Genomic DNA, 55675 nt, shown 5'->3' with positions numbered 1-55675 from the left:
ACGGCGCTGAAGCTGACGAACGGAGCAGGGATGAAGGACCCCAGCCGGAAGATCGCCACGATCGCGAGAGTGAAGCCGATCTTGCGGCGGAGGTCGGGGGTGCGGAAGATCCGCGCTACGGCGCCAAACACTACCTAGGGTCTCCTGCTCAGTTCTGTGGTGCGGGATACAGGTCGAGCTTGCCACGCGCTCCCTGAGGGAGTCGGCGTGACAAGCTCGACCGGCAAGCTGCTGGTGCTACTTGATAGATCCGCCCGCAGCGACGATCTTCTGCTCGGCGGAGCTGGAGACCTTGTCGACCGCGACGTTCAGCTTAACCGCAATGTCGCCGTCCCCGAGGACTTTGACCTTCTCGTTCTTGCGGACGGCACCCTTGGCGACGAGGTCGCTGACGGTGACCTCCCCACCCTGGGGGTAGAGATCCGCGAGAGCGGACAGGTTCACGACCTGGTACTCGACCCGGAACGGGTTCTTGAAGCCGCGGAGCTTCGGGGTGCGCATGTGCAGCGGCATCTGCCCACCCTCGAAGCCGATGCGCACCGTGTAGCGAGCCTTGGTGCCCTTGGTGCCGCGCCCGGCGGTCTTGCCCTTCGAGCCCTCGCCGCGACCGACGCGGGTCTTGGCCTTCTTGGCTCCGGCAGCGGGGCGGAGGTGGTGGACCTTGAGCACGTGCTCCCTGGTCGTCGGCGCCGCCGCGCCCTTGGTGGTGGACGCCGACGCGGGAGTCGTGGACTCCGCGGCGGCGTTGTTCGTCTCAGCCATTAGTCAATCTCCTCGACCTTCACCAGATGGGCGACGGTCTTCACGTATCCGCGGTTCTGGGCGTTGTCCTCGCGGACCACGCTCTGACCGATCTTCCTGAGGCCGAGCGAGCGCAGCGTGTCTCGCTGGTACTGCTTCTCGCTGACCTTCGACTTGACCTGGGTCACCTTGAGCTGGGCCATCAGGCACCTGCCTTCGCGTTGGACGCGGCGGCGAGGGCGTCGGCCTCGGCACGGACGAGACGGGCCGGAGCGACCCGGTCGAAGTCGAGACCACGACGAGCGGCGACGGCGCGCGGCTCCTCGAGCTGCTGGAGAGCCTCGACGGTCGCGTGGACGATGTTGATGGTGTTCGACGAGCCGAGCGACTTGCTCAGGACGTCATGGATGCCGGCGCACTCGAGGACGGCGCGGACGGGACCACCGGCGATAACACCGGTACCCGCGGCGGCGGGGCGCAGGAGCACGACACCGGCAGCGGCCTCACCCTGGACGGGGTGCGGGATGGTCGATCCGACGCGCGGAACACGGAAGAAGTTCTTCTTCGCCTCCTCGACGCCCTTGGAGATCGCGGTCGGGACCTCGCGGGCCTTGCCGTAGCCGACGCCCACCAGTCCGTTGCCGTCTCCGACGACGACGAGCGCGGTGAAGCTAAAGCGACGACCGCCCTTGACGACCTTCGACACGCGGTTGATGGTCACGACGCGCTCGAGGAACTGGCTCTTCTCGGCGTCACGGCCGCCGCGGTCGCGGCCACCCTGGTTGCGGTCGCGGCCGCCGCGGCGGGGCTCACGAGCCTCCTGCTGCGGCTGCGTGGATGCAGCGGTTTCGACGGGGGCCTCCGACACAGCGACGACCTCGGGTTCCTTGTTTTCTGCGGCGCTCACAGGTTGAGCCCTGCCTCTCGTGCTCCATCGGCGATCGCGGCGACGCGACCGGCGTACTTGTTGCCTCCGCGGTCGAAGACGACCGCCTCGACACCGGCGTTCTTGGCGCGCTCGGCGACGAGCTCGCCGACCTTGCGGGCCTTGGCGGTCTTGTCACCGTCGAACACGCGCAGGTCGGCCTCGAGGGTCGACGCCGACACGAGGGTGCGGCCCTGTGCGTCGTCGACGATCTGCACGAAGACGTGACGAGCCGAGCGGTTGACGACGAGGCGGGGGCGCTCGGCGGATCCGACGACCCTCTTGCGCAGACGGTCGTGACGACGACCGCGCGCAGCGGACTTGCTCTTTCCTCTGGTTCCGAGTCCCATGATCACTTACCGCTCTTTCCGGCCTTGCGGCGAACGACCTCGCCGGCGTAGCGCACGCCCTTGCCCTTATAGGGCTCGGGCTTGCGGATCTTACGAATGTTGGCGGCCACCTCACCGACGGCCTGCTTCGAGATGCCGTGCACAGTGAGCTTGTTGTTGCCCTCGACCGTGAACGAAATGCCTACGGGCGGGGTGACGACGACCGGGTGCGAGAAACCGAGCGCGAACTCGATGTCCGAGCCCTTCGCCAAAACGCGGTAACCGGTACCGACGACCTCGAGGCCCTTGGAGTAGCCCTGCGTGACACCGATGATGTCATTTGCAATGAGCGTCCGGGTGAGGCCGTGAAGCGAGCGCGACTCGCGCTCGTCGTCAGGCCGTGAGACCAGGACCTGACCGTTCTCGACGGAGACCTGAATGGGGCTGGCGACCGGGACGGTCAGCTCGCCCTTCGGGCCCTTGACGGTCACCGCGGAGCCGGCGACGGAGACATCGACGCCCGCCGGGATCTCGATGGGGAGTCTTCCAATACGCGACATGAGGGATTACCACACGTAGGCGAGGACTTCCCCACCCACGCCCTTCTTCTCGGCCTGGCGGTCGGTCAGCAGACCGCTCGACGTGGACAGGATGGCGACGCCGAGGCCGCCGAGCACGGTGGGGATCTCGGCCGACTTCGCGTACACGCGGAGGCCGGGCTTCGAGACCCGCTTGATGCCCGCGATGGAGCGCTCGCGGTTGGGGCCGTACTTGAGGGAGATGGAGAGCGTCGTGCCGACGCGCGCCTCCTCGACCTTCCAGTCGGCGATATAGCCCTCGGTCTTGAGGATCTCGGCGATGTTCGCCTTGAGCTTCGAGCCGGGGAGAGTGATGGAGTCGTGGTGCGCGGAGTTCGCGTTACGGATTCTGGTCAGCAGATCTGCGACCGGATCAGTCATGGTCATGGCTGATGGTGCCTTTCTCGCCTGGTTTCGACACCCTTTACAAGAGTGCCGACCTGTGGTGTGGGACGGCGCCGACGACGTCGACGCCCAATGCGGCCGCGCGAACGCAGGCCAACGAGCAATGGTACATGGCCGATGGTCTGCGGTCGAGGACCGTTTGTGCCTGCGACGATCCGAAGATCGCGGCAGGCTGTGGTGCACGATGACGCCGGCCGAACGGAGCTGGACCGACGGCCGACACACCACGAGGCCGGGGGCGGTTCTCACCGTCCCCCGGCCTCGAGGCTATTGCTTACGCGTTGTCCGAGGACTTGAACGGGAAGCCGAGCTGCTTGAGCAGCGCGCGTCCCTCGTCATCGGTCTTCGCGGTGGTCACGACGGTCACGTCGAAGCCGCGAACGCGGTCAATGCGGTCCTGGTCGATCTCGTGGAAGATCGACTGCTCCGTGATGCCGAAGGTGTAGTTGCCGTTGCCGTCAAACTGGCGGTCCGAGAGACCACGGAAGTCGCGGATACGCGGCAGCGCCACCGAGAGCAGGCGGTCCAGGAACTCCCACGCGCGGTCGCCCCGGAGGGTGACGTGCGCGCCGATGGCCTGACCCTCGCGCAGCTTGAACTGGGCGATCGACTTGCGGGCCTTCGTGACCTGCGGCTTCTGACCGGTGATGGCGGTGAGGTCCTTGACCGCGCCGTCGATGATCTTGCCGTCGCGGGCAGCCTCGCCGACGCCCGTGTTCACGACGACCTTGACCAGGCCGGGGACCTGGTGCACATTGCCGAAACCGAACTGCTCCTTGAGAGCGGGGATGATGTCGGCCTGGTACTTGGCCTTGAGCCGCGGCTGAACCTTCGCAGCCACTGCGGTGGTGTCAGTCATTACAGTTCCTCACCCGACGCCTTCGCGTAGCGCACGCGAACGGTCTTGGTCACGCCGTCCTTGGTGACGGCCACGTTGCGGTGGCCGACCCTGGTCGGCTTCTTGGTCTTCGGGTCGACGAGCGCGACGTTCGAGATGTGGATCGACGCCTCGACGGTCTCGATGCCGCCCTCCTTCGAGCCTCGCTGCGTCTGGCCGACGCGAGTGTGCTTCTTGACGAAGTTCACACCCTCGACGACAACGCGGTTGCGCTCGACCAGTACCTCGAGGACCTTGCCCTGCTTGCCGCGGTCTCCGCCGCGCTCCTGGGTAGCCCCCGAGATGACCTGGACGAGGTCACCCTTCTTGATCTTGGCCATGACTAGATAACCTCCGGTGCCAGCGAGACGATCTTCATGAACTTCTTGTCGCGGAGCTCGCGACCGACCGGTCCGAAGATGCGGGTACCGCGGGGGTCCCCGTCGTTCTTGAGGATGACGGCGGCGTTCTCGTCAAACTTGATGTACGAGCCGTCCGATCGACGGGTCTGCTTGATGGTTCGGATGATGACGGCCTTGACCACATCGCCCTTCTTGACGTTCCCACCGGGGATCGCGTCCTTGACGGTGGCAACGATGACGTCACCGAGACCGGCGTATCGGCGGCCGGAGCCTCCGAGGACTCGGATGGTGAGGAGCATCTTGGCGCCGGTGTTGTCGGCGACCTTGACTCGGGATTCTTGCTGAAGCATGTGTCTCTCCTGCTAACTCAAGTAGGCCGCGGCCTACTTGGCCTTCTCGAGGATCTCGACCAGGCGCCAGCGCTTGGAGGCGCTGAGGGGACGGGTCTCGCTGATGACGACGAGGTCACCGATTCCCGCGGTGTTCAGCTCGTCGTGAGCCTTGACCTTCGAGGTGCGGCGGATGACCTTGCCGTAGAGGGGGTGCTTCACGCGGTCCTCGACCTCGACGGTGATGGTCTTGTCCATCTTGTCGCTGGTGACGTAGCCGCGGCGGGTCTTGCGGTATCCGCGAGCGCCCTCCTGCTTGACGTCATGGGCGGCCGACTCGTGGCCGGCGGTGTCATTGACGGTTGCCATTACTTGGCCTCCTCTGTCGACTCGGTCGCCTCGACCTCGGCCTTGGCGGCCTTCTTGGTCTTGGGCTTCTTCTCCGCCTTGGCCGGGGCCTCGACGGGTGCGGGGGTGGCGCGGATACCCAGCTCGCGCTCACGGATGACCGTGTAGATGCGGGCGATATCGCGCTTGACGGCACGGAGGCGGCCGTTGGTGTCGAGCTGGCCGGTGGCCGACTGGAAGCGAAGGTTAAACAGCTCTTCCTTGGCTTTCTTCAGCTCGGTGACGAGACGCTCGTCCTCGAAAGTGTCGAGCTCGGCGGGTACGAGCTCCTTGGATCCGATCGCCATTACGCGTCTCCCTCCTCGCGCTTGATGATGCGTGCCTTGAGGGGCAGCTTGTGGATGGCACGGGTCATGGCCTCGCGAGCAAGCTGCTCATCGACACCGGCGACCTCGAAGAGGACGCGGCCCGGCTTGACGTTCGCGACCCACCACTCCGGCGAGCCCTTACCGGAACCCATGCGGGTCTCGGCGGGCTTCTTGGTCAGCGGGCGGTCGGGGTAGATGTTGATCCACACCTTCCCGCCGCGCTTGATGTGGCGCGTCATGGCAATACGAGCGGACTCGATCTGCCGGTTGGTCACATAGGCGGGGGTGAGGGCCTGGATGCCGAACTCACCGAACGACACCTTGGTGCCGCCGGTGGCCTGGCCGGAGCGGCCCGGGTGGTGCTGCTTGCGGTGCTTGACTCGACGCGGAATCAACATGGTTATGCCTCAACTCCTGCTGCGACCGGCGCCTCGCTCTGCTGGCGGGGTGCACGGCGGGGACGGTCGCTGCGCTCGGGGCGCGACGACTTGCTGTTCGCCTGCTCGCGGGCGAGCTCCTTGTTGGTGATGTCGCCCTTGTAGATCCAGACCTTCACGCCAATGCGGCCGAAGGTCGTCTTCGCCTCGTAGAAGCCGTAGTCGATGTTCGCGCGGAGAGTGTGCAGCGGCACGCGTCCTTCGCGGTAGAACTCCGAGCGGCTCATCTCGGCGCCACCGAGGCGGCCGGAGACCTGGATGCGGACGCCCTTGGCGCCAGCGCGCTGCGCGCCCTGCAGACCCTTACGCATCGCGCGGCGGAAAGCCACACGGGCGGAGAGCTGCTCGGCAATGCCCTGAGCGACCAGCTGAGCCTCGGCCTCGGGGTTCTTGACCTCGAGGATGTTGAGCTGAATCTGCTTGCCCGTGAGCTTTTCGAGGTCGGCGCGAATGCGCTCGGCCTCGGCGCCACGACGACCGATCACGATGCCCGGGCGGGCGGTGTGGATGTCGACGCGGACGCGATCGCGGGTGCGCTCGATCTCGATGCGGGCAACGCCTGCACGGTCGAGCTGCGTCGCGAGGAGACGGCGGATCTTGACGTCCTCGGCGAGGTAGTCGCTGTACCGCTGGCCCTTCTTGGTGCTGTCGGAGAACCAGCGCGACACGTGGTCGGTGGTGATTCCCAGACGGAAACCGTAGGGGTTTACTTTCTGACCCATTACTTGGTCCCCTCCTCAGGAGTGGCCAGCACGACGGTGATGTGGCTGGTGCGCTTGTTGATGCGGAAGGCACGACCCTGAGCACGGGGCTGGAATCGCTTGAGGGTGGTTCCCTCATCGACGAAGGCGCGGGACACGAACAGGTCCTGGTCGTCGAGGTACTCGTTCGAGGCATCGGCCTTGACGCGAGCGTTGGCCATCGCCGAGGCGACGAGCTTGTAGACGGGCTCGGACGCGCCCTGCGGCGCGAACTTCAGGATGGCAAGTGCCTCCTGAGCCTGCTTCCCGCGGATCAGGTTCACGACACGGCGAGCCTTCTGGGGGGTGACGCGGATGTGTCGCACGCGTGCGATCGACTCCACCATTTCTCTCCTCCTTCTCGTCGCCGCTTAGCGGCGACGGCCCTTCTTGTCGTCCTTCTCGTGACCGCGGAAGGTCCGAGTAGGGGCGAACTCGCCGAGCTTGTGGCCGACCATGGTCTCGGTGACGAACACAGGGATGTGCTTGCGACCGTCGTGGACCGCGATGGTGTGACCCAGCATCGCCGGGATGATCATCGATCGGCGCGACCAGGTCTTGATGACGTTCTTGTTGCCGGCTTCGTTAGCGGTGAACACCTTGCGGAGCAGGTGGTCGTCAACGAAGGGGCCCTTCTTGAGACTGCGAGGCATCTTCTACAACTCCTACTTGCGCTTCTTACCGGCGGTGCGGCGGCGAACGATGAGCTTGTCGCTTTCCTTATTGGGGCGACGGGTGCGTCCCTCGGACTGACCCCAGGGGCTGACCGGGTGGCGTCCACCGGACGTCTTGCCCTCTCCACCACCGTGCGGGTGGTCGACCGGGTTCATCGCGACGCCGCGGACGGTCGGGCGAACGCCCTTCCAGCGCATGCGACCGGCCTTGCCCCAGTTGATGTTCGACTGCTCGGCGTTGCCGACCTCGCCGATCGTGGCGCGGCAGCGCGCATCGACGTTGCGGATCTCACCCGACGGCAGGCGGAGCTGCGCGTAGGGACCGTCCTTGGCGACGAGGCGCACCGAGGTGCCGGCCGAGCGGGCGAGCTTGGCGCCGCCTCCCGGCTTGATCTCGATGGCGTGGATGACCGTACCGGTCGGGATGTTACGCAGCGGCAAATTGTTGCCGGGCTTGATGTCGGCGCCGGCACCCGACTCCACGATGTCGCCCTGCGAGAGCTTGTTCGGGGCCAGGATGTAGCGCTTGGTGCCGTCCACGAAGTGGAGCAGCGCGATGCGCGCCGTGCGGTTGGGGTCGTACTCGATGTGAGCGACCTTGGCGTTGACGCCGTCCTTGTCGTTGCGACGGAAGTCGATCAGGCGGTACTGGCGCTTGTGGCCACCACCGATGTGACGCGTCGTGATGCGGCCGGAGTTGTTGCGGCCACCGGTCTTGGACAGCGGGCGCAGGAGCGACTTCTCGGGCGTCGAGCGAGTGATCTCGGCGAAGTCGGCAACGCTGGAGCCGCGGCGACCGGGGGTCGTGGGCTTGTACTTACGAATAGCCATTGTCTGTTTCCTCTACGCTTCTTCGGCTCAGCCGACGCTCGTGAAGATGTCGATGGAGCCGGACTTCAGCGTGACGATCGCGCGCTTGGTGTCCTTGCGCTTGCCGGTGCCGAACTTGGTGCGGCGGGTCTTGCCCTGGCGGTTCAGCGTGTTGATCGATGCGACCTCGACGCCGAAGATCTTCTCGATGGCGAGCTTGATCTCGGTCTTGTTCGAGCGCGGGTCGACCACGAAGGTGTACTTGCCCTCGTCGATCAGGCCGTAGGACTTTTCCGAGACCACCGGGGAGATGATGACGTCGCGGGGGTCCTTGTTGAACGCGGCGGACTGGCTCATGCGTTCACCTCTTCCTTGTTGGACTCGACGCCCGACTTGGCCGCGATGAACGCGTCGAGCGCGCCCTTCGAGAACACGATGTCGTCGGAGACGAGCACGTCGTACGCGTTGAGCTGGTCGGCCGGCAGGATGTGCACGAACGGCACGTTGCGAAGCGAGAGCTCGGCGATGAAGTCGTCGCGCTCGAGGACCACGAGGACGTTCCGCGACACCTGGAGGGAGTCGAGGAGGACGAGGACGTCCTTGGTCTTCGGGGTGTCGCCGAGGGCGAGGGACTCGACCACATGGATGCGGGCACCGCGCGCGCGATCCGAGAGAGCGCCGAGCAGCGCGGCGGCGATCATCTTCTTGGGGGTCCGCTGCGAGTAGTTGCGGGGTGTCGGTCCGTGGACCACGCCACCACCGGTCATGTGCGGGGCGCGGATCGAGCCCTGACGTGCGCGACCGGTTCCCTTCTGCTTGAACGGCTTGCGACCGGCTCCGGAGACCTCACCGCGGTTCTTCGTGGAGTGGGTTCCTTGACGCGCTGCGGCCAGCTGGGCCACGACGACCTGGTGGATCAGAGGGACGTTGGTCTGAACATCGAAGAGCGCGGCGGGAAGCTCGATCGAGCCCGCCTTCTGGCCCTTGACGTCGATGATGTCGACAGAGGTAGCCATGAAACTACGCTCCCTTCACGGCGTTGCGAACGAACACGAGGCGACCGCGGGCACCGGGGACAGCGCCCTTGACGAGCAGCAGGCCCTTCTCGGCGTCGACGGAATGCACCTTGAGGTTGAGCACGGTGACGCGCTCGCCACCCATGCGACCGGCCATGCGCATGCCCTTGAACACGCGGCTGGGGGTCGAGGAGGCGCCAATGGAGCCGGGCTTGCGATGGTTGCGGTGCGAACCGTGCGAAGCCGAGACGCCCTTGAAGTTGTGACGCTTCATGACACCGGCGAAGCCCTTGCCCTTGCTGGTGCCGACGACATCGACCTTGGTGCCGGCCTCGAAGACGGCATCGACGGTCAGCTCCTGGCCGGCCGAGTAGTCGGACGCGTCAGAGGTGCGGACCTCGGTGAGGTGGCGACGGGGCGTGACGCCAGCGGCCTCGAAGTGACCGGCGGCGGGCTTGTTCACCTTGCGCGGGTCGACGGCGCCGGCAGCGAGCTGAACGGCGGTGTAGCCGTCCTTCTCCTCCGTGCGGACCTGGGTCACGACGTTGGGGCTGATCTCGATGACGGTGACCGGCACGAGCTTGTTGTTCTCGTCCCAGACCTGGGTCATTCCGAGCTTGGTGCCGAGGAGGCCCTTGCTGGTCTTCAGCGTGGGGGAAACAGTGACAGACATGGTGGCACTCCTCCTTAGAGCTTGATCTCGATGTTGACGTCGGCCGGCAGGTCGAGACGCATGAGGGAGTCGACCGCCTTGGGCGTCGGGTCGATGATGTCGATGAGGCGCTTGTGGGTGCGCATCTCGAAGTGCTCGCGGCTGTCCTTGTACTTGTGAGGCGAACGGATCACGCAGACCACGTTCTTCTCGGTTGGCAGCGGCACGGGGCCGACGACCGTGGCGCCGGCACGGGTGACCGTGTCGACGATCTTGCGCGCCGACGTGTCGATGACCTCGTGGTCGTACGACTTCAGTCGGATGCGGATCTTCTGTCCCGCCATGTGTGATCTCTCACTCTCTTGTTATTGCGTCGTACGCGACTCCCCCGACCGAAGCCGGACTCGTCTCGCATTGGACGCGCTCGCGAAGGAACTCCGGTGACCCGGATACGTGCAACCAGTGTTCTTCTGTCAAAAGCACCGCACCTGGAGCGCTCCGATCGGCATGCAGAACGCACGACGCACGGAGAGCCCGTTGAGATGTCGGTTGTTGTCGTTCTGCTACCCGCCGCCTCAACGTCGCACCCGCTGGGCCGCCCTCTCGGGTCGAGCCTCCGCGATGCGGTCTCGGCACTGCCTGGCAGTGTTCCTCCTTGTGCGGCAGGCCGCGCGGGAAGAAATTTTGAACTAGAGGAGTCTCCCACAGATGCGCCACCCGTGCAACCCGGGCGTGTCGCGTCTCCGGCCCCGGCCCTCCTGCTCCCCGAAATGTCGCGAGATTCCACTTCGCGGACGAGATACCCTGCCACGGAGCCAAATCTCGTCCGATCCGTGCTATCTCGCGGAGGGCACGCCCCGGTGAGTGGGCGGCAGGCCTGCGGTTCGCAACAGAGCGCACAGCGCATGCCGACCGTGGAGATCAGCGAAGGTCCACCGGATCACGCGCAGGCCGAGCGCCCGGAGGCGATCCTCGCGGAGCTTTTCCCTGATGACGACGTCCGCCGGATCCGCACCCGCGAGCATCCGGGGTTGGCGGTACTTCGCGAGACCATCGAACTCGCCGACAGCCGAGCAGCCCGGCCAGTCGAAGTCGACCCTGCCGATGAAGCCGCGATGGTCGTGGAAAGTGCTCTGCAGCGTCGGCATGGGGACACCGCAGTCGACCATCCGCAATCTGCTCACGCTCTCCCCCGCTGAGCCCGCCGCTCCCTCCCCCAGCGCGAGCAGGAAGCGCGCCTGCTTGACTCCGCGGTACCCGCGGAAGTCCTCGATTCGCTCGAGTAGGTCGCCCTTGTCGAGCCCGCCCGACTCCTCGTGAAGCGCATGGTCGATGGCGCTGATCGCGTCCTCGCGGGAAGCGAGGCGCGCCAGATCGAGCACAGTCCGCTCAAGGCTGGTGACAAGATGGCCGTCGCGCTCGACGATGTCGCCGTCCCGGACCCGCTCGCGGTGCCGAACAGTGTCCACCCCATCGGCGACACCTGGCGCCCCGAGGAGATGCACCTGGGCAGGGCTGCGCGAGAGGAGCGGCAGCGCCCACACCGCCGCTGCAGAGTGCAGAGCGAGGACCGGCTCCTCGCCGCCGCGCACTCGGGCGATCGCACGTGCCCTCAGCAGGTGCTGCTCTCGGTCGGGGAGTTCCCCGAACGCGCGCGCCTCCACGAAGACGCCCGGCGCGAGACGACGGTGACGCCCCTTCGATCTGTCGGGTCGGAGCCGGCGCGCATCGGCACCGAGACTGCTCAGTTCGCGAGCAATGAGGAGGTCGGGCATCTGATTCATGAGGGCACCCTGCCGCGCCACCTCCTGCTCACGCTCGCCACGCCCGCGTCTCTGTGGACAGCGCCCCGCCACGCTCCATGTGGAGGAGTGGCCTCGAACCTCGCGAGATCGCCCGTAGCGGTCGAGATCGTCCACCACGGCGCCCTCTCTCGACCGTTTGAGCACATCTCGCGACATTTCGCGAGAACAAGGGCTACTCGAAGAGGAGGGCGCGGATTGTGGTTTCGGCGGAGTTGGGGCGGGAGGGATCGATCGTCTCGCCCGCTCGGAAGTGGTCAAGCAGGCGGGGGTCGACGTAGCTGGTGCGGGCCACGGTGGGGGTGTTGCCGAGGACGTCGGACGCGTCGCGCATGGCCTGCGCGATTGCAGCGTTCCGTGCGCGCTGGGTGGGCTGCGGGCCTGCCTTGGCGAGGCTCAGGGCGGCGGCGACCGTGCCGTGCAGTGTGCGGAAGTCCTTCGCGGTGAAGTCGTCGCCGGCGCGCTCGCGCACGTAGTCGTTGATCTCGGAAGCTCCGATGGGCCGCCACACCCGCCCGTCCTTCCAGGCCAGCAGGCGCGCGTTCGGGCCGCGGCGTTTGAGCGCACGAACCACTCGCGAGAGATCGCGGTCGAGAATTTCGCTCGTCCAGGCCTGATGGCTCTTGCCGGGGAACGCCAGCGCCACCCGGTCGCCGTGCGTCGTCGCGTGCGAGCAGAGCAACGTCGAGAGGCCGATGCTGCCGTGCTCCTTTGCGTAGCGCTCGCTGCCGACGCGGAGGGAACCGGTGTCGAGCATGCGGAAGGCGGTCGCGAGGGCGCGATCGCGCGTCGGTCCCTCGGATCGCAGTGCCAGGGTGACCGCGCGCCGAGCGCCGGGCAGGGCCTCCGCCAGCCTCAGCGCCCGGTCGAACTTGATCCGGTCTTTCTGCTCGCGCCAGGTGGGATGGTAGATGTACTGCCGCCGCCCTGCCGCGTCGATGCCCATCGCCTGGATGTGGCCGTTGGGGTACGGCGCGATCCAGACGTCCTTCCAGGCCGGCGGAATACCCAGCGCATCGAACCGCGAGCGCAGTTCCTGGTCGGTGACCGTCGCGCCCCGAGGATCGCGGTAACTGAACCCGGATCCCGCCCTGACCCGGGTGTAGCCACGTCCGCTTGAGTCGGTCCTGCGGAGTCGTTGAGCACGAGTGTCAGCCATCGCTGCGACCCTAGGGTGCCATCGCAGGCGGCCGCACCCGCTTGACGCCGGGGCGGATCAGCGCGAGGAGAGGAGTCAGTCGTTCCCCACGCGCTTGTCGGCCTGACGCTTAACATCCTCGATGCGCTCGTCGTACTGGCCATTGGTGAGGCGGCTGGCAATCTCACTGGTCTTCTCGAGCACCTGGTCAGAGACCTCCTCGGCCTTCTCGCTCCGAAGCGCCTCCTGTGCCTTCTCACTGTTCAGCAGTTCGCCGGCCTTCTGTCCAAGCTTCCCGAAATCCACGATGATGCCTCCTTGTCGACGCGCACGGCAGTGACGCGTGCCTCAGTGTGGCGCACCAATTGAGCGAATGGGGCGGCGCGCCGGTCAGCTCGTCAGCGCGAGCACTCGAGCCGCGGCCTCGGACAGGGCACGGCCGTAGGAGGGGCCGTGACCGGCAGCGTGTACTGCGAGCGGATGGAGCTGGTGCAGCGGTACCCGCTCCTTGAGACCTGCAGCGAGCGGATGCTCGTCGCGGTAGCCCTCGAGAATCACGTCAAGGTGTGGCGCCCCGAACAGGGCGAGCATCGCCAGGTCGGTCTCGCGATGGCCGCCGTGCGCGGCGGGATCGATCAGCACGGCGCCCTTGGCGGACCAGAGCACATTGCCGGTCCAGAGGTCACCGTGGATCCTGGCGGGGGCGGAGTCATCGTCGAGGGCGCCGTCTGCCACCCTGTCCAGAGCGCGCTCGACGGTCCGGGCGCCGTCCGGGGCGAGGTTGCCGGCGTCGACGGCGGGAGCGAGGAACGGTCGCACCCGCTGCTCCGCGTAGAAGCGCCCCCAGGACATCTCGGGCTCGCACGGCATCGACCGCCGACCAATGTAGGCGGGACCGGACCAGCCCGCGGGAGGGGCGCCGAACGCCTCCGCCCCGGCGCCGTGCGTCCGGGCGAGCGCCCGGCCGAACGCCCGTGCCGCTTCGGCCGTGGGCCGCACTGAGCGCACCTCCTCCAGCTCTATCCGCTCCGACGAGACCGCGAGCACGTCGACGCAGGCCGCTCCCCCGCGGGCCTCGCGCAGCCAGTCGAGGCCGGCTGCCTCCCACTCGAAAAACTGCGGGCGTGCGTCGGGGTCGCTCTTCACGAAGGACATGCGATCACGCTAGCCAGGCTCTGCGCTGCACGACACCGGGAACGACGAGAGGGGCCGCCCGCACAACGCGGACGACCCCTCTCGAGAGATCGGTAGGACGGACCTACTTGATGATCTTGGTAACCGTTCCGGCACCCACGGTGCGTCCACCCTCACGGATGGCGAAGCCGAGGCCCTCCTCCATGGCGATCGGCTGAATCAGCGCGACGGTCATGTCGGTGGTGTCGCCGGGCATGACCATCTCGGTGCCCTCAGGCAGCGTGATGACGCCGGTGACGTCGGTGGTGCGGAAGTAGAACTGCGGGCGGTAGTTCGCGTAGAACGGGTTGTGACGCCCACCCTCGTCCTTCGACAGGATGTACGCGGTGCCCTCGAAGTCGGTGTGCGGCGTGACCGAACCCGGCTTGACGACGACCTGGCCGCGCTCGACGTCCTCGCGCTTGGTACCGCGCAGGAGCAGACCGCAGTTCTCGCCGGCCCAGGCCTCGTCGAGCTGCTTGTGGAACATCTCGATACCGGTGACCGTGGTCTTCTGCGTCGGACGGATACCGACGATCTCGACCTCGGAGTTCAGAGCGAGGGTTCCACGCTCCGCACGGCCGGTGACGACGGTTCCACGACCGGTGATCGTGAAGACGTCCTCGATCGGCATGAGGAACGGCTTGTCCTTGTCGCGCACCGGGTCCGGGATCGACTCGTCAACCGCGTCCATCAGGTCGAGGATCGACTGGGTCCAGGCCTCGTCGCCCTCGAGGGCCTTAAGGCCGGAGACACGGACGACCGGAGCGTCGTCGCCCGGGAAGCCCTGGGACGAGAGGAGCTCGCGGACCTCAAGCTCAACGAGCTCCAGGATCTCCTCGTCGTCCACCATGTCGGCCTTGTTCAGGGCGACCAGGAGGTAGGGGACGCCGACCTGCTTGGCGAGGAGGACGTGCTCGCGGGTCTGAGCCATCGGGCCGTCGGTAGCGGCAACCACGAGGATCGCGCCGTCCATCTGAGCCGCGCCGGTGATCATGTTCTTGATGTAGTCAGCGTGACCGGGGGCGTCGACGTGCGCGTAGTGGCGCTTCGGCGTCTCGTACTCGACGTGCGAGATGTTGATCGTGATGCCGCGCTGGCGCTCCTCAGGAGCGGAGTCGATCGACGCGAAGTCACGCTGGACGTTGGTCGCGGACGGGAACTTGTCCGCAAGAACCTTCGAGATCGCCGCCGTGAGCGTGGTCTTTCCGTGGTCGACGTGACCGATGGTTCCGATGTTGACGTGCGGCTTGGTCCGCTCGAACTTGGCCTTAGCCACTGTGGGTCCTCCTCAGGACTTAGGTGCAAGCATCCGCATCCGATCACCGCACGGGGCGGCATGAGGACAGGAGGACTTGCGGGGGTTTGTGTAGTGATGTTACCGGCAGTGGTCGTGCGGCCGTCCCGCTGCGACAGGGGGGCGCGCTGCACTCGGCAGCAAACCCGCACGACACTACCAGGCCGCCGCCGCTCCGGGGAACGGCGACGGCCCCAGAGCGGAGCTACTCGCCCTTGTTCTTCTGAACGATCTCCTCGGCCACGGCCTTAGGGACCTCGGAGTAGGTTTCGAAGGTCATCGAATAGACGGCCCGGCCCGAGGTCTTCGAGCGCAGGTCACCGATGTAGCCGAACATCTCGGACAGCGGGACGTTGGCCCGGATGACCTTGATGCCGGTCGCGTCCTCCATCGACTGGATCATGCCGCGACGCGAGTTGAGGTCGCCGATGACATCGCCCATGTACTCCTCGGGAGTACGGACCTCGACGGCCATGAGCGGCTCGAGGAGGACGGGCTGCGCCTTGCGCGAAGCCTCCTTGAACGCGATCGAGCCGGCAATCTTGAACGCCATTTCGGATGAGTCGACGTCGTGCGCGGCTCCGTCAACGAGGGTCGCCTTGACGCCCACCATCGGGTATCCGGCGAGAACGCCCACCTGCATGGCGTCGCGGATGCCCGCGTCGACCGAAGGGATGTACTCGCGGGGCACGCGTCCACCCGAGACGCCGTTGACGAACTCGTAGGTCTTGTCGGCGTCGACCTCCATCGGCTCGATGGTGATCTGGACCTTCGCGAACTGGCCGGAGCCACCCGTCTGCTTCTTGTGGGTGTAGTCGTACTTCTCGACCGTGCGGCGAATCGTCTCGCGATACGCCACCTGCGGCTTGCCGACGTTCGCCTCGACATTGAACTCGCGCTTCATGCGGTCCACGAGAATGTCGAGGTGCAGCTCGCCCATTCCCTTGATGACCGTCTGACCGGTCTCCTGGTTCTGCTCGGTGCGGAAGGTGGGATCCTCCTCCGCGAGCTTCTGGATCGCGGTACCGAGCTTCTCCTGGTCGGCCTTCGTCTTGGGCTCGATGGCGACCTCGATAACGGGCTCCGGGAAGGTCATCGACTCGAGGACGACCTGCGCCTGCGGGTCGCTCAGGGTGTCACCGGTGGTGGTGTCCTTGAGGCCGATGACCGCGTAGATGTGGCCGGCGGTGACCGAGTCGACCGGGTTCTCCTTGTTGGAGTGCATCTGGAAGATCTTGCCGATGCGCTCCTTCTTGCCCTTGGTCGAGTTGATGACCTGAGCACCGGAGTCGAGCTTGCCCGAGTACACCCGGACATAGGTGAGGCGCCCGAAGAACGGGTGCACAGCGACCTTGAATGCGAGCGCCGAGAAGGGCTCGGTCGAGTCGGCGTGACGCAGGATGACCTTCTCCTCATCGCGAACGTCGTGTGCCTCGATGGCGGGGACGTCGAGCGGGGAGGGGAGGTAATCGATGACCGCGTCGAGCATCGGCTGAACGCCGCGGTTCTTGAACGCGGAACCGCACAGCACGGGGTAGATGTCCGAGTTGACGGTGAGCTTGCGGATCGCGGCCTTGATCTCGGCCACGGTCAGCTCCTCGCCGCCGAAGTACTTCTCGAGCAACTCGTCGGAGGTCTCGGCGACCGTCTCGAGGAGCTTGTGACGGTACTCGGCTGCCTTGTCGGCGAGATCCGCGGGGATCTCCTCGATCTCGTACTTGGCGCCGAGCGCGACGTCTCCCTTGGAGTCACCGCGCCAGGTGAGCGCGCGCATCTCGACCAGGTCGATGACTCCCTCGAACGACGACTCGGCGCCGATCGGGAGCTGGATGACCAGCGGCTTCGCGCCGAGGCGGTTGATGATGGTGTCGACCGTGTAGTAGAAGTCGGCGCCGAGCTTGTCCATCTTGTTGACGAAGCAGATGCGCGGGACATCGTACTTGTCGGCCTGACGCCAGACGGTCTCGGACTGGGGCTCGACGCCCTCCTTGCCATCGAAGACGGCAACGGCGCCGTCAAGGACGCGAAGCGAGCGCTCGACCTCGACCGTGAAGTCGACGTGGCCCGGGGTGTCGATGATGTTGATCTGGTTCTTGTTCCAGAAGCAGGTGGTCGCGGCGGACGTGATCGTGATGCCGCGCTCCTGCTCCTGCGCCATCCAGTCCATCGTCGCGGCGCCGTCGTGGACCTCGCCGATCTTGTGCGTGATACCCGTGTAGAACAGGATGCGCTCGGTGGTGGTGGTCTTGCCAGCATCGATGTGGGCCATGATGCCGATGTTGCGGACCTTGTTCAGGTCGGTGAGCACATCTTGTGCCACGGAGTTCCTCCGATAGGTGATGGAGCCAGCGCACCGGGTTCTTGGCCGAATGGCTGGGGGTCTTGTGGTGGCGGATCTCCCGGTCGCGGGGATCGGGAGATCCGCCGCCGGGACCGGGTCCGCAGCGCTGCCGCTGCGGACCCGGCGGTCGCGGTCGCCAGAGACGGCCGCGGGGTGCGCTACCAGCGGTAGTGCGCGAAGGCCTTGTTCGACTCGGCCATCTTGTGGGTGTCCTCGCGACGCTTCACAGCGGCGCCCAGACCGTTCGACGCGTCGAGGATCTCGTTCATAAGACGCTCGGTCATCGTCTTCTCGCGACGGGCCTTCGCGTAGCTGGTGAGCCAGCGCAGCGCGAGGGTGTTGGCGCGGTGCGGCTTGACCTCGACCGGGACCTGGTAGGTCGAGCCGCCGACGCGGCGGCTGCGGACCTCGAGGGTCGGACGGACGTTGTCGAGCGCCTTCTTGAGGGTGACGACCGCATCCTGGCCGTTCTTGGCAGAGACGCCTTCGAGGGCACCGTAGACGATGCGCTCGGCGAGGCCCTTCTTGCCGTCCAGAAGGATCTTGTTGACGAGCTGGCTGACGATCGGAGCGCCGTAGACGGGGTCTGCGACGACGGGGCGCTTGGGAGCGGGGCCCTTACGAGGCATTACTTCTTCTCCATCTTCGCGCCGTAGCGGCTGCGAGCCTGCTTGCGGTTCTTGACGGCCTGGGTGTCCAGGGCGCCGCGAACGATCTTGTAGCGGACACCGGGGAGGTCCTTCACGCGACCGCCGCGCACGAGCACCATCGAGTGCTCCTGCAGGTTGTGGCCCTCGCCGGGGATGTAGGCGGTGACCTCGGTGCCGTTGGAGAGCTTCACGCGGGCCACCTTGCGGAGGGCCGAGTTCGGCTTCTTGGGCGTGGTCGTGTAGACGCGCGTGCAGACGCCGCGCTGCTGGGGGTTGGCCTTCAGGGCGGGAGCCTTGGTCTTGGTGACCTTCGGCGTGCGTCCCTTGCGGACCAACTGCTGAATCGTTGGCACTGGTTTGCTCCTTGGATGCTGCACGGTGACAGCGGATCGATGGTCGACATTCGGCCTGCCCGTCTCCGGAACGGCCGAGTTCATCTGGACCCGACGCACTCCTCACGCCCGCGAGCGGGCCAAGGAGAGTGAGGGGTATGCCGTGGGGGCCGCCCGAGCGGACGAACCCGCGGATCCTTGCGGACCCGGTGGAGCGACATGCGGCGATTGCGTCGGCCCGAAGGCACGACACAAGCGCACGGCACAGCGCACACCCGGAGAATATTACGGGGAGTGACGGGGCCGGTCAACCGACGGGCGTTCGCCTGCGGAGAGCACCGCCTCCGCGCTGGTCATTCGCGCTCGTCGCCCTCCCAGCCCCAGTGCGGCGTTCCACCGCCCGCATCACGTCGGGCGAGGAGCAGCAGGAAGGCGGTCTGCACCGCTGCAGCGAGCACCCCTGCCGCGAGGGCGAACGCGGTCGGCGCATGGTGCAGCATCCAGCCGAAGATCTCGCTCGGCTCCTGCTTCCCGAGACCGTAGAGCGCACCTCCGGTGAGGAGGAAGAGCAGGTAGACGACGACTCCTGTGAGCAGCGACGGACCAATCACGCGATGCACCGCCGGGCGCGCGGCGAGCGTGATCATCGCGATCAGCACGGCGACCACGCACACGGCGACGGACACCGGCCCGAGAATCGGCCCAGCATCGCGCTCAGGCACGACATCCTGATCGAGGAGCAGGCTGAGTACTCCGAATGCGCAGACAACGAGCGCGAGGTAGAGGAAGGCGGCGAAGCCAGCGAGAGCGAGACCGTAGCCCAACCCCGACCCGCGCCCCTGCCCCGGGGCGCTCACGACGACGCGGCGGCTTCCCGCTCAGCGTTGCGACGCTTAACCCCGCGAGCGCGAGCGGCGATGAGAGCGCCGCCCCAGACAGTGGCTTCGCGGCCGAGGACGCCCGCAGCGAGGACGGATGCGAGGACGACGGGATCGCGGAGGTGGTCGACGAGCGGCGAGGAGGCGGCCGGAACGGCGAGTCCGCCGACGGCGCTCCAGCTGCCGACGAAAGCAGCTGCGGCGGTGAGCACGGCGACGAGGAAGCCGCCGAGGACGTAGGCCCACCATCCTGCGCGGTTCACAACCAGCACGATCAGGGCGAGGCCGATAAAGAAGGCGGCCACCGGCGCGAGGAACAGGGCCGTCAGCGCCTGAGCGAGGCCGAGGGCGACGGGATCGCCGCCGGTCCGGTCGCCGAGGAGGCGGATCACGGTGAGGGCGATGAGGTAGAGCGCTGCGAAGAACGCCGTGGTCAGCAGGGCAAGAGCGACGCCCGCGACGCGGTTCCCGGAGCGCACCACCGGCTCCGGCTCTGCCTCGACCACTCCGAGGGTGGTGGGAGCGACAGTCGTCGGAGCCTCCGCGGACTCGGAGGTCGATGGTCGTTCGGTCTCGGGTTCGGGCCAGACGTACTCCCGGGTCGGCTCGGGTCCGGTTCCGCCGGACGTCTCGGTCGCGGCGGGTATCCGCGGGGTCTCGGCGTCGCTGCTCCAGGTCACCCGGACAGCATAGGCACGGGTCCCTCGTCCGCCCGGTGCGCCGCGCGGTTCTGCGCCTCACGAGGGAGAGAACCTCTGCGCCTACTCCAGCGGGTGGAGGAGGCGGTGCAGGAACTGCCGGGTCCGCGGCTCGCGCGGCTCCCGGAGCACCTGCGCAGGAGTGCCGCGCTCCACGACCGCGCCCTCTGCCATGAAAACGACCTCCGACGCCACCTGCCGGGCGAACTCGAGCTCATGGGTTACGACGAGCATCGTCCAGCCCTCCCCCGCCAGCTCCCGCATCAGAGACAGGACGTCGCCGACCAGCTCCGGGTCGAGTGCGGAGGTGGGCTCGTCGAAGAGCAAAAGATCGGGGCGAAGGGCGAGCGCTCGGACGATGCCCACCCGTTGCTGCTGTCCTCCGGAGAGCTCGAAGGGGTACGCGCCGCCGCGGCCACCGAGACCCACTCGCTCAAGCAGCTGCTCCGCCTGGGCGACCACCTCTGTCGCTGGGCGGCGCTGCACGCGGACCGGCCCCTCGGTCACGTTCTGCAGCACGGTCAGGTGCGGGAAGAGATTGAAGTGCTGGAAGACCATCGCGGAGCGGTCGCGCAGCACGGTCAATGCCTTCTTACCGACAGGACGTGCGAAGTCGAGCACACTGCCGTCGGCGAGCTCGACGACTCCGCCGTCGGGCACGTCGAGGCCATTGAGCGAGCGCAGCACAGTGGTCTTGCCCGATCCGGAGGGACCAATCAGGGCGACAACCTCGCCCCGGCGCACCTGGATGTCGATGCCACGGAGCACCTCCACGCCGCCGAAGGACTTGCGGAGGCCGTGGGCGGTCAGAACGGGACGCGCATCAGTCGGAGTATCAGCGGGCGACATAGCGGTCCAATCGCTTCTCGAGCAGACCCTGGCCACTTGAGAGCACCAGGCAGATCACCCAGTAGATCAGAGCCGCCTCGAGGTAGAGCAGCATGAACTCGCTGGAGGCGGTCGCGATCTTCTGCGCCTGCCGGAAAAGTTCCGTCACCAGGATGAGCGACGCGAGTGAGGTGTCCTTCACCAGCGAAATGAAGGTGTTCGAAAGCGGCGGCACCGACACCCGCGCGGCCTGAGGCAGGATGATCCGCCGTAACGCCAGCGAACGACCCATGCCGATGGTGTGCGCTGCCTCCCACTGCCCCTTCGGGACGCTGAGAATGGCGGCGCGAATCACCTCCGCTGCATAACCGCCGACGTTGAGGGCAAAGGCGATGATCGCGCTCGGCCACGGATCGATCTTGATTCCCAAGCTCGGCAGTCCGTAGAAGATCACGAACAGCTGCACCAGGAGCGGCGTCCCGCGAATGATGGAGACGTACGCCCGCGCGATCCACGACAGGATCCGCACCCGCGACAGGCGCATCAGCGCGACGGCCAACGCGATCGCCAGACCGAGGACAAAGCTCGCGAGAGCGAGCGGGATCGTCCCGACGATGCCCCCGGAGAGGATCGGCCACAACGACCGCAGTGCTAGATCCATGTCTTCTCCCACCTCAGCGCGAAAAGACCGCGGTTGGCTTGGTCGGGTGATGGTGGTGAGCAGAACGGGTCGCGTCTGCTCTCAGCAGGCACGCATCGATACTCGCACGTGAACTGCGCGCAATGGAGTCCTCCGCGGTCGGCTCGCACAGATGACGGTGTCGCACAGAGCGGGTCGCGGACGCTCCCCCGGACATGCTCGGAGGGAGGGCTACTGGGTGATATCGGTTCCGAAGTAGCGGGTTGAAATGGAGGCGAGAGTGCCGTCGGCCCGCAGCTCGTCGAGGGCGGAATCGACGGCGGCGACGAGATCGTCCGAGCCCTTCGGGAAGGCAAAGGCACTTGCAGAGGTGTCGTCGATAGTGACGGCGACCTTGAGGCCGGCGGCCTGATCGGGGTAGTTCGTGGACCAGTCGAGCCAGGTGAGGCGGTCGTTGACCGTCGCGTCGACTCGGCCCTGCTCAACGAGGGCGATGGCCTGAGCCCAGCCCTCTACTCCCTCGACCTCGGCGCCGTTCTCCTTTGCCACAGTGGACCAATTGCTCGAGAGCGACTGCGCAGTGGTCTTGCCCGACAGGCCCGCGAGGTCGGTGATCGAGGTGTCGCTGGCAGGGACGATCACGACGCCGGGGCTGAGGGAATAGGGCTCCGAGAGGTCATACTTCGCCTTGCGCTCGTCGTTGATGGAGACCTGATTCGCGATGACATCGAAGCGGTCGCCATCCAGACCCGCGAACATCGCGTCCCACTGGGTCTCCTCGAACTCGGGCTCAACGCCGAGCTTCCCCGCGACCGCGGTGATGACATCGACGTCGTAGCCGGTCAGCGCGCCGGTGCCGCCGTCGGCATGAAACGAGAAGGGCTGGTAGGTACCCTCGGTGCCGATGGTCAGCTTCCCGGCCTCCTTGACCTCCGCCAGAGTCAGCCCGGAGTTCGCGGATGCCGTGCTCTCGCCCGAGGACCCCGAGACGACATCGTTCGTCGAGGCAGGGGCGCAGCCGGCAAGGACCAGGGCGGCGGCGGCGATGGTCGTGCCGAGCAGGACGCGCAGAGGCGGGCGGGCGGAGAGGGTCACAGTGTCTGTCCTTCGGTGCATCACGGAGTCGTCGCGACCCCGCTGCACCAGAGGGGCGAGGGGGTCAACGACGGGACGGGTCGTCCGGGAGGCGACCGCATCCCCGCGGTACCGCCCAAGGTGACAGTAACCGGCAGAGGGGTCGCACCTATTCCCGGATGTCGCTGCGTGACGGCAGCAGCGCGGCAAGGAAATCCTCTGCACCGGCCACCTCGTCGCTCGTCAAACCCGCGACCGAGTCCGGCCGGACGAGGTGGAACGGCGTGCTCTGCTCGCGCGCCCAGGCGTAGGCGTCCTCGCGGAGATTGTCGTCGATCCAGACCACCGCGTCGATCGGACCGCGTTCGCGTGCTTCGTCGAGCCAGGCGGCGACCGGCTGCAGCTTTCCGGTCTGCCCGGGGAAGCGCGGGTCGCGCGGGAGACCGCCGTCAAACACAATCGCCTCGGTACTGCTCGGGAGACCGAGGTCGCGTGCGAGGACGGAGGTGAGCCGGGGCGGCCAGGTTGTGGCCCAGACGACAGTCCCCACCGCGGCGAGGCGGCGAACCAGCTCCTCCCGAGCGGGCGTCAGCTCGAGACGGTGGCTGCTTGCGGCGCGGTCACTACGGACGGAGGGGTTGAGGACGCCGTCGACGTCGAGCAGGATCAGCGCGGCCATGCCTGCCACCGTAGCGGCGGCGGGACGTACACCGCGAGGCGCGCGGTAGCGTGACGGGATGCCTCCCTCGCTCGTGCTATCCGACGGCCGTGTGGCTACGCTCGAGCCGGACCCGGTACGCCCCGATGCCCTGCTGCTCACCGTCGACGGCGCGGAGCAGTCGCTGATCGACCCGCGCGATCCTCGGGCGCTCCCCCTGGAGTACATGGCTCGACTCGGCGCGGTGGTCGACGCCATTGCGCCTGCAAACCACCCGCTCCGCGTGCTGCACCTGGGCGCGGGTGGCCTCTCGCTCGTTCGGTACGTCGCGGCAACCCGTCCTGGGTCCGAGCAGCTTGCGGTGGAGCGGGCAGAGGGCCTGGTCGAGTTCGTGCTCGCTCACGCTCCACTCCCTCCCGGCGCCCGACTGCGACTGGTAACAGGGGACGCGGCGAGTCCGCTTCCCGAATGGAATGCAGACCTCGTCGTGCTCGATGTCTACGACGGCGACGAGATCCCCGAGGCGTTCTACGCGGCCGATGTCCTCGCGCGCCTCACCGCACACTGCGGCGAACATGGCCTGCTCGCGGTCAACGTCGCCGACGATGCCGACCACCGCCGACTCGAGCGGCTGCGCGCGGCCCTGGAGACCTCGCTTCCGGTCACGGTCGCGGTCGCCTCGACAGCGTTCCTCGAGGGACGCACGAGCGGCAACGCGATCCTGCTCGGCTCACGCTCCGGACGTGCCTCGCGGATCGCTGGCCATCTGCTGCGCGCCGGACCGCACCCGGTCGCTGCTGCGCCGGATCGCGACGTCGTGGTCACCGAGGTGCCGGTAGAAGTCGATCCGTGACTCCAGGACGACCCCGGCCTCGAGGAACTTCGCTCGGATCCGCTTGATGTAGGTCCGCACGGTGTGCTCTGCGACGTCGAGGTCGAGCGCGACCGTCCGCACAGCGGCACCCGATCCGTAGGCGCGCATCACGCGGCTTTCCTGCGGGCTCAGCACCGGTCGACGCTCCTCAAGGCCGTGCACGAGGCGGTGGCGGGCGGTGTCCGAGACCCAGGTCCGGCCCGACGCCACCGAGACGACGGCGGCGGCGAGCTCGGTGGGGTCATCGCCCTTCCAGACGAAGGCCGAGCGTTCGCGGCGCAGCACGGCGCGCGCCGGCTGCATCGAGTCGGAGGAGGAGAGGACGACGAGGCCGACGGCGCGCTCGGAGGCGCTCTCGATCGCGGCCGCGATCTCGTCCCCCGGCACGCCGTCGAGGTCGAGGACCGCGATCGTCTCGATCCCGGCCTCGCCCTCCGCTCGGGAGAACTGCGGCAGCAGTTCCAGGAGTAGCGCGCGCAGCGCAGCGCGGCTGATCGCCGGGCCGTCGACGACGGCCAACGCGAAGCGATGAAATTCGGTCACTGAGATCCCCTTGCAGGGACAGGTCCGGGTCCGCCCCGGCTGCACGGTAGCGGCTACGTGTCGCGATCCGCATGTCTTGCGACATTCCGTCTCAATTTCGCGACTCGTCAGGAATGTGCCAGGAGCCTGCCGTGGAGGTTGTCCGGAGACGCAGCCGACTAGTGTCCGTACGCATGAGCGACAGCGCACAAGTCCCGACCCGCGCCAGGAGGATCTCCGCGGACCAGGTCCGAAGCCGCATGATCGACGCGGCGCGCACGGTCATCTCCACCAAAGGCTTGACGGTGAGCTTCGCGCATCTCCCGATGGAGGAGTACATCCGCCTCGCCGAAGTCCCACGTAGCTCGGTCTACCGGATCTGGAGCACCCGCGAGGAGTTCGTGGCCGACCTGATCGGCGAGGTATTCGAGCGAGACCGCTATGCCGACGGCCCGGACCCCGAAGCCCGGCGGCGGATGCGGGAGGTGTACTACCGCTTTGGCGACCTCCGCGCCACCGCTGCAGGCCGTCGCCGTGTGGCCTGGGAAAGCATCCGCATTGGCACCAACTCCAATCTGGAGACGTTGCGCCGATCCGTCGACTGGTCCTCGTACAACGCACTGCTCGCCTGCACGTTCTCGATGGAGGAGGGTCCCGCTCGAGATGCGGTACGTGCGACAGCCAAGCGCATCGAGAGCATGCTGACCGATCGCATGCAGGCGTACTACGAGCAGATGCTGACAGTCTTCGACAGCTCGATGCGGCCCGGATTCACGACGCTGCAGCTCGCCCACCTCACGGCGATCATCGTGGACGGGCTCGCGCATCGCGGCCTCCTCCTCGATGACGACCTCGACGTCGCGATCACCGCACCCGGCCTCGACGGCGAACCGGTGGAGTGGACCCTCGCGGCCTGGACGATCCGCTCGATTATCGACGGGATGCTGGAGCCGGTCGATCCGGAGGACTAGGGCGTGGGCTCCGTGAAGCCGTCGATCAGCATCAGCACCGCAGTGACGGCGAGCGAGGGCGAGTCAGGATCGTCGGGGTCGACCGGGCCTGTGACCAGCTCTGGCGCCGCAATCCGCGCGATACAGAGTCCCTCCACCAGCGCAGAGACCGCGGAGGCCAGCTCCGCGTGGCCGAATCCCGGACGCAGGTGCAGCCCCGCCTCCTCGAGCGTGTGTTGGTAGTACTTGGCCATGTTGTCGATGAAGTGCAGTTGCCGCGCTCGCAGCGCCTGCCGGATACCGGTGCGCGCCGGCTCCTGGTGCGCCTCGACCGCCCCAGCCAGCGCGATGAAGTTGCGCCAGTGCTGCGAGGCGAAGACGTTCTCGACGTTCGCGTCGACCGCGACGCGCACGGAGGCGACTAACGTCGCTCGGCGCTGCTCGGCGGTCGGCTCCTCGACGTGATGGCGGTGCAAATACGAGTCCCCGGCCACGAGCGACGGCTGATCGAGCCGGGTCGCGAGCACGCGTTCCGGGACCGCGGCGATCAGATCGTTGTAGAACGACTGCCGGGTCGGCCAGATCCGGTAGACGGTGCTCCGCGGGACGCCTGCGGAGCGGATCACGTCCTCGAGCGGCAGGTGCCCGACTCCGACCCGCAGACCCTCGACCCGCACGACTGCCAGGGCGGCGTCAAGGAGCCTCGTGCGGACCTGTTCGCGGCTCAGCCGCGTGCGCTCGGGCACTTGCGGCTGCGCCTCGACGGAAATCTCGCTCATACTGCCTCCGGCGCCGGGACAAGCGGGGATCCCCCCGACATCTGATGTGCAGTGAGCGTACCCGGCGCGGGGGCAGGAGGGGAGCCGTACCCTGCGAACGGGGGCCTTTAGTGCACTCGGACTCGGCTCGGCTGGCGCGCAGGCCGCGCTGGCTCTCCCCGTTCCGTCCACCCCTCGAGACAGGCCGATACCCGACGCCGATTCGTCAGGTCGCGCACGACCACTCGTCGTGAATCGAGCAGCGAACGCGCCGCGCCTCCTGGGCGCGAGGCGCGCCCCGGGTGCCCGCAGTGTCGGGCCGGGGCGCAGAGATCTCCGCCGCGATCGCCTCCGCAACCGCCGAGGTCGCATGTCGGACCAGGTCGACGTTGCGCGTGAGACGGGCGTGATGGCACGGGCTCGCATCGACGTCGACCACCAGCTTCGCGAAACGCAAGGACGTGCCGAGTCGCGCGAGCGGCGAGATCTCGGCGACCACCGAGGGGATGTCCGGCATGGCGAGCAGCGTGTATCGGCAGGTCGAGACGACGTAGTCGTCGACCCCCGCCTGGGCCGAGCCGGTCGCCACCATGATGTCGCCCACATCGACCGGCTGCGTCGCCTGCCCGAGCACGACGCCCGCCGTCACGCGGATGTCGCCGACGAGGGCGAGCACATGCACGCCGGCCGGCCACGGTGGCAGCGCACCGAGCTGAGCGGATCCTGTCCGGAGGCCGAGCCCCGCCTCCGACGAGAGAGCGTCGATCATCGGCACTCCGGTGCACTCCCCGGCGGAGCCCGCGTTCTCCGAGACGGCATCACCGCAGGATGCCAGGAAGGACGAGAACCCGAGCCCCTGCGGATCGAGCCCCGCACTCGCAGCCGGGATCGCGTGCGGGGCGGCGTCGACCAGCCGCCCGAGCTGCGACGCCACGTCCGATCCCGTGTTCGGTGTGCCGAAGGTGAGGACGGTCGAGACCATCGACGCCACCGCCGTGCCATCGACGGTGCCGCTCAGGGCTTGCCGGGCCGCAAGGCCACCCATCGAATGAGCGACGATGATCGCCCGGTGCCCGGTCGCCGAGACGACACAGTCGACGGAGGCGGCCAGAGCGTCGCTGATCCCGGGATCGGTAACCCAGCGCGCAGCAAGCCGACGGTAATCGAAGGTGTAGACGGCCGCGCCGGCGATCTGCTGGAGACGGCCGAGAAGAGAGGGCTCGGGCGCGCCAAGCGGAGCGGTCGGCGACTCCGACGAGACCATGTCGACGAGGTGCGAGAACGCACCGGTGCGGCTCGCGTCGTGGGTCGCGGTGCCGAGCCAGCCGTGTAGCAGCACGATCGGGACCAGGGCGGAGACCGGGCGCGGCTGCACGTCGTCGTCGGCGAGGACCGGAGCGAGCTGTGCGACGCCGCAGGACACGGGCGCACCTGCCTCCGCCGCGTCGGCTCGGCTGAAGGGCACCACGACGGCACCGACCACCACGAGCAGGGCGGCCAGCACGATGATCACGACTCTCATCCGCGCGTTTCCTCACGTGCCACGGGCGTGGCGGGGAACGGGTACAGGCTCGACCAGACGAGCCCCCTCGAGTCAATCACCCCTCCCCCCGAGTAGGGCACCCACGGGTGAAACTGGAAGCCTCCGTGCGGTTGACCGCGTCCGGGTACGACGAGGGCCCCGCCGGCATGCCGGCGGGACCCTCGATCGATCAGCTCACTGGAGTCAGCTGTAGTTGCCCGGCTCGTAGCCGTCGCTCGAGAACGAGTCGAAGTCGACGAACGACAGGTCGGCATCGCTGAAGGCGGCGTCGTCGGCGAAGATGCGGTTGGGGTACCGCTCCGACTTCGCCTCCTCGGTCGCCTCAACCGACACGTTCCGGTACTTGGCCAGACCGGTGCCCGCCGGGATCAGCTTTCCGATGATCACGTTCTCCTTGAGGCCGACCAGCGGGTCGCGCTTGCCCTCCATGGCCGCCTGCGTCAGAACGCGGGTGGTCTCCTGGAAGGACGCGGCCGACAGCCACGACTCAGTCGCGAGCGACGCCTTGGTGATACCCATGACCTCCTGGCGGGCGGACGCGGTCCGCTTGCCCTCGGTCAGAGCCGCACGGTTGACCTCGCTGTAGCGCGAGCGGTCGACGAGCTCGCCCGGCAACAGCTCCGTGTCACCGTGGTCGACCACGGTGACCTTGCGAAGCATCTGACGGACGATGACCTCGATGTGCTTGTCGTGGATCGGCACACCCTGCGAACGGTAGACGCCCTGGACGCCTCCAACCAGGTGCTTCTGGACCTCGCGGACGCCCAGCACGCGCAGGACCTCCTTGGGGTCGACCGTTCCAACGTGCAGCTGCTGCCCGAGCTCGACGTGCTGGCCGTCCTCAACGAGGAGCTGCGAGCGCTTGAGCACCGGGTAAATGACCGCCTCGTCGCCGTTGTCCGGCTGGAGGATGACCCGGCGGGCACGGTCGGTGTCCTCGACCGTGATGCGACCGGCAGCCTCCGCGATCGGCGACGCACCCTTGGGGGTACGGGCCTCGAAGAGCTCCTGCACGCGGGGCAGACCCTGCGTGATGTCGTCGGCCGACGCCGATCCGCCGGTGTGGAAGGTACGCATCGTGAGCTGCGTGCCGGGCTCACCGATCGACTGGGCCGCGATGATGCCGACGGCCTCTCCGATGTCGACGAGCTTGCCGGTGGCGAGCGAACGGCCGTAGCAGGCCGCGCAGACGCCGACGGCGGACTCGCAGGTCAGGACGGAGCGCACCTTGATGTGGCGCACCTCGGCTCCAACCAGCTTCTCGATGAGCACATCGCCCACGTCCTCGCCGGCGGAGGCGATGACCGTGCCCGCCTCATTCGTCGCCGGCGTGGCGAGCGAACGGGCATAGACCGAGTTCTCGACGTTCGAGTCCTGGATCCAGGTGCCGGTCGCGTCCTGGAGCATGATCGGCAGGTCAAGACCCTTGGTGGTGCCGCAGTCGTCCTCGCGGATGATGACGTCCTGCGAGACGTCGACGAGTCGACGCGTCAGGTACCCCGAGTCCGCGGTGCGGAGCGCGGTGTCGGCCAGACCCTTGCGGGCACCGTGCGTGGCGATGAAGTACTCGGCGACCGAGAGTCCCTCGCGGTACGAGGAGATGATCGGTCGGGCAATGATCTCGCCCTTCGGGTTGTTCACCAGGCCTCGCATGCCGGCGATGTTGCGCACCTGCAGCCAGTTACCACGGGCACCGGAGGTGACCATGCGGTTGATCGTGTTGTCCTTCGGGAAGTTCGCGCGCATCGCCGTGGCGACCTCGTCGGTCGCCTCGGTCCAGATCTTCACGAGCTCCTGACGACGCTCGGCCTGAGTAGTCAGACCCTTGTCGTACTCGGTCTCGACCTTCGCTGCCTTCTTCTCGTAGCCCGCGATGATCTCGGGCTTCGACGGAGGCGTGAGGATGTCGGACAGCGCCACAGTGACACCCGAGCGGGTGGCCCAGTAGAAGCCGGCGTCCTTGATCCGGTCGAGCGAGGCAGCGACCTCCACCTTCGGGTAGCGCTCCGCGAGGTCGTTGACGATCCCGGAGATGGTCGTCTTATCGGCGACCTGCTCGAAGTAGGGGTAGTCGACCGGCAACGCCTCGTTGAAGAGGGCGCGGCCCAGGCTCGTCTCGAGCAGGATCGGTGCGGTGACCTTTCCGGTCTCGTCGAGTTCGACTCCCTCGGGGGCCTGGCCCTGCGCGAAGTACACGTCCGACATGCGGATCTTGACCTTCGAGTTCAGGTGCAGGGAGCCCTGATCCTTCGCGAGGATCGCCTCCGAGACGGAGGAGAACGCGCGGCCCTCACCGGCGCCCCCCTCGCGGAGGGTCGTCAGGTGGTGCAGACCGATGATCATGTCCTGCGTGGGCAGGGTGACCGGACGGCCGTCCGAGGGCTTGAGGATGTTGTTCGACGCAAGCATCAGGATGCGTGCCTCGGCCTGAGCCTCGACGGAGAGCGGCAGGTGGACGGCCATCTGGTCGCCGTCGAAGTCCGCGTTGAACGCTGCACACACGAGCGGGTGCAGCTGGATCGCCTTACCCTCGACCAGCTGGGGCTCGAAGGCCTGGATGCCGAGTCGGTGCAGGGTGGGCGCACGGTTCAGCAGAACGGGACGCTCGCGGATGATCTCCTCGAGCACGTCCCACACCTGCGGGCGCGAACGCTCGACCATGCGCTTGGCGGCCTTGATGTTCTGCGCGTGCGACAGGTCGATCAGGCGCTTGATGACGAACGGCTTGAACAGCTCCAAAGCCATCTGCTTCGGCAGACCGCACTGGTGCAGCTTCAGCTGCGGCCCGACGATGATGACCGAGCGGCCCGAGTAGTCGACGCGCTTGCCCAGCAGGTTCTGCCGGAAGCGCCCCTGCTTTCCCTTGAGCATGTCGCTCAGGGACTTGAGGGCGCGGTTGCCGGTACCGGTGACGGGGCGACCACGGCGGCCGTTGTCGAAGAGAGCGTCCACCGCCTCCTGGAGCATGCGCTTTTCGTTGTTCACGATGATCTCGGGGGCACCGAGGTCGAGCAGGCGGCGGAGCCGGTTGTTGCGGTTGATCACGCGACGGTAGAGGTCGTTCAGGTCGCTCGTGGCGAAGCGGCCTCCGTCGAGCTGCACCATTGGGCGCAGTTCCGGCGGGATGACCGGGACGACGTCGAGGACCATCGCGGCCGGCGAGTTGCCGGTGGCGAGGAACGAGTTGACGACGCGCAGGCGCTTGATGGCGCGGATCTTCTTCTGACCCTTGCCCTCGGCGATCTGCAGGTGCAGCGTCTCGGCCTCGGCCTGGAGGTCGAACTGCTCGAGGCGCTTCTTGATCGCCTCGGCGCCCATGTAGGCCTCGAAGTAGACGCCGTAGCGGTCGACGAGTTCGTTGAAAACGGCGTCCTCGGGCTTGAGGTCGCCGACCTTCAGGGTGCGGAACTGCTCCCACACGCTCTCGAGCCGCGCGATGTCCTCGTCGAAGGACTTGCGGATCTGGCCCATCTCCTTCTCGGCGCCATCCTTCGTGCGGCGCTTCTGGTCGCTCTTTGCGCCCTCCGCCTCCAGGGCGGCGAGATCGGTTTCAAGGCGCGCCAGACGGTCCGCGATACGGGAGTCGCGCTGATCGGAGAGGGTCTTGATCTCGAGCCGGAGCTCGTTCTCGAGGCCGGGCATATCGGCGTGACGACCGTCGTCGTCCACGTCGATAATCATGTACGCCGCGAAGTAGATGACCTTCTCGAGGTCCTTCGGCGCCATGTCCAGCAGATAGCCAAGGCGCGAGGGAACGCCCTTGAAGTACCAGATGTGGGTAACGGGAGCGGCGAGCTCGATGTGACCCATCCGCTCGCGGCGGACCGAGGACTTGGTGACCTCGACCCCGCAGCGCTCGCAGACGATGCCTTTGAAGCGGACTCGCTTGTACTTGCCGCAGGAGCACTCCCAGTCGCGGGAAGGTCCGAAGATCTGCTCGCCGAACAGACCGTCCTTCTCGGGCTTGAGGGTGCGGTAATTGATGGTCTCGGGCTTCTTCACTTCACCGTGCGACCAGCGACGGATGTCATCGGCCGTCGCGAGGCCGATGCGCAGCTCATCGAATGTGGTTACGTCGAGCAATGTTTTCTCCTTGTCGGAAAACAGGGTGTCTCGTCAGAGACGGGAGTCGTCGGAGGCTGGCGCGGATCAGATGTCGTCGACCGAGGACGACTCGAACCGGGAGGAGATGTTGATCCCGAGCTCTTCCGCGGCGCGGTAGACCTCGTCATCGGTGTCTCGCAGGCTGACCGCGGTGCCGTCGGCAGACAGGACCTCGACGTTCAGGCAGAGCGACTGCATCTCCTTGATGAGGACCTTGAAGGATTCCGGAATGCCCGGCTCCTGGATGTTCTCACCCTTGACGATGGCCTCGTACACCTTCACGCGGCCGAGGATGTCATCCGACTTGATGGTGAGGAGTTCCTGGAGGGCGTACGCGGCGCCGTAGGCCTCGAGGGCCCACACCTCCATCTCACCGAAGCGCTGACCACCGAACTGCGCCTTACCACCGAGCGGCTGCTGGGTGATCATCGAGTACGGGCCCGTCGAGCGCGCGTGGATCTTGTCGTCGACGAGGTGGTGCAGCTTCAGGATGTACATGTAGCCGACCGAGACCGGGTCCGGGTAGGGCTCGCCCGAGCGGCCGTCGAACAGCTGCGTCTTGCCGGACGAACCGATCAGGCGCTCGCCATCACGCGTCGGGGTGGTCGAGTCGAGGAGCCCAGCGAGTTCCTCCTCCGCAGCACCGTCGAAGACGGGAGTCGCGACCTTCGTACCGGGCGCCGCCTCGCGGGCGTGCTCGGGCAGGCGCGCTGCCCACTCCGGCTGACCCTCGACCTTCCAGCCCTGCTTCGCGATCCAGCCGAGGTGGATCTCGAGGACCTGGCCGAAGTTCATGCGTCCAGGGACGCCGAGCGGGTTGAGGACGATGTCGACCGGCGTCCCGTCGACGAGGAACGGCATGTCCTCGACCGGCAGGATCTTGGAGATGACGCCCTTGTTGCCGTGGCGGCCGGCGAGCTTGTCGCCCTCGGTGATCTTGCGCTTCTGAGCGATGTAGACGACAACGCGCTGGTTGACGCCCGAGCCGAGCTCGTCGTCGCCGTCCTGGGCATCGAACACCTTGACGCCGATGATCGTGCCGCGCTCACCGTGGGGCACCTTCAGCGACGTGTCGCGGACCTCGCGGCTCTTCTCGTTGAAGATCGCGCGGAGCAGGCGCTCCTCCGCGGAGAGCTCGGTCTCGCCCTTCGGCGTGACCTTGCCGACCAGGATGTCGCCGGGGCGAACCTCGGCTCCGATGCGGATGATGCCGCGCTCGTCCAGATCGGCGAGGAGTTCAGGGCTGACGTTGGGGAGGTCGCGGGTGATCTCCTCTTTGCCGAGCTTGGTGTCGCGAGCGTCGACCTCGTACTCCTCGATGTGAATCGAGGAGAGGACATCGTCCTTCACCAGGTTCTGGCTGAGGATGATCGCGTCCTCGAAGTTGTGGCCCTCCCACGGCATGAACGCGACCAGCAGGTTCTTACCGAGTGCGAGCTCGCCCTTCTCGGTCGCGGGGCCGTCGGCGACGACCTCGCCGACCTCGATGCGCTCACCGGCCGAAACGACCACGCGGTTGTTGTACGAGGTGCCCTGGTTGGAGCGGTCGAACTTGCGGAGGAAGTAGGTCTGCGTGCCGCCCTCGTCCAGCTGAACGGTGACGGAGTCGGCAGAGACCTCCTGGACGACACCGGCCTTGTCGGCGGTAATGACGTCGCCGGCGTCGATGGCCGCAAAGCCCTCCATGCCGGTACCGACCACGGGCGACTCACTGCGCAGCAGCGGAACGGCCTGACGCTGCATGTTGGCGCCCATGAGCGCGCGGTTCGCGTCGTCGTGCTCGAGGAACGGGATCAGCGAGGTCGCGACCGACACCATCTGGCGCGGGGAGACGTCCATGTAGTCGACGCGGTCGGCGTCGACGAGCTCGACCTCTCCGCCCTTCGGACGGACCAGGACCTTACCCTCGGCGAAGCGGAAGTCGGCGGTGAGGGGAGCGTTTGCCTGGGCGACCAGGTACTCGTCCTCCTCCGACGCGGTGAGGTAGTCGATCTGCGAGGTGACGGTGCCATCGACGACCTTGCGGTACGGCGTCTCGATGAAGCCGAACGAGTTGATGCGCGCGAACGAGGCGAGCGAACCGATCAGGCCGATGTTCGGGCCTTCTGGGGTCTCGATCGGGCACATCCGGCCGTAGTGCGACGGGTGGACGTCGCGGACCTCGACGCCGGCGCGCTCACGGGAGAGACCACCGGGGCCGAGCGCCGACAGGCGGCGCTTGTGGGTCAGGCCCGCGAGCGGGTTGTTCTGGTCCATGAACTGCGAGAGCTGCGACGTCCCGAAGAACTCCTTGATCGCGGCCACGACGGGGCGGACGTTGATCAGTGTCTGCGGGGTGATCGCCTCGATGTCCTGCGTGGTCATGCGCTCGCGAACGACGCGCTCCATGCGGGACAGGCCGGTGCGGACCTGGTTCTGGATCAGCTCGCCGACCGCGCGGATGCGGCGGTTGCCGAAGTGATCGATGTCGTCTACGTCCAGGCGCAGGTCGACGGGGCCGCCATCGCGCACGCCGGGCAGTGTGGTGCGTCCGTCGTGCAGCGCGACTAGGTACTTGATGGTCGCAATGATGTCCTCGACCGTGAGTACCGAGTCGGACAGCGCCTTATCGATGCCCAGCTTGCGGTTGATCTTGTAGCGACCGACCTTCGCGAGGTCGTAGCGCTTGGAGTTGAAGTAGAAGTTGTCGAGCAGCGCGCGCGCGGCCTCGGCGGCGACCTGCTCGCCCGGGCGCAGCTTGCGGTAGATGTCGCGGAGCGCGTCCTCCTTGGTGAGGATGTTGTCCTTCTCGAGGGTCAGCTCGATCGACTCGTAGCCGGCGAACTGCTCGAGGATCTCCTCGCTCGACAGGCCGAGGGCCTTGAGGAAGACGGTGACCGACTGCTTGCGCTTGCGGTCGATGCGCACGCCGACCTGGTCGCGCTTGTCGATCTCGAACTCGAGCCAGGCGCCGCGGCTCGGAATGACGCGCGCCGAGTAGATGTCCTTATCGGACGTCTTCTCCTGCTGACGCTCGAAATAGACGCCGGGGCTGCGCACCAGCTGGGACACGACGACACGCTCGGTGCCGTTGATGATGAACGTGCCCTTCTCGGTCATCAGCGGGAAGTCGCCCATGAAGACCGTCTGAGTCTTGATCTCACCCGTGAGGTGGTTCATGAACTCGGCCTCGACGTACAGCGGGGCGGCATAGGTCTTGCCGCGCTCCTTGCACTCCTCGATCGTGTACTTCTCGGGCTCGAGGTACGGGTTGGTGAAGCTCAGCTGCATCGTCTCGCTGAGGTCCTCGATCGGAGAGATCTCCTCGAAGATCTCGTCCAGACCGGAGTTGGCGGGAAGGTCCTCCCGGCCCGCGGCTTTCGCCTCGGCGACGCGGTTCTTCCACGCCTCCGAGCCGACGAGCCAGTCGAAGCTCTCGGTCTGCAGCGCGAGCAGATCCGGAACGGTCAGGGTGTCGCTGATCTTGGCGAACGAAAGACGCGATGCTCCGCGTCCGTTCTTGGGTGAGGTGGTGGTCGCGGTGGACGCAGCAGCCAAGGAAGGAACCTCCGTAGACCCTCGCGGGTCTCAATCTGTGGGATGTGTGGAGTGGGCTCCCGCCGTCGCGGGCCGACACTCGTCCGCCGAACCGGGCGGACCGAGGCGACTCGGTCTTCGGAGCGGAGCTAGGGTGTGGCAACGGCATCCACCATCTGATGCCGGGTTCCGGTGACCTGCCGACCGCGATATGAGGGCATGGGTACTCGGGAGCGCAAAGTACGACTATAGACGGACGGCGCCACGCCGCGCAAGTGCAGACGCTTGCGTCGCTCCCCGGGGTCGGGTATACGAGTGGCTCCCACCGGGCGCGACTCGTCGTTCCCGCGGCACACCGGTTCCCGCGGCACACGTCGTTCCCGCGGCACACGTCGTTCCCGCGGCACACTGGGCGGATGCAGGAACGCACCGGACGCCGACGTAGCGCCGACTCCGACCACCCCCGCGCGGTGCTCGCGAGCGGATACACCGCGCAAATCGAGCCCGACCGGTACTCGGCCCAGGCGGCCACGCTGGTTGTCGACGGCACGCCGCAGTCGCACGTCGACCTGGCCGATCCAACCCACCTCTCGTTCGAGTACATCCGGCGCATCGGGCACGCGATCGATCTCGTCGCGCCCGAGGGCGAGAGCATCACGGCGCTGCACCTGGGAGCCGGCGCGCTCACCCTCCCGCGCTACGTCGCCGCGACGCGGCCGGGCTCCCGCCAGCAGGTCGTCGAGATCGAAGCGGTACTCGTCGACCTGGTGCGCGCGGAGCTGCCCCTGCCCCGCGGTGCTCAGATCCGCATTCGGCAGGGCGACGCGCGCGAGGTGCTCGGCGCGCTCCCGCCCGGACTTCGGGGCGCGGTCGACGTCGTCGTGGTGGATATCTTTTCGGGGGCGCGCACACCGGCGCACGTGACCAGCGCCGAGTTCTACGGAGCGATCAGGCCGCTGCTTGCACCGGGCGGCGTCGTGGCGGTTAACGTCGCGGACGGGGGTGCGCTCTCCTTCGCCCGGGCGCAGGCCGCGACACTCGCCTCCGTCTTCGCGCACACCGCGATCATGACCGACACGCAGATGCTGAAGGCGAAGCGGTTCGGGAACGTGGTGATGCTCGCCTCCGCCGACCCGCTGCCGCTCGACTCGCTGCCCCGGCGCCTCGCCGCCGATCCCGCGCCGTCGAAGCTGGTGCACGGGCAGGAACTCGCGAATTTCATGGCGGGCGCCCTCGCCGTCACCGATGAGACGGCGACTCCCTCGCCACTCCCGGCGCGCAGCGTCTTCCAGGTGCGCCGCGGCTGAGCAGGCCGCAGCCGGAGCCGAACGCGCCGTGCGACGGAGCCTCGGCGCTGGGCCGCCGGTACACTCGACGCCGGGGGTCGGCGCCCCCACCCGTCGCCGCCCGTCCTCACCGTCCACCGTGCCCGATGACCCGGATCCGCACTCCACGAGGAAGCATCGCCCTGAGCATCATCATCCGCCACGACCCCGCGACACTGCGCGAGGAGATCGACGTCGACGCCGCCCAGGACCGCCTGGAGGAGATTGGAGCGCTGCGCAGCCTCGCCGCACTCACCGAGAAGGCAGAGTTGCTGCGCCTGCTCGGCCGGATCGACGAGGCGTGGGACATCGCCAACGAGGCCGTCCGTCGCACCCGCTTCTCGGGCGACCGCGCCGAGCTGCTGACTGCGCGGGTCCGCCGTGCCCGCCTGATGCAGCTTCGCGGCCGCCCCGACGAGGCGCTCTCCGAGCTCGCCCTCTGCGTCGAGGAGGCGCGCACCCACGAGTGGCACCTCGAACACTCGTTTGCGCTCAAGCACCGCGGGCTGGCTTTCTTCGAGCTCGGCGAGTACGGCCGCGCCGTCCGTGACTTCGACGCGGCCACGGCCCTCGGCGAGCGCGTCGGCGTCTCCGAGGAGGAGCTGGAAGTCGCGCGCCTGGGCTTCGCCGCTGCCTCCGAGTTCCAGGACGAGTCCGAACGCGGCCCGCGCACTGACGGCGCTCTCCGCGGCCGCCGCCGGGCCGACGAGTCCTGACCTTCCGGGAGACGCTGCGTGGCTGACCTCGACGACGTCACGCGCTGGGCGCATGCACTGATCCAGGAGCACCTCGACGACTCGTGGAGCTTCGGTTTCGATCACGCGCGCACCCGGGCCGGCGCCTGCCACTGGACGCAACGCCGGATCACCGTCTCGCGCCACCTCGCCGCACGCTGGAGCGACGAGGAGGTGCACCAGACTCTGCTGCACGAGGTCGCTCACGCACTGGCCGGACCGGACGCGGCGCATGGCAGCCAGTGGCGCCACATCGCGGATCGCCTCGGATACACCGGACAGCGCACGCACAGCAATCCGACCGCAGACGACCTCGCCCCGTGGATCGGCAGCTGCCCGGGCGGGCACCTCTTCTACCGCCACCGTCGCCCCACCCGGCCGCTCGCCTGCGGGAAGTGCGCGCGGAGGTTCGACGCGGCACACGCGATTCAGTGGCGACGTCGGACGGTGCAGGCCCCATGAGCGGGGAGTCGCGGACGATCCGCGGGCACGCCCCGAGCACCGGGCAGTGGCTCGCCGAAGCGGACGGCCGGCGCTGGTGGTTCGATTCCGGGAGCCTCGCACTCGATTTCGCGACGACCGGAGCTGTGCCGCACGGGGCGACCGAGCAGTTCGACTCCGACGCTGCGCTCACCGTCTGGCTCGCCGAGCGCTTCGACGCGGTGGACACGGGAAGCCGCGACGCCCGGCTTGATGACGCCCTGATGCTCCGCTCCGCGATCGCACGGCTGGCAGAGGCGACCGAGGCGGCGACGGCACTCGACCCGCGTGACATCGACGTGGTGAATCTCGTTGCGGCGATGCCCGACATCCCGCCCGCACTCAGTGGCGGCTCGCGACAGGCGGGGCGCACGAGCGCGTCGGGCGCGCAGGCGCTCGCGACCATCGCCCGCCAGGCGGTCGAACTGCTGGGGTCGGCGGCGGCCGGCCGACTGCGGCGCTGCGCGGCACCGGAGTGCCGGATGCTTTACCTCGACACGTCGCGTGCGGGCTCCCGGCGCTGGTGCTCGATGCAGCGCTGCGGGAACCGGGCGAAAGTGCGCGCCCATCGGGAGCGTGCCGCCGCCTCCAGACGACCTGCCGCGACGCCGTCGGGGTGATCCCGTCGACGCCACGGCAGGCAGGTCAGTCGGAGACGCGGACCGAGGGGTCGAAGGCGACGTAGCCCGAGAAGTCCTTACCGACGCGGTCGAACGCGGTCGGGTACGGGTGCGGGTACGACCACGCCCTGTCCTTCTCGAGGCCGTCGGCGGTCTGCACCGAGAAGTACTGGCACTCACCCTTCCAGGGGCAGGTGTAGGGGGTAGGACTCTCGACGAGGACGCCCTCGGCGATGCTCGACGGCGGGAAGTACCAGTTCCCCTCGATCGAGATCAGGTCGGAGTCGGGCGCGTCGGCGAGGACGACGTCGTGGAGGACGGCTTTCATGGGGCCAGCTTTCGGTCGAGGCTCGGGAGCGGCGGAGTGTCGGCTCCCGTCCGAACGCTACGCCGGTGTCGGCACGGTGGTCGAGGGTGGGCGGGGCCTCGTGCGATCTGCAGGGGACGGTGCGCTGTGCAGGGGATGCGTCCGCGGACGCCGATCGCGCCGCCTCGTCGCGACGTCGGGACCAGAATCCCCTGCCCTTCGCACGTCCTCCTGCACAACGCACATCCCCCTGCAGATCGCACGTCCCCCTGCACAGCGCACGGTCCCCTGCAGATCGCACGAGGCCGGAGTCGAAGGAGCACGAGGATTAGCGCAGCACCAACACCTCGTCGGCCGTGTCGACGAGGGCCGCGGCGCGCACCTGATCGGCGCGTCCCTCCGCAGCCAGCAGCCGTCCGGAGGCGGACGCCGTGAGCAGGTGCGCACAGGCACGGCGCAGTCCCTCGTACGAGGCGCAGGCCACGGCGGCCTCGGGCGACACATGGTCGATGCCGAGCCCGATGAGCGCGTCGATGACGGCGCCCGCGGCGAGCTGGTCCTCCAGCGCAAAGCGCACATGGCCACGCTCATCGACATCGCCCACCGCGACGACGTTGATGCTCGTGCGGCCGCCGTTGTCGTGCTGGCGGGCGAGGACCCAACGGGCGACAGCGGTGCGGTCGGTCAGCCCGGCGCGAATCATCCGGCCCCCGACGGAGCCCAGGTCGAGCTCACGACCGCCGGGCAGAGCATCCACGACGACAGTGACATCGGCGGGGGCGAGCACGCGCAGCGCCCGGGCTCCCCACTCGAAGCGGATCTGATAGGTCGACTGGTCGAAGGACGCGGCACTCACGCCGCCACGCTACCGAGCGCGGTGCATACACGTCGGAGCACGCGTGCGCATCCGGTTCCTGCGCGGCGACCGGCAGAGGAGGATGTCCTGCGTGAAGGTGATGCTCAAGCACGTGCTCGATACCGACGCCGACTCCGCCTGGCGCGCCCTGCAGAGTCCGGCGGTGTTCCGCGAGGTGATGTCGCCCCTCCTGACTGCTGCCTCGCTCGACGAGGGCGGCTTCCGGCCGACCTGGGGGTTAGGCCCGCACGACGTCGCGATGGACGCGCTCGGAATCCTGCCGGTGGGCGCGCAGGAGATCGACCTGTCCTACCGCCGCGTGCCTTCGATGCCGGACGTGCGGATCCTCCGCGACAGCGGCGGACCGCTCTCGGGCTCCCTCCGCCTGATCACCGCCTGGGACCACCGCATGGCCGTCGCACCGCTTGCCGACGGACGCACTCTGTTCCGCGACCGGCTCGAGTTCTCGGCGGGCCTTGCCTCCGCTGCGCTCTGGCCGTCCGTGTGGGCGTTCTGGCAGTGGCGGGGCATCCGCATCCGCTCGCTCGCGCCCTCGTGGCGGCACGACGTCGGGGCCGACACTCGCCCACGAGGGGAGGCGGCATGAGTCCCGAGGACACGGAGGAGATCTCGCGCTCCGAGCTCCTGCATTTGCAGTGGCCGTCGACGGGGGAGGATGAGCTGGACACCGGCACCACCTCACTGAGCCGGAAGTTGGCGAGCGCGATCGAGGTCACAGACTGGCGCCGCCACATGCAGGCCCTCTACGCCGAGGTCCGCCGCCTCTCGAACGTCGATCTGCTCGCCGCGCACGCCTCATGGATCCGCGGGCGGAACGCGCTCTTCGCGCAGCATCCGTCCACTCCCCTCCTGCCGGGCGATCGAGCGCACTTCCGCTCGCTCCCCATCGCGCCCTACGACGCTGCCTGGCGGTTCGAGCTCGAGATCGTTCCGGCCGACCAGGCACGTCGGATGGAGGTCGAGACCGGCACCGACGGCACCGTGCCGTTCGAGCTGATCGGCACCGTCGAGGTGCCCCACGCCGGCAGCCTCGACGTGTGGCGGCTCGCCTCCTATGGCGGCGGCCTGTTTCTCCCGGTCAAGGACGCCTTGGCCGGGACGCCCGGAGGCACCTACGGGGGCGGGCGCTACCTGCTCGACACCGTCAAGGGAGCGGACCTCGGGCCGGGTGCCGCGCCCGGAACCCTCGTGCTCGACTTCAACTTCGCCTACAACCCCTCCTGCGCTTACGACCCCGCCTGGGCCTGCCCTCTCGCCCAAGCGGGCAACACGCTGACGGTCGAGGTGCCGGTGGGCGAGCGCTACCGCGGCTGATCCGGGCGTCAGATGGTAGATGCGTGGGTCGGCATCCAGCCGGAGGCTGGACGCGCTCGGAGCCTCGGCCGTTAGCCTCCTCACGGCGCTGCCGAGCGCCGGGAAGCAGGAACTACGCATGCCCCGTCCCGTCCTCCTCGTGACCGGAACCTCCACTGGGATCGGCCGCGTGACCGCGGTCGAGGCCGCCCGATCCGGTTGGCAGGTGGTCGCGACAGTCCGCGACCCGGAGCGAGCGGAGGAACTTCGCGCCGCGGCCGCAGACGGCCGGCTCCACCTGGACATCCGGGCGCTCGACGTGACGGATGCTGACTCGGTCGCGGCGGCCGTGAACGCGGTGCAGGAGGAGCACGGCCGACTCGACGCTCTCGTCAACAACGCCGGAGTCGGGCACCTCGGCACGGTTGAGCACGAGGATCCGGCCGAGCTGCGCCGGGTGATGGAGGTCAACTTCTTCGGCACGGTCGCGGTCACGCGCGCCGCACTGCCGATGCTCCGCTGCTCGCGCGGACGGATCGTCACCGTCTCGAGCGTCGGCGGGGCCATCGGCCAGCCGTTCGCCGAGGCCTACTGCGCGGCGAAGTTCGCGGTCGAGGGCTTCTTCGAGTCTCTCGCCCCGGTCGCCGCCACGGTCGGCGTGCAGGTCTCGCTCGTCGAGCCGGGCGCCGTACGGAGCAGCTTCGTCGAGAACGCGGGCATTGACGCGAACACGATGCTCGCCCAGGCAGGCCCGTACGCGTCCGCCCTCAGTGCTTACCTCGATCGCGCCGCATCCACCTTTTCCTCGACGCACGCGCAGGATCCGGGCGACATCGCCGCCGTGATCCTGAGGACCCTCCGCGAGGAGGTGCCACCGTTCCGGGTGCAGACCTCGGACTGGGTGGAACGGTTCGTCGGCGCCAAGCTGAGCGACACCGACGGCTCACGGGTGCAGACCGCGATGCGCGGATGGATCGCCACCCGCTAGAGTGGGACGGTGCGAGCGCAACGACTGCGCTCCCCCGCGTCGTAGAACGCCCCTTGTCCCTAGGACTCTGACCGTCGAGGATCCGTCCCGACCATCTGGCGCACGTGCATGAGGCCCCGGCCGCGCGCACCGAATCGTACGGCGAACGGATGTGACCACCGTCACCTTCGCCCGAACGCCGATCACCCGTGCCCCGGCCACCGCCCGCGCGTCCTCGATCGGCATGATGCCCCTGAAAGGCACCACTCCATGTCGAACATCCCCTCCTTCAGCGCTCTCGGCGTTCCGGCCCCGCTCGTGGCCGCGCTCACCGCGAACGGCATCACCGAGCCCTTCCCGATCCAGGTCGACACGCTGCCCGACACCCTGAACGGCCGCGACGTCCTCGGCCGGGGCAAGACCGGCTCCGGCAAGACTCTCGCCTTCGCCATCCCGATGGTCGCCCGCCTCGGCGGAGCGCTCTCCGGCGGTCGCCGTCGCCCTGGCCGTCCGCTCGGCCTCATCCTGGCACCGACCCGCGAGCTGGCCACCCAGATCACGGCCGCCATGCAGCCCCTCGCCAACGCCTACGGCATCGTCACGACCACGATCTTCGGAGGCGTGTCGCAGCAGCGTCAGGTCGCCGCACTCAAGCAGGGCGTCGACATCGTCGTAGCCTGCCCCGGTCGCCTTGAGGACCTGATGAAGCAGGGCTTCGTGAACCTCGACGCCGTCGAGATCACCGTGCTCGACGAGGCCGACCACATGGCCGACCTCGGCTTCCTGCCCGTCGTCACGCGGATCCTCGACAAGACCCCGCGCGGCGGCCAGCGCCTCCTGTTCTCGGCCACGCTCGACAACGGCGTGGACAAGCTGGTCAAGAAGTACCTGCAGAACGAGGTGCTGCACTCGGTCGATGAGGCCAACTCGCCCGTCGCCCTGATGACCCACCACGTCTTCGAGGTCGACGGTCTCGACTCGAAGAATGCCCTCGTGAAGACTCTCGCGTCAGGCACCGGCCGCCGCATCCTCTTCATGCGCACGAAGCACCACGCGAAGAAGCTCGCCAAGCAGCTCACTGGCCAGGGAATCCCCGCCGTCGATCTGCACGGCAACCTCTCGCAGGTCGCCCGCGACCGCAACCTCGCGGCATTCGGGGCAGGCACCGTGAAGGTCCTCGTCGCCACCGACGTCGCCGCCCGAGGCGTGCACGTCGATGACGTCGAGCTCGTAATCCACGTCGACCCGCCGATGGAACACAAGGCGTACCTGCACCGCTCGGGCCGCACCGCCCGCGCCGGCAGCGAGGGAGACGTCGTCACCGTCGTTCTGCCCACGCAGCGTAGCGACGTGAAGACGCTTCTCCGCAAGGCCGCGATCCAGGTCGCCCCTCAGCAGGTCACGGCTGACTCGGCCGCCGTCGCGAAGCTCGTCGGCGACGTCGCCGCGTACGTCACGCCGACCGCCGTGGTCGAGCCTGTCCGCAGCCAGTCGCAGGGCGGCCGCTCGCAGGGCGCGAATGCTCAGCGCAAGCGCGTAGCGCGCACCGAGGGCACCACGGCGCCCCGCGGAGGACGCTCGACCGCGGACACCGACCGTCCCCGCCGCGACCGCGCCACCGAGGGAGCCGCCCGCGGCGGTGCACGCGGCGGCCGCAGCCGCTCGGCCGGCGCACCCTCGACCTCCGGCGGATCGCGCTCGTTTTACAGCACCGCGACGGGTGGGGCGTCCTCGACTGCACCCGCCCGCGAGTCTGCCGGCGGTCAGCGCCGCGGGGGGCGACGCGCGCAGGGATGAGTGTGACGGTGCGCCGCGAGGCGGCGCACCGTCCTCGGCGTCTCAGGGCGGCAACCGCGGCACGACGCTCCGGCGTCCACGCGGCTAGCCCAGCTTGCCCACTGAGGCCAGTGCGGCGCGCAGCAGGGCGCCGCGACCGCCCTCCATCTCGGCGGAGACAGCCTCGGAGCATGCCTCGTCCGGGGTCATCCAGGTGAGTTCGAGCGCGTCCTGACGAGGGTCGCAGGTGCCGGTGACCGGAACCACGTAGGCGAGGGAAACCGCGTGCTGGCGGTCGTCGGTGAACGGGCCCATTCCCGGCATCGGGAAGTACTCCGCGACGTGGAAGGGCAGGGGACTCGCCGGGAGGAGGGGGAAGGCCATCGGGCCGAGGTCCTTTTCGAGGTGGCGGAACAGCGCGTCGCGCAAGGTCTCTCCGTACATCACACGGCCCGAGACGATCGTGCGCGTGATCTGGCCAGAGGGCGTCGCGCGCAGCAGCATGCCGACCTCGGTGACCTGCCCGAGTCCATCGACCCGCACCGGCACTGCCTCGACGTACAGCAGCGGGAGCCGTCGGCGGATCTCGGCGAGTTCATCGTCAGACAGCCACCCGGAGTTGGGGTCAGGGGTTCGCACGCTCATGGTGCCATTCTTACCCGACCCGGAAGGCTCTTCGGTCCGGCGTAACCGTCACGGGCGCTTCGGGAGAGGATGGTCAGGTGGGAATCGACGCGAACGCGGTGCTGTGGTCCTCGTCCGAACGCGATCGTGGAGGGCGTCCCCTCCTGGTGCTGCTGCACGGCTACGGCTCCCACGAGGGCGATCTCTTCTCGCTCGGGGCCTACCTGCCGCTGGAGCCGGTGCTCGCGTCGCTGCGAGCGCCCCTTCCCCTGGGAGGCGGAGCGAACGCCTGGTGGCCGCTGCGCGTTCCGCTCGATCCAGACGAGCCGCGCGCTGACCCGACCGGGGTCGAGGAGGCGGTGAGCGGGGTCCTCGACTGGCTCGACTCCCTCGGACACGCGGGTCCGGTCGGGCTCCTCGGCTTCTCGCAGGGCGCCGCCCTCGCGGTGCAGTTGCTGCGGCGCGCATCCGACCGTTTCGCCTTCGCCGTCGCGCTCTCGGGCTTCGTGGTGCCGCTCGCCGAGGGCGACGACGCCGACGAGCGCCTCGCCCGCGACCGTCCCCCGGTCTTCTGGGGGCGCGGCACGCTCGACTCCGTGATTCCCGAGGAACTCGTCCGAGAGGCGGGGGCCTGGTTTCTCGGGCACACGGCCCTGGACGCGCGCGTCTACGAGGGAGTCGCCCACGGCGTGAGCCAGGCGGAACTCGCCGACATCGGCACCTTCGTCCGCCTCGGTTTCGCCTGACTCGCGCCACCGAGTGCTCCAGGCTCGCCGTCAAGGGCTCGCCCCCGGTGCCTGTGCCCGGCAATGTCGGAGGTGGCAGAGAGGATGAACGCATGCCGGACGTCCTCGATCGCTTCTCCCCCGCCACGCGGGCGTGGTTCGAGGGTGCGTTCCCGGCTCCCACCGCCGCTCAGGAGGGAGCGTGGTCGGCCATCTCGAGCGGAGCGCACGCCCTCGTCGTCGCGCCCACCGGCTCCGGCAAGACGCTTTCCGCGTTCCTCTGGGCGATTGACCGGCTGGTGCAGGGCCCGCCTCCTGAGGATCCGCAGCATCGCACGCGTGTGCTGTATGTCTCACCGCTGAAGGCACTCGGGGTCGACGTCGAGCGCAATCTCCGCTCTCCGCTGGTCGGCGTCACGCAGACCGCGCTCCGGCTCAGTGCCGAGGGCGTCGGCACTGCCCCGGCTACCGTGACGGTCGGCGTCCGCTCGGGCGACACTCCGGCCGCCGAGCGGCGGGTACTGCAGAAGACGCCGCCCGACATCCTGATCACGACGCCCGAGTCGCTGTACCTCATGCTGACGTCCGCAGCGCGGGAGTCGCTGCGCGGGGTTGAGACCGTCATCGTGGACGAGGTGCACGCGGTCGCGTCGACTAAGCGCGGCGCGCACCTCGCCGTCTCGCTCGAGCGGCTCGACGCGCTGCTCCCCAAGCCTGTCCAGCGGATCGGCCTCTCCGCGACCGTGCGCCCCCGGGAGGAGGTGGCGCGGTTCCTCGCCGGCCGTTCGCCCGTCACGATCGTGGCGCCCGCCTCCGAGAAGCAGTGGGACCTCAGCGTCGTCGTCCCCGTCGAGGACATGTCGGAGTTGGGCGCCGCCGCGCCGCAGGAGGGCTCGACGATGGGGGCGACCGGCGCGCAGAGCGGATCGATCTGGCCGCACGTCGAAGAGTCGATCGTCGACCGCGTGCTCGCGCACACGTCCTCCATCGTCTTTGCCAACTCCCGACGACTCGCCGAACGGTTGACCGCGCGGCTGAACGAGATCCACGCCGAGCGGCGGGAGGCCGAGGTTGAGCGGGCAGGCGAGCCGGTTGCGGTCGGCGCGCTGCTGGGCGAGGCCACCGCCGCCATCCGCCGCGAACCTGCCGAGCTCATGGGCGCTGCTGGCGGCACCAGCGGAATCGGACAGTCGGCTCCGGAGGACGAGCCGCTGCTTGCCCGCGCGCATCACGGCTCCGTGAGCAAGGAGCAGCGGGCGATCATCGAGGATGATCTCAAGTCGGGTCGTCTGCGCTGCGTCGTGGCGACCTCGAGCCTCGAACTCGGCATCGACATGGGCGCGGTCGACCTCGTCGTGCAAGTCGAAACGCCGCCGTCGGTCGCCAGCGCCCTACAGCGCGTCGGCCGTGCCGGGCACCAGGTCGGCGAGGTCTCGCGCGGCTCCTTCTACCCCAAGCACCGTGCCGACCTGCTGCACACCGCCGTCACCACCGAGCGGATGCGCGCCGGGATGATCGAGGCCATTTCGGTGCCGGCAAATCCGCTCGACATCCTCGCCCAGCAGACCGTCGCCGCGACCGCGCTCGAGAGCCTCGACGTCGACGAGTGGTTCGACACCGTCCGCCGCAGCGCCCCGTTTGTATCGCTCCCGAGATCGGCCTACGAGGCGACCCTCGACCTCCTCTCGGGTCGCTATCCCTCCGACCAGTTCGCCGAATTGCGCCCGCGCCTGGTCTGGGACCGCGACGGGAACACGCTCACGGGCCGCCCGGGCGCCCAGCGCCTCGCCGTGACGAGTGGCGGCACCATCCCTGACCGCGGGCTCTTCGGCGTGTTCATGGTCGGCGAGCCAGGGTCTAGCGGCAACCGAGTGGGCGAGCTCGACGAAGAGATGGTCTACGAGTCGCGTGTCGGCGACGTCTTCGCGCTCGGAGCGACGAGCTGGCGGATCCAGGAGATCACCTACGACCGCGTGATCGTGACGCCCGCATTCGGCGAGCCGGGGCGCCTCCCCTTCTGGAAGGGCGATTCGCAGGGCCGCCCGGCCGAGCTCGGCGAGGCGATCGGGGCGTTCACCCGCCAGATCGGGGGATCGGTGCCGGAGACGGCCCGCGAGCGCTGTACCGCGGCCGGGCTTGACGAGTACGCGACGAACAACCTGCTCTCCTTCCTCGACGAGCAGCGGCTCGCGACCGGGCAGATCCCCGACGACCGCACCCTCGTGCTCGAACGCTTCCGTGACGAGCTGGGCGACTGGCGACTCGTCCTGCACTCCCCCTACGGCATGCAGGTTCACTCGCCGTGGGCGCTCGCCATCGGCGCCCGCGTCCGCGAGCGGCACGGGGTCGACGGAGCGGCGATGGCGGGCGACGACGGCATCGTCGTGCGGATCCCCGACACGGAGTCCGAGCCGCCCGGCGCCGAACTGTTCCTCTTCGAGCGCGAAGAGCTGGAGCAGTTGGTCACCAGCGAGGTCGGTGGCTCGGCCCTCTTCGCCGCCCGCTTCCGCGAGTGCGCGGCCCGGGCGCTGCTGCTCCCTCGCTACAACCCCGGCAAGCGCTCCCCGCTCTGGCAGCAGCGTCAGCGTGCGGCACAGCTTCTCGACGTGGCGCGCACGTACCCGACCTTCCCGATCATCCTCGAGACCGTGCGCGAGTGCCTCCAGGATGTCTACGACCTGCCCGCGCTGCTGCGCCTCGCAGCGCGCCTCGACGGACGCGAACTGCGAATCCTCGAGGTCGAGACCCCGACCGCCAGCCCGTTCGCCCGCTCAATGCTCTTCGGCTACGTTGCCGCCTTTATGTACGAGGGTGACAGCCCGCTGGCCGAGCGACGCGCCGCCGCGCTCTCGGTCGACGCCGCCCTGCTGGGCGAGCTCCTCGGCCGCGCCGAACTGCGCGAGCTGCTCGATCCACTCGTCCTCGCGCAGATCGAGCGGGAATTGCAGCGCGTCGAGCCGGAGCGCCGACTGCGCGGCCTTGAGGGAGCCGCTGACCTGCTCCGCCTGCTCGGACCGCTCACGATCGACGAGCTCGGCGAGCGGCTGGTCGACGAGGCGGTCGCCTCCGCCGACGTCGCGAAGGCCGCGCCAATCGACCGCGATGTCCTCGAGGCGCAGGTCGCCGCACTTGTGCGCGCCAAGCGCGTACTGCCGGTCGGCCTCGGCGGCGAGCAGCGCTACGCCGCGATGGAGGACGCTTCGCGCCTCCGCGATGCGCTCGGCGTGCCCCTCCCAATCGGCGTGCCCGTTGCCTTCATCGACCCGGTCCGTGATCCGCTCGGCGACCTCGTGGCCCGCTATGCCCGCACCCACGGCCCGTTCACCGCCACCGCAGTCGCCGCGAGGCTGGGCCTCGGCGTCGCGGTCGTCGCCGACACCCTGCGCCGGCTCGCCGGCGAGCGCCGCGTCTCGGAGGGTGAGTTCAGGCCGAACGGCACCGGCACGGAGTGGTGCGATGCAGAGGTGCTGCGGCGCCTGCGCAGCCGATCGCTCGCCGCGCTCCGCAAAGAGGTCGAGCCGGTCGATGCCGCCGCGTACGGCCGCTTCCTCCCCGCCTGGCAGCACGTCGGAGGCTCGCTGCGCGGGGTCGATGGGGTTGCGTCCGTCATTGACCAACTCGCCGGCGCGCCGATCCCCGCCTCAGCCTGGGAGTCGCTGATCCTGCCCGCGCGGGTGCGCGACTACTCCCCCGCCCTGCTCGACGAGCTGACCGCCACCGGCGAGGTGCTCTGGGCCGGAGCCGGCACCCTCCCCGGCAACGACGGCTGGGTGAGCCTGCACCTCGCCGAGACCGCCGGTCTGACCCTGCCCGTACCCGCCGAGACCGTGCCGCTCGGCGATCTGCAGCAGGAGATCGTGGGCGTACTCGGTTCCGGCGGCGGCTACTTCTTCCGCCAGCTCTCGGACGCGGTGGGCTCGACCGATGACGCCGGCCTCGTCGGGTCCCTCTGGGAGCTGGTGTGGGCGGGTCTGGTCACCAACGACACGCTCGCACCGTTGCGCACGCTCGTCGGGTCGACCGGCGGCGCGCACCGGCAACCGCGCGCACCTGCCCGGGCCCGCGCCCCCCGGGGACGGATGACCGCGCGCCCCACGATGGCAACCCGGGTTGGTCCCCCGACAGCGGGCGGCCGCTGGTCGATCGTGCCCCTGGCCGAATCCGACGCCACGGTCCGCGGACACGCGCTCGGCGAAACCCTGCTCGAGCGCTACGGCATCGTGACGCGCGGCTCCGTGCAGGCCGAGGGAGTTCTCGGTGGCTTCGCGCTCGCCTACAAGGTGCTGAGTGGCTTCGAGCAGCAGGGTCGGGCCCGCCGCGGTTACTTCATCGAGAAGCTCGGCGCGGCCCAGTTTGGAACCGCGGGCAGCGTCGACCGCCTCCGCACCTTCGCCCCGCAGGACGAAGCGCAGGAGCGGTCACGGCCGGTCCTCGCACTAGCGGCGACGGATCCGGCCAACCCTTTCGGAGCTGCGCTCCCGTGGCCGCAGAGTGAGGGCCACCGTCCGGGCCGCAAGGCCGGCGCCCTGGTCGCCGTGGTCGACGGCGCGCTCGCGGTCTACCTCGAGCGTGGCGGGAAGACCGCCCTCACCTTCAGCGACGACGAAGTCGTCCTGGCCGACGCCGCCGGAGCACTCTCGCAGCTCGTCCGCTCCCGGGGAGTCGACAAGCTCACTGTGGAGAAGATCGACGGCGTCTTCGCACTGGGAACGCCCTTCGGCGACGCGCTCACCGCCGCGGGCTTCGTGGCCAATCCCCGGGGCCTGAGGATGCGCTCGTGAGCGCGGGAAGGGGCAGCCGTGCCCGAGGGTGACACCGTGTACCGCTCCGCCCACAACCTCGCCGAAGCGCTCGACGGCGACGTGCTGACCCGCTGCGACGTCCGCGTGCCGAAGTACGCGACCGTCGATCTCGCCGGCGAGACGATCCATAAGGTCCTACCGCGCGGCAAGCATCTGCTGATGCGGGTGGGCGACGCGCTGATCCACTCCCACCTCAAGATGGAGGGCAGCTGGCACCTCTATGCGCGGGGCGACGGCCGGCAGCCGAAGTGGCATCGGCCGGCGTTCCAAGCGCGGATCATCCTAGAAACCGAGCGCTGGCAAGCCGTGGGCTTCGAACTCGGCCTGCTCGAGATCGTGCCGCGCTCGGCGGAGGAGGACGTCGTCGGCTACCTCGGCCCCGACCTGCTCGGCCCGGACTGGGACGCCGACGAAGCGCTGCGCCGTCTCTCCGCCGACCACGATCGTCCGATCGGCCTGGCCCTGCTCGACCAGCGGATCATGGCCGGGCTCGGCAACGTCTACCGGGCCGAGCTCTGCTTCCTCCGTGGCGTGCTGCCCACCCGCCCGGTCGGCGAGAGCGGCGACCTCGTGCGGACCATCGCGCTCGCGAAGCGCCTCATCACGGTCAACCGCGAGCGCATCGAGCGCACCACCACCGGCAATCTCCGCCCCGGTCAGCAGCTGTGGGTCTATGGTCGCGACCGCAAGCCGTGCCGCCGGTGCGGCACCCCGATCGAGCGTGGCGAACTCGGCGACGACGAGCTACAGCTGCGGGTCACCTACTGGTGCCCGCACTGCCAGAGCTGATGCTCTACTCAAGCTGACGCACTGCTCAAGCTGACGGCGGCTACTCCTCAACCGCCGACCGGTGCCCGGGGACGTGCTTCTCGTGAATCGTCGACGCGGTGACGCGCTCGATGCGATCGACATAGCGCCCGACATCGGCGCCGTCGGCGACAATCCAGCTCCCCACGAGGAGGAGCGGATCGCGCCCGCCGGCCGTCAGCGGCCCCGTCATCGTGAATGAGCCGAGCGCGGGAGTGGAAAAAGCGACCCGCACGAGGTCCCCGTGCTGCAGCCCCTCGACGGACCGCTCACCGCCCACCTCATCGGCAACAGGCGCGAGCGCGATGCTCTGGATCTCGGTGCCGGTGCCGAGGAACACGTCCGCGACGACGAGTTCGCCGCCGACCGCCTGCCGAACGACACCCTCGATGCCGTAGAGACCGTAGCGTGCCGAGCGGACGAGGACGCGGACGGAGTCGCCGATCGCGACCTCCGCGAGCGCGCCGCGAATCGAGGCGACGTCCCTCCGCGCTGGAGGGGCGGACAGGGTGTCGAGGATCGGGCTGGGCATCCGATCAGGGTAGCCGGTCGAGCCGGCGCCGGGCCCGAGTGCGACCGAGGCCGAGCAGTGACCGCGAGGTCGTGCGGCCCCTCGGGCAACATGCGGAGAAACGCCGAAAGCCCCGCCGGAGCGGGGCCTTCGGGAGGTGCGGAGTCGGTGGGATTTGAACCCACGGAACCCAATAAAGGGTTCTCCACCTTAGCAGGGTGGTGCACTCGACCGGACTATGCGACGACTCCTGAGCGCCCGCTGGCGGACGCACGACGACCATCATAACCGCACGCGCGCGACGCCTGCGACACCGGCGTCCGGCGCTATCGCTAAGCCACCGCGATGCCGACCGCGACGGCCAGGCGGCTACGGTGTCTCGGCGCCAGCGGGCAGCCTCGATGCGTCGGCAACGGCCTGCCGCCGCTCTACTGGTCGGAGAGCGGGCGACCAATCGTGCAGGTCTGCTGCTGGGCGGTCTGACCCGAGACGTCGCTCGGAAGGGTCACGGGGCCCTCCGTCGTCGGCGCAGCGGGCGTCGGATTCGCAGGAGCCGCGGCCGTCGGCGTCGCACCCGGCGCCTGCGCTCCACCGCCCGTCGTGCCGGTGAGCGTGATCGGCTGGTCGGCGAGCAGCGCGGCGTTCAGTGCCGACGCCGCCTCTTTGCTGGGATATACGCCGTTGCCCTCGATGAACGTCGGGTACTGGACGAAGACAACTTTGGCGAGGTCGACGTCCTTCACGGCGAGCCCGATCGAGACGAGCGTGTTGATGTCCTGGAGCGAGGTCGACAGCTGCATGTTCGAGACCGCCGCCCTCGCTAGTCCGTAAAGATTGACCGGATTCGAGAGCGTCGATGCGCTCTTCACCTTTCGCACGAGCGACGAGAGGTAAACCTGCTGGCTTGAGATGCGGGTCAGGTCGCTGCCGTCACCGACTCCGTGCCGGGTGCGCAGGAAGGCCAGCGCCTCGGCTCCAACGAGGGTGTGGGTCCCCGCGTCGAGGTTCAGCCCCGTGTATTCGTCCTGGATCGGCGAGGCGACGCAGACATCGACTCCGCCAACCGCATTCGACATCTCGATAACGCCCTCGAACTGGATCAGTGCGGCGTAGGGAATCGTGAGCCCGGTCAGCTGCTCGACCGTCCGCACGGTGCAGGCCAGTCCTCCGGCCTCAAGCGAGGTGTTGATCTTGGCGGAGTTGACCGCCGCGGAGACAGCGCCGGTCGCCGGATTCGTGCACGAGGGGATCGGCACGTAGAGGTCGCGCGGGAAGCTGATGACCTCGACGGTGGAGTGGTCGTCGGAGATGTGCATCAGCATCGTCACGTCATTGAGGTTTTCGGATCGCTCCCCGAACGCGCCCGCGGCCGATCCGTCTGCGCTGTCGCTGCCGGCGAGCAGGATGTTGACTCCGCCCTCAATCGCAGCGATCTCGGGAGCCGGCCCACTGCCGAGGTCGACGGCGGCGCGTGCGCCGCCCGCAATCATCGAGACCGCGATGGCGACGATGCAGACGGTGCTCACTACTCCGACTCCGACACAGGCCGCGAGGACCCGCGCGGCGAAACGCAGCCCGCTCTGACGGTGCAGGCGGCCGTGCCGTGCTGCTGTGGTCCTGGTGGACGAGTGTTGGCTCATTGGGTCGTGCTCTCTCTCGGCTGCGGGGCGCGGGTTGTCCCGCAGTCAACGTCCGAGGAGGTGTGCACGTGCAGTGCATGCCCGCCCTCGGCTCAGCCGAAGAACCCGACCGAGCAGGTCTGCTGGTCGGCGCTCTGGCCGGTGACCGATTGTGGCAGGGCAACCTTGGATTCATCCCCGGGGGCGGATGCGGGAGTGCCGGGCGTTGCCTCCGCCGTCGCGAGCGGCTCGGCACTCGCCGGGCCGGAGGGAGCCGAGGAATCGGCGGAAGCCGGAGTCTCACCCTCCACCTTCGCTCCGGCACCCGTGCCGCCGGTCAGGGCGATCGGCTGGTCGGTCTGGAGCGCGGTGGCGAGTATGTCGCCAGCGGCGCGGTCGGGCTCGACACCGCTCCCCGTCGCACCGGTCGGATACTGCGCGAAAACGACGTTCGCGAGATCGACGTCCTTGAGGGCGAGGCCCATCTGCACCATCGTGTTGACGTTGCTCAACTCGGTCGAGAGCGTCATGTTGCGCAGCGCGGCCTTCGCCAGGCCGTAGAGGGCGACCGGGTTCAACAGCGTGTCGGTGCTCTTGATCTCACGCACGAGCGAGGAGAGGAACACCTGCTGGTTGCTGATTCGGGTGAGGTCGCTGCCGTCGCCGATGCCGTGGCGGCTGCGGAGGAATTGCAGTGCCGCCATACCCTTCAGGGAGTGCATGCCTGGCTCAAGGTAGGTGTTGGTGTAGGGGTCGGCGATCTCGGTGGCGACGCAGACGTCGACTCCGCCGACCGCATTCGACATCTCGATCACGCCGTTGAACTGAACAACCGCGCCGTAGTCGACGCGGACTCCCATCAGATCCTCGACGACTCCCGCGACGCAGCCGAGGCTCACGTCGCTCCCCATCGCCTCGTTGATCTTCATGTCAGACCGTGCCGGGATCGTCTCACCGGTCGCCGCGTTCACGCAGGATGGGATGTCGACGTACATGTCGCGCGGGAAGCTGATCACCGTCGCGTTGCTGTGGTCGGCCGAGACATGCATCAGCATGTTGACGTCATTGAGGACGCTCGTCTCCTGCTCGGGGTCGCCGTAAGCGTCGCCCTGCCCCTTGCGGGAGTCACTGCCCACGACGAGGACATTGAAGCCGCCTTCGAGAGCGCCGATCTCTGCGGCCGCGCCCGCCTGGACACCCGAGCCCGCGGCGACCGGGTGCAGGTCGACCGGCGGCCGCGCCGACTGCACAACCAGGGTCGCTGCGATCGCAACGACCGACACGGAGGCGACGACGCCGACTCCTCCAACGGCTGCGGCACCCTTCACCAGAGTGCGCGCGAGCGAGTGCCGCTTCTGGCGACCGTGTCGCATCAAGGGCCGCGGAGTGCGTGCGGAGTCGCGAGTCTGTGTCGCGGGGCTCGTACGGCGCATCCGTCTCCCGGTGTCGAGGCGTCAGTGGTGCGAACCCGGGATCGGCCCCGGGCGTCGCGCAATCCTATACAGACGGGTGGCGCGATCCGGAAGAAAGTGGCGGGCGACGGGGTTGGGGGCGGGCTGACCGCGAGAGGAGACGTCGACTCCCGACCGCGCAGCCGTGCGCTCGTCGCCGAGCTACGGCGCCTGCTGGTGGCGCACCCGGCCTCCGGCGACCTCCACGCGCTGTTCTTCCCGGGCAACGCTCACGCGTCGCGCCGCCTGGACTGGACGCAGCCGCTCGACACGGGCCGGGTGCGCCGATACCACATGGTCCCTGCAGCGCAGCGCCTCGGCAACGCGGACAAGATGCGCTTCCACGACCTCCGCCACACGTACGCGTCTCTGATGCTCGCCGCGGGGTTCAAGCCCTACGAGGTGAGCCGGTGGATGGGGCACCATGGCTCCGACGGCATCTACGGCCACCTGTACCAGGCCCACTACAACGCGCAGATCGCGCAGTTCGAGGCGTTCGTCAGCGCTCGCTAGCTTCGGAAAGCGAAGAATCGATCGTGATGTTGAACAAGACGTCGATCGGGACGACATCCGTGGGATTAGGTATCGCCAGGGGACGGCCCGGGCTTCGTTCGATCAGCCCCCGAGCAAGCACCGCCCGGTGATTCCGAGCCCACACGTAGGCATCATGGATGACGTCGCTACTCACAGTGACGAAAATGTCGGCTTGTCGATTCGTCCGTTCCACGCGAATAGCAAGTTCACCAGTCGGATCGTCCTGCACATAACGGATCTGGACAATCTGCCCAGACACCGAAGCTTCCGGCTCTGGTCGGGTCCTACCGAGCGTCAAGGCGACCTTGCCAAGCAGCGACGCTGCCTCGCGTGGGATGACCACTCGGTCCGGCATTCGACCCGGCGCTCCGAGAGCTGCCGCCCACCGGAACGAGGTGTCGAAGGCCTCGACTCCAGGATCGAGCGCGATGTCCCGAACCGCGGCAACCAGCTCCATGCTGACACCACTCTGGACGAGACCCATGATCTCGTCGGGCCCAGGCTCCTTCTCCGGCTTGATCGCGATGGTGTCAATGGCGGTGACCGCGCTTGCAAGGGTCCGAGTAACCCTGCGCTCGCTCGGCTCGATAGGTGCCAGCGCGGAGTCCAGCTGCCCGTCAGAAGAAGCAGGCGGGTCCACTGGCATGACGATCGGCACCACGAACGACCCTCGACGCGTGTGGGAGAGCCTCGCCTTCGCGGCCAGTTCATCCGCTGGCCTGCTGTAATTTGAGCCGATGCGCGGGCGCGGCTTACGGGCCGTGGTGGCTGCGGCTCGCAGGAGCTTGCGCGCTGAGTTCAGGATCGTGAAGGCGCTGCCCAAAAGAGCCGCGTCATCTCGAACGAAGCGATCAGA

60 protein-coding genes and 1 tRNA gene (2 of these 61 running past the window's edge) are annotated in these 55675 nt (G+C 68.3%); 13 read left to right on the top strand and 48 right to left on the bottom strand.

Features of this window, described 5'->3' with window-relative positions:
• The 36 genes from secY to HRF29_RS15370 all read right to left on the bottom strand — a co-directional run.
• Positions 1-131 carry the 5' end (the start) of a preprotein translocase subunit SecY gene (gene secY, locus HRF29_RS11535; RefSeq protein ID WP_104265214.1) on the bottom strand. 1192 nt of this gene lie to the left of the window's left edge, so 131 of the gene's 1323 nt are visible here — the first part of the coding sequence; it begins with the start codon at positions 129-131; its stop codon lies beyond the left edge, outside the window.
• Positions 132-237: 106 nt separating this feature from the next.
• The gene (gene rplO, locus HRF29_RS11530; RefSeq protein WP_173248921.1) at positions 238-762 is read right to left on the bottom strand and encodes a 50S ribosomal protein L15; all 525 of its coding nucleotides are present in this window, start codon (positions 760-762) and stop codon (positions 238-240) included.
• On the bottom strand, positions 762-944 hold the full coding sequence (gene rpmD, locus HRF29_RS11525; RefSeq protein ID WP_173248919.1) for a 50S ribosomal protein L30: 183 nt from the start codon (positions 942-944) through the stop codon (positions 762-764). Before rpmD ends, rplO begins: the two co-directional genes overlap by 1 nt.
• Positions 944-1648, bottom strand: coding sequence for a 30S ribosomal protein S5 (gene rpsE, locus HRF29_RS11520; RefSeq protein ID WP_343043728.1), 705 nt, complete (start codon positions 1646-1648; stop codon positions 944-946). The genes rpmD and rpsE overlap by 1 nt, the downstream gene beginning before the upstream one ends.
• Positions 1645-2016, bottom strand: coding sequence for a 50S ribosomal protein L18 (gene rplR / locus HRF29_RS11515; RefSeq protein WP_104265229.1), 372 nt, complete (start codon positions 2014-2016; stop codon positions 1645-1647). The genes rpsE and rplR overlap by 4 nt, the downstream gene beginning before the upstream one ends.
• A gap of 2 nt (positions 2017-2018) precedes the next feature.
• Entirely contained in the window at positions 2019-2555 is a 537-nt protein-coding gene (gene rplF / locus HRF29_RS11510; RefSeq protein ID WP_173248917.1) for a 50S ribosomal protein L6, read from the bottom strand.
• Between the two features lie 6 nt (positions 2556-2561).
• The gene (gene rpsH, locus HRF29_RS11505; protein ID WP_068209423.1) at positions 2562-2960 is read right to left on the bottom strand and encodes a 30S ribosomal protein S8; all 399 of its coding nucleotides are present in this window, start codon (positions 2958-2960) and stop codon (positions 2562-2564) included.
• A 292-nt stretch (positions 2961-3252) separates the two neighbouring features.
• A complete protein-coding gene (rplE, locus tag HRF29_RS11500; RefSeq protein ID WP_068209425.1) occupies positions 3253-3837 on the bottom strand; it encodes a 50S ribosomal protein L5 in 585 nt (194 codons plus the stop codon).
• The gene (rplX, locus tag HRF29_RS11495; protein WP_173248915.1) at positions 3837-4196 is read right to left on the bottom strand and encodes a 50S ribosomal protein L24; all 360 of its coding nucleotides are present in this window, start codon (positions 4194-4196) and stop codon (positions 3837-3839) included. Before rplX ends, rplE begins: the two co-directional genes overlap by 1 nt.
• Before the next feature lie 2 nt (positions 4197-4198).
• A complete protein-coding gene (gene rplN / locus HRF29_RS11490; RefSeq protein ID WP_173248914.1) occupies positions 4199-4567 on the bottom strand; it encodes a 50S ribosomal protein L14 in 369 nt (122 codons plus the stop codon).
• Between the two features lie 33 nt (positions 4568-4600).
• Positions 4601-4915, bottom strand: coding sequence for a 30S ribosomal protein S17 (gene rpsQ, locus HRF29_RS11485; protein ID WP_104265221.1), 315 nt, complete (start codon positions 4913-4915; stop codon positions 4601-4603).
• Complete coding sequence (rpmC, locus tag HRF29_RS11480) at positions 4915-5241, bottom strand: 50S ribosomal protein L29 (RefSeq protein WP_173248912.1); 327 nt, start codon at positions 5239-5241, stop codon at positions 4915-4917. The genes rpsQ and rpmC overlap by 1 nt, the downstream gene beginning before the upstream one ends.
• Entirely contained in the window at positions 5241-5660 is a 420-nt protein-coding gene (rplP, locus tag HRF29_RS11475) for a 50S ribosomal protein L16 (RefSeq protein WP_068209436.1), read from the bottom strand. The genes rpmC and rplP overlap by 1 nt, the downstream gene beginning before the upstream one ends.
• A 2-nt stretch (positions 5661-5662) precedes the next feature.
• Positions 5663-6421 carry a 30S ribosomal protein S3 gene (gene rpsC / locus HRF29_RS11470; RefSeq protein WP_068209439.1) on the bottom strand — a complete coding sequence of 253 codons (759 nt, stop codon included), beginning with the start codon at positions 6419-6421 and terminating at the stop codon, positions 5663-5665.
• Positions 6421-6786, bottom strand: coding sequence for a 50S ribosomal protein L22 (rplV, locus tag HRF29_RS11465; protein ID WP_082480979.1), 366 nt, complete (start codon positions 6784-6786; stop codon positions 6421-6423). Before rplV ends, rpsC begins: the two co-directional genes overlap by 1 nt.
• Positions 6787-6810: 24 nt before the next feature.
• Positions 6811-7092 (bottom strand): 30S ribosomal protein S19, encoded by a 282-nt coding sequence (gene rpsS / locus HRF29_RS11460; RefSeq protein WP_055787078.1) that lies wholly within the window; start codon positions 7090-7092, stop codon positions 6811-6813.
• Between the two features lie 12 nt (positions 7093-7104).
• Positions 7105-7944, bottom strand: a complete 840-nt coding sequence (gene rplB, locus HRF29_RS11455) for a 50S ribosomal protein L2 (RefSeq protein WP_055787074.1) — start codon at positions 7942-7944, stop codon at positions 7105-7107.
• Positions 7945-7971: 27 nt separating this feature from the next.
• Positions 7972-8280: a 50S ribosomal protein L23 gene (gene rplW / locus HRF29_RS11450; RefSeq protein ID WP_068209445.1), complete on the bottom strand. Its 309-nt coding sequence runs from the start codon at positions 8278-8280 to the stop codon at positions 7972-7974.
• Entirely contained in the window at positions 8277-8939 is a 663-nt protein-coding gene (gene rplD / locus HRF29_RS11445) for a 50S ribosomal protein L4 (RefSeq protein ID WP_173248910.1), read from the bottom strand. Before rplD ends, rplW begins: the two co-directional genes overlap by 4 nt.
• Before the next feature lie 4 nt (positions 8940-8943).
• Positions 8944-9612, bottom strand: a complete 669-nt coding sequence (gene rplC / locus HRF29_RS11440) for a 50S ribosomal protein L3 (RefSeq protein WP_173248908.1) — start codon at positions 9610-9612, stop codon at positions 8944-8946.
• A gap of 14 nt (positions 9613-9626) precedes the next feature.
• On the bottom strand, positions 9627-9935 hold the full coding sequence (gene rpsJ / locus HRF29_RS11435; RefSeq protein ID WP_005050520.1) for a 30S ribosomal protein S10: 309 nt from the start codon (positions 9933-9935) through the stop codon (positions 9627-9629).
• A 492-nt stretch (positions 9936-10427) separates the two neighbouring features.
• Positions 10428-11375 carry a hypothetical protein gene (locus HRF29_RS11430; protein WP_173248906.1) on the bottom strand — a complete coding sequence of 316 codons (948 nt, stop codon included), beginning with the start codon at positions 11373-11375 and terminating at the stop codon, positions 10428-10430.
• Between the two features lie 193 nt (positions 11376-11568).
• Positions 11569-12552 (bottom strand): DNA topoisomerase IB, encoded by a 984-nt coding sequence (locus HRF29_RS11425; protein WP_173248904.1) that lies wholly within the window; start codon positions 12550-12552, stop codon positions 11569-11571.
• Positions 12553-12627: 75 nt separating this feature from the next.
• Entirely contained in the window at positions 12628-12837 is a 210-nt protein-coding gene (locus HRF29_RS11420) for an Rv0909 family putative TA system antitoxin (RefSeq protein ID WP_173248902.1), read from the bottom strand.
• Positions 12838-12921: 84 nt separating this feature from the next.
• Positions 12922-13686 carry a fructosamine kinase family protein gene (locus tag HRF29_RS11415; protein WP_173248900.1) on the bottom strand — a complete coding sequence of 255 codons (765 nt, stop codon included), beginning with the start codon at positions 13684-13686 and terminating at the stop codon, positions 12922-12924.
• A gap of 103 nt (positions 13687-13789) precedes the next feature.
• The gene (gene tuf / locus HRF29_RS11410; protein WP_173248898.1) at positions 13790-14983 is read right to left on the bottom strand and encodes an elongation factor Tu; all 1194 of its coding nucleotides are present in this window, start codon (positions 14981-14983) and stop codon (positions 13790-13792) included.
• 223 nt (positions 14984-15206) lie between these two features.
• Complete coding sequence (gene fusA, locus HRF29_RS11405; protein WP_173248896.1) at positions 15207-17321, bottom strand: elongation factor G; 2115 nt, start codon at positions 17319-17321, stop codon at positions 15207-15209.
• Between the two features lie 179 nt (positions 17322-17500).
• Positions 17501-17971: a 30S ribosomal protein S7 gene (rpsG, locus tag HRF29_RS11400; protein WP_104265237.1), complete on the bottom strand. Its 471-nt coding sequence runs from the start codon at positions 17969-17971 to the stop codon at positions 17501-17503.
• On the bottom strand, positions 17971-18345 hold the full coding sequence (gene rpsL, locus HRF29_RS11395) for a 30S ribosomal protein S12 (protein WP_011186743.1): 375 nt from the start codon (positions 18343-18345) through the stop codon (positions 17971-17973). The genes rpsG and rpsL overlap by 1 nt, the downstream gene beginning before the upstream one ends.
• Before the next feature lie 332 nt (positions 18346-18677).
• Complete coding sequence (locus tag HRF29_RS11390; RefSeq protein WP_173248894.1) at positions 18678-19181, bottom strand: DUF6121 family protein; 504 nt, start codon at positions 19179-19181, stop codon at positions 18678-18680.
• Positions 19178-19882 carry a hypothetical protein gene (locus HRF29_RS11385; protein ID WP_173248892.1) on the bottom strand — a complete coding sequence of 235 codons (705 nt, stop codon included), beginning with the start codon at positions 19880-19882 and terminating at the stop codon, positions 19178-19180. The genes HRF29_RS11390 and HRF29_RS11385 overlap by 4 nt, the downstream gene beginning before the upstream one ends.
• Before the next feature lie 81 nt (positions 19883-19963).
• A complete protein-coding gene (locus HRF29_RS11380) occupies positions 19964-20749 on the bottom strand; it encodes an amino acid ABC transporter ATP-binding protein (RefSeq protein ID WP_173248890.1) in 786 nt (261 codons plus the stop codon).
• Positions 20736-21389: an amino acid ABC transporter permease gene (locus HRF29_RS11375; protein ID WP_173248885.1), complete on the bottom strand. Its 654-nt coding sequence runs from the start codon at positions 21387-21389 to the stop codon at positions 20736-20738. Before HRF29_RS11375 ends, HRF29_RS11380 begins: the two co-directional genes overlap by 14 nt.
• 210 nt (positions 21390-21599) lie before the next feature.
• Positions 21600-22463: an amino acid ABC transporter substrate-binding protein gene (locus tag HRF29_RS11370; RefSeq protein WP_343043727.1), complete on the bottom strand. Its 864-nt coding sequence runs from the start codon at positions 22461-22463 to the stop codon at positions 21600-21602.
• 148 nt (positions 22464-22611) lie between these two features.
• A complete protein-coding gene (locus HRF29_RS11365; protein WP_173248881.1) occupies positions 22612-23121 on the bottom strand; it encodes an HAD domain-containing protein in 510 nt (169 codons plus the stop codon).
• A gap of 709 nt (positions 23122-23830) precedes the next feature.
• Entirely contained in the window at positions 23831-24517 is a 687-nt protein-coding gene (locus tag HRF29_RS15370) for a LuxR C-terminal-related transcriptional regulator (protein ID WP_173248879.1), read from the bottom strand.
• 173 nt (positions 24518-24690) lie between these two features.
• Here HRF29_RS15370 and HRF29_RS11355 point away from each other — a divergent pair, with 173 nt between their 5' ends.
• Positions 24691-25467, top strand: coding sequence for a TetR/AcrR family transcriptional regulator (locus HRF29_RS11355; protein WP_173248877.1), 777 nt, complete (start codon positions 24691-24693; stop codon positions 25465-25467).
• On the opposite strand, the gene HRF29_RS11350 is transcribed toward HRF29_RS11355, so the two are convergent.
• From HRF29_RS11350 to rpoB, 4 genes are all read right to left on the bottom strand, one after another.
• Positions 25464-26225, bottom strand: a complete 762-nt coding sequence (locus HRF29_RS11350) for a TetR/AcrR family transcriptional regulator (RefSeq protein WP_173248875.1) — start codon at positions 26223-26225, stop codon at positions 25464-25466. The genes HRF29_RS11355 and HRF29_RS11350 overlap by 4 nt on opposite strands.
• Before the next feature lie 205 nt (positions 26226-26430).
• A complete protein-coding gene (locus tag HRF29_RS11345; RefSeq protein WP_173248873.1) occupies positions 26431-27726 on the bottom strand; it encodes an esterase/lipase family protein in 1296 nt (431 codons plus the stop codon).
• Between the two features lie 204 nt (positions 27727-27930).
• The gene (locus HRF29_RS11340) at positions 27931-31830 is read right to left on the bottom strand and encodes a DNA-directed RNA polymerase subunit beta' (protein ID WP_173248871.1); all 3900 of its coding nucleotides are present in this window, start codon (positions 31828-31830) and stop codon (positions 27931-27933) included.
• A gap of 66 nt (positions 31831-31896) precedes the next feature.
• Positions 31897-35388, bottom strand: a complete 3492-nt coding sequence (gene rpoB / locus HRF29_RS11335) for a DNA-directed RNA polymerase subunit beta (RefSeq protein WP_173248869.1) — start codon at positions 35386-35388, stop codon at positions 31897-31899.
• 395 nt (positions 35389-35783) lie between these two features.
• Here rpoB and HRF29_RS11330 point away from each other — a divergent pair, with 395 nt between their 5' ends.
• From HRF29_RS11330 to HRF29_RS11315, 4 genes are all read left to right on the top strand, one after another.
• Positions 35784-36674, top strand: a complete 891-nt coding sequence (locus HRF29_RS11330; RefSeq protein ID WP_173248867.1) for a spermidine synthase — start codon at positions 35784-35786, stop codon at positions 36672-36674.
• 125 nt (positions 36675-36799) lie between these two features.
• The gene (locus HRF29_RS11325; protein ID WP_173248865.1) at positions 36800-37408 is read left to right on the top strand and encodes a hypothetical protein; all 609 of its coding nucleotides are present in this window, start codon (positions 36800-36802) and stop codon (positions 37406-37408) included.
• Between the two features lie 18 nt (positions 37409-37426).
• Positions 37427-37888 (top strand): SprT-like domain-containing protein, encoded by a 462-nt coding sequence (locus HRF29_RS11320; RefSeq protein WP_173248863.1) that lies wholly within the window; start codon positions 37427-37429, stop codon positions 37886-37888.
• On the top strand, positions 37885-38526 hold the full coding sequence (locus tag HRF29_RS11315) for a CGNR zinc finger domain-containing protein (RefSeq protein ID WP_173248861.1): 642 nt from the start codon (positions 37885-37887) through the stop codon (positions 38524-38526). Before HRF29_RS11320 ends, HRF29_RS11315 begins: the two co-directional genes overlap by 4 nt.
• 25 nt (positions 38527-38551) lie before the next feature.
• Here the strand turns inward: HRF29_RS11315 and HRF29_RS11310 are convergent, their stop codons facing one another.
• The gene (locus tag HRF29_RS11310; protein WP_173248859.1) at positions 38552-38854 is read right to left on the bottom strand and encodes a DUF427 domain-containing protein; all 303 of its coding nucleotides are present in this window, start codon (positions 38852-38854) and stop codon (positions 38552-38554) included.
• A 307-nt stretch (positions 38855-39161) separates the two neighbouring features.
• Positions 39162-39689 (bottom strand): 2-phosphosulfolactate phosphatase, encoded by a 528-nt coding sequence (locus HRF29_RS11305; RefSeq protein WP_173248857.1) that lies wholly within the window; start codon positions 39687-39689, stop codon positions 39162-39164.
• 82 nt (positions 39690-39771) lie between these two features.
• On the opposite strand from HRF29_RS11305, the gene HRF29_RS11300 reads away from it, so the two are divergent.
• From HRF29_RS11300 to HRF29_RS11285, 4 genes are all read left to right on the top strand, one after another.
• On the top strand, positions 39772-40296 hold the full coding sequence (locus HRF29_RS11300) for a hypothetical protein (protein WP_187698416.1): 525 nt from the start codon (positions 39772-39774) through the stop codon (positions 40294-40296).
• A 146-nt stretch (positions 40297-40442) separates the two neighbouring features.
• Positions 40443-41024, top strand: a complete 582-nt coding sequence (locus HRF29_RS11295; protein WP_246226968.1) for a DUF1684 domain-containing protein — start codon at positions 40443-40445, stop codon at positions 41022-41024.
• A gap of 118 nt (positions 41025-41142) precedes the next feature.
• Complete coding sequence (locus tag HRF29_RS11290; protein WP_173248851.1) at positions 41143-41991, top strand: SDR family oxidoreductase; 849 nt, start codon at positions 41143-41145, stop codon at positions 41989-41991.
• Between the two features lie 249 nt (positions 41992-42240).
• A complete protein-coding gene (locus HRF29_RS11285) occupies positions 42241-43767 on the top strand; it encodes a DEAD/DEAH box helicase (protein WP_173248849.1) in 1527 nt (508 codons plus the stop codon).
• Positions 43768-43851: 84 nt separating this feature from the next.
• Here the strand turns inward: HRF29_RS11285 and HRF29_RS11280 are convergent, their stop codons facing one another.
• Positions 43852-44391: an NUDIX hydrolase family protein gene (locus tag HRF29_RS11280; protein ID WP_173248847.1), complete on the bottom strand. Its 540-nt coding sequence runs from the start codon at positions 44389-44391 to the stop codon at positions 43852-43854.
• A gap of 77 nt (positions 44392-44468) precedes the next feature.
• On the opposite strand from HRF29_RS11280, the gene HRF29_RS11275 reads away from it, so the two are divergent.
• The 3 genes from HRF29_RS11275 to HRF29_RS11265 all read left to right on the top strand — a co-directional run bounded on the left by HRF29_RS11275 (position 44469) and on the right by HRF29_RS11265 (position 50686).
• A complete protein-coding gene (locus HRF29_RS11275) occupies positions 44469-45116 on the top strand; it encodes an alpha/beta hydrolase-fold protein (protein WP_173248845.1) in 648 nt (215 codons plus the stop codon).
• Positions 45117-45208: 92 nt separating this feature from the next.
• The gene (locus HRF29_RS11270; protein ID WP_173248843.1) at positions 45209-49876 is read left to right on the top strand and encodes an ATP-dependent helicase; all 4668 of its coding nucleotides are present in this window, start codon (positions 45209-45211) and stop codon (positions 49874-49876) included.
• An 18-nt stretch (positions 49877-49894) separates the two neighbouring features.
• Positions 49895-50686: an Fpg/Nei family DNA glycosylase gene (locus HRF29_RS11265; protein ID WP_173248841.1), complete on the top strand. Its 792-nt coding sequence runs from the start codon at positions 49895-49897 to the stop codon at positions 50684-50686.
• 40 nt (positions 50687-50726) lie between these two features.
• On the opposite strand, the gene HRF29_RS11260 is transcribed toward HRF29_RS11265, so the two are convergent.
• From HRF29_RS11260 to HRF29_RS11245, 4 genes are all read right to left on the bottom strand, one after another.
• Complete coding sequence (locus HRF29_RS11260) at positions 50727-51236, bottom strand: hypothetical protein (protein WP_173248839.1); 510 nt, start codon at positions 51234-51236, stop codon at positions 50727-50729.
• Positions 51237-51375: 139 nt separating this feature from the next.
• A tRNA-Ser gene (locus tag HRF29_RS11255) sits at positions 51376-51466 on the bottom strand.
• Between the two features lie 177 nt (positions 51467-51643).
• A complete protein-coding gene (locus tag HRF29_RS11250) occupies positions 51644-52855 on the bottom strand; it encodes an LCP family protein (protein WP_173248837.1) in 1212 nt (403 codons plus the stop codon).
• 92 nt (positions 52856-52947) lie between these two features.
• Complete coding sequence (locus HRF29_RS11245) at positions 52948-54207, bottom strand: LCP family protein (protein WP_246226950.1); 1260 nt, start codon at positions 54205-54207, stop codon at positions 52948-52950.
• A gap of 156 nt (positions 54208-54363) precedes the next feature.
• Between HRF29_RS11245 and HRF29_RS11240 the strand changes: the two genes are divergently transcribed.
• Positions 54364-54798, top strand: a complete 435-nt coding sequence (locus tag HRF29_RS11240; protein WP_173248833.1) for a site-specific integrase — start codon at positions 54364-54366, stop codon at positions 54796-54798.
• Here HRF29_RS11240 and HRF29_RS11235 read toward each other — a convergent pair.
• Positions 54785-55675, bottom strand: the 3' portion of a protein-coding gene (locus tag HRF29_RS11235; RefSeq protein WP_173248831.1) for a hypothetical protein. The gene runs 276 nt beyond the window's last position; 891 of the gene's 1167 nt are visible here — the last part of the coding sequence; the start codon falls outside the window, past its right edge; its stop codon occupies positions 54785-54787. The genes HRF29_RS11240 and HRF29_RS11235 overlap by 14 nt on opposite strands.

Source organism: Rathayibacter agropyri, from assembly GCF_013249015.1.
Classification (GTDB): Bacteria; Actinomycetota; Actinomycetes; order Actinomycetales; family Microbacteriaceae; genus Rathayibacter; species Rathayibacter agropyri.
The sequence above is the reverse complement of the archived record's forward strand: the minus strand, read 5'-3'. Positions and strand labels throughout refer to the sequence as shown.

Bases quoted from the DNA above. Each gene is read 5' to 3' on its own strand.
- HRF29_RS11415 (WP_173248900.1), bottom strand. From the start codon at position 13,686: ATGTCCTTCGTGAAGAGCGACCCCGACGCACGCCCGCAGTTTTTCGAG.
- rplC (WP_173248908.1), bottom strand. From the start codon at position 9,612: ATGTCTGTCACTGTTTCCCCCACGCTGAAGACCAGCAAGGGCCTCCTC.
- HRF29_RS11380 (WP_173248890.1), bottom strand. From the start codon at position 20,749: ATGTCGCCCGCTGATACTCCGACTGATGCGCGTCCCGTTCTGACCGCC.
- rplN (WP_173248914.1), bottom strand. From the start codon at position 4,567: ATGCTTCAGCAAGAATCCCGAGTCAAGGTCGCCGACAACACCGGCGCC.
- HRF29_RS11300 (WP_187698416.1), top strand. From the start codon at position 39,772: ATGTCCTGCGTGAAGGTGATGCTCAAGCACGTGCTCGATACCGACGCC.
- rpsS (WP_055787078.1), bottom strand. From the start codon at position 7,092: ATGCCTCGCAGTCTCAAGAAGGGCCCCTTCGTTGACGACCACCTGCTC.
- rpsJ (WP_005050520.1), bottom strand. From the start codon at position 9,935: ATGGCGGGACAGAAGATCCGCATCCGACTGAAGTCGTACGACCACGAG.
- HRF29_RS11270 (WP_173248843.1), top strand. From the start codon at position 45,209: ATGCCGGACGTCCTCGATCGCTTCTCCCCCGCCACGCGGGCGTGGTTC.
- HRF29_RS11285 (WP_173248849.1), top strand. From the start codon at position 42,241: ATGTCGAACATCCCCTCCTTCAGCGCTCTCGGCGTTCCGGCCCCGCTC.
- rplE (WP_068209425.1), bottom strand. From the start codon at position 3,837: ATGACTGACACCACCGCAGTGGCTGCGAAGGTTCAGCCGCGGCTCAAG.
- rpsH (WP_068209423.1), bottom strand. From the start codon at position 2,960: ATGACCATGACTGATCCGGTCGCAGATCTGCTGACCAGAATCCGTAAC.
- HRF29_RS11260 (WP_173248839.1), bottom strand. From the start codon at position 51,236: ATGCCCAGCCCGATCCTCGACACCCTGTCCGCCCCTCCAGCGCGGAGG.
- HRF29_RS11245 (WP_246226950.1), bottom strand. From the start codon at position 54,207: ATGCGACACGGTCGCCAGAAGCGGCACTCGCTCGCGCGCACTCTGGTG.
- rplB (WP_055787074.1), bottom strand. From the start codon at position 7,944: ATGGCTATTCGTAAGTACAAGCCCACGACCCCCGGTCGCCGCGGCTCC.
- HRF29_RS11280 (WP_173248847.1), bottom strand. From the start codon at position 44,391: ATGAGCGTGCGAACCCCTGACCCCAACTCCGGGTGGCTGTCTGACGAT.
- HRF29_RS11250 (WP_173248837.1), bottom strand. From the start codon at position 52,855: ATGAGCCAACACTCGTCCACCAGGACCACAGCAGCACGGCACGGCCGC.
- rplV (WP_082480979.1), bottom strand. From the start codon at position 6,786: ATGGTGGAGTCGATCGCACGCGTGCGACACATCCGCGTCACCCCCCAG.
- HRF29_RS11295 (WP_246226968.1), top strand. From the start codon at position 40,443: ATGCAGGCCCTCTACGCCGAGGTCCGCCGCCTCTCGAACGTCGATCTG.
- rpmD (WP_173248919.1), bottom strand. From the start codon at position 944: ATGGCCCAGCTCAAGGTGACCCAGGTCAAGTCGAAGGTCAGCGAGAAG.
- rplF (WP_173248917.1), bottom strand. From the start codon at position 2,555: ATGTCGCGTATTGGAAGACTCCCCATCGAGATCCCGGCGGGCGTCGAT.
- rplD (WP_173248910.1), bottom strand. From the start codon at position 8,939: ATGGCTACCTCTGTCGACATCATCGACGTCAAGGGCCAGAAGGCGGGC.
- HRF29_RS11375 (WP_173248885.1), bottom strand. From the start codon at position 21,389: ATGGATCTAGCACTGCGGTCGTTGTGGCCGATCCTCTCCGGGGGCATC.
- rpmC (WP_173248912.1), bottom strand. From the start codon at position 5,241: ATGGCGATCGGATCCAAGGAGCTCGTACCCGCCGAGCTCGACACTTTC.
- rplR (WP_104265229.1), bottom strand. From the start codon at position 2,016: ATGGGACTCGGAACCAGAGGAAAGAGCAAGTCCGCTGCGCGCGGTCGT.
- HRF29_RS11315 (WP_173248861.1), top strand. From the start codon at position 37,885: ATGAGCGGGGAGTCGCGGACGATCCGCGGGCACGCCCCGAGCACCGGG.
- HRF29_RS11325 (WP_173248865.1), top strand. From the start codon at position 36,800: ATGACCCGGATCCGCACTCCACGAGGAAGCATCGCCCTGAGCATCATC.
- HRF29_RS11430 (WP_173248906.1), bottom strand. From the start codon at position 11,375: ATGAATCAGATGCCCGACCTCCTCATTGCTCGCGAACTGAGCAGTCTC.
- rplW (WP_068209445.1), bottom strand. From the start codon at position 8,280: ATGAGCCAGTCCGCCGCGTTCAACAAGGACCCCCGCGACGTCATCATC.
- HRF29_RS11310 (WP_173248859.1), bottom strand. From the start codon at position 38,854: ATGAAAGCCGTCCTCCACGACGTCGTCCTCGCCGACGCGCCCGACTCC.
- rpsC (WP_068209439.1), bottom strand. From the start codon at position 6,421: ATGGGTCAGAAAGTAAACCCCTACGGTTTCCGTCTGGGAATCACCACC.
- HRF29_RS11425 (WP_173248904.1), bottom strand. From the start codon at position 12,552: ATGGCTGACACTCGTGCTCAACGACTCCGCAGGACCGACTCAAGCGGA.
- rpsQ (WP_104265221.1), bottom strand. From the start codon at position 4,915: ATGGCAACCGTCAATGACACCGCCGGCCACGAGTCGGCCGCCCATGAC.
- HRF29_RS11355 (WP_173248877.1), top strand. From the start codon at position 24,691: ATGAGCGACAGCGCACAAGTCCCGACCCGCGCCAGGAGGATCTCCGCG.
- HRF29_RS11350 (WP_173248875.1), bottom strand. From the start codon at position 26,225: ATGAGCGAGATTTCCGTCGAGGCGCAGCCGCAAGTGCCCGAGCGCACG.
- HRF29_RS11365 (WP_173248881.1), bottom strand. From the start codon at position 23,121: ATGGCCGCGCTGATCCTGCTCGACGTCGACGGCGTCCTCAACCCCTCC.
- HRF29_RS11330 (WP_173248867.1), top strand. From the start codon at position 35,784: ATGCAGGAACGCACCGGACGCCGACGTAGCGCCGACTCCGACCACCCC.
- rplP (WP_068209436.1), bottom strand. From the start codon at position 5,660: ATGTTGATTCCGCGTCGAGTCAAGCACCGCAAGCAGCACCACCCGGGC.
- rplX (WP_173248915.1), bottom strand. From the start codon at position 4,196: ATGGCCAAGATCAAGAAGGGTGACCTCGTCCAGGTCATCTCGGGGGCT.
- HRF29_RS11290 (WP_173248851.1), top strand. From the start codon at position 41,143: ATGCCCCGTCCCGTCCTCCTCGTGACCGGAACCTCCACTGGGATCGGC.
- rpsG (WP_104265237.1), bottom strand. From the start codon at position 17,971: ATGCCTCGTAAGGGCCCCGCTCCCAAGCGCCCCGTCGTCGCAGACCCC.
- rplO (WP_173248921.1), bottom strand. From the start codon at position 762: ATGGCTGAGACGAACAACGCCGCCGCGGAGTCCACGACTCCCGCGTCG.
- HRF29_RS11345 (WP_173248873.1), bottom strand. From the start codon at position 27,726: ATGAGAGTCGTGATCATCGTGCTGGCCGCCCTGCTCGTGGTGGTCGGT.